Consider the following 57,671-nt stretch of genomic DNA (forward strand, 5'->3'; position numbering starts at 1 on the left):
GTCACCGAGTTGACCCTCGACGAAGCCGGGGAGCGGGCCGCGATCCTCGTCGGCGTCGGACATGACGTGCCGACCGCCGTCGCCTCCGCCAGGCACGCCCGGGAATGCGGCGCCGGGATGGTGATGGTCCATCAGCCCGTCCACCCTTACGTCTCGCAGGCCGGCTGGGTCGACTACCACCGCGCCATCGCCGAGGCCGTGCCCGAGCTGGGCGTCGTCCCGTACGTCCGCAACGCCCAGCTCCCCGGGGCCCGCCTCGCCGAACTCGCCGACGCCTGCCCCAACGTGATCGGCGTCAAGTACGCGGTCCCCGACGCAGCCAAGTTCGCCGCGTTCGCCCGCGACGCCGGTCTCGACCGCTTCGTCTGGGTCGCCGGGCTCGCCGAGCCCTACGCGCCGTCCTACTTCTCGGCCGGCGCCACCGGCTTCACCTCCGGTCTGGTGAACGTCGCCCCGGCCGTCTCACGGAATATGATCGAAGCGCTTCGATCCGGCGACTACCGGGCCGCCATGAAGGTCTGGGAACAGATCCGCCGCTTCGAGGAACTCCGCGCGGCCAACGGCTCCGCGAACAACGTCACCGTCGTCAAGGAGGCCCTCGCCTCCCTCGGCCTCTGCCGCCGCGACGTCCGCCCGCCCAGCAGGCAGCTGCCCGAGGAAGAGCGCGCCGAGGTTGCCGCCATCGCCTCCGGATGGTCCATATGAACGCGCCTCGCAGGCAGCCCGAGGAACTCCGCAGTCACCAGTGGTACGGCACCGAAGGCCTCCGCTCCTTCAGCCATCGCGCGCGCACCCGCCAGCTCGGCTATCTCCCCGAGGAGCACCTCGGCAAGCCGGTCATCGCGATCCTGAACACCTGGTCGGACATCAACCCCTGTCATGTACACCTCCGTGACCGGGCGCAGGCCGTCAAGCGGGGCGTCTGGCAGGCCGGCGGCTTCCCACTGGAGTTCCCGGTCTCCACGCTCTCCGAGACCTTCCAGAAGCCGACCCCCATGTTCTACCGCAACCTCCTCGCCATGGAGACCGAGGAGCTGCTGCGGTCGTACCCGGTCGACGGCGCCGTCCTGATGGGCGGCTGCGACAAGTCCACCCCCGCCCTGCTCATGGGTGCCGCCTCCGTCGACCTGCCGGCCGTCTTCGTCCCCGCAGGACCGATGCTCCCCGGCCACTGGCGCGACGAGGTCCTCGGCTCCGGCACCGACATGTGGAAGTACTGGGACGACAAGCGTGCCGGTCTGATCGGCGACTGCGAGATGGCGGAGCTGGAGAGCGGTCTGGCCCGTTCCCCCGGGCACTGCATGACCATGGGCACGGCCTCCACGCTCACCGCCGCCGCCGAGGCGCTCGGGGTCACGGTCCCGGGCGCGTCCAGCATCCCGGCCGTCGACTCGGGGCACGACCGGATGGCCGCCAGGGCGGGGATGCGGATCGTCGAACTCGTCCACCGGGACCGACGGCTCTCCAGCCTCCTCACCGCCGACGCCTTCGAGGACGCGGTGACGACCGTCCTCGGCCTCGGCGGCTCCACCAACGCCGTCATCCACCTCATCGCCATGGCCGGACGTGCGGGGGTGCGGCTCACCCTGGACGACTTCGACCGCATCGCCCGGACCGTGCCCGTCCTCGCCGACGTCCGGCCCGGCGGTCATAAGTACCTCATGGAGGATTTCCACTTCGCGGGCGGCCTCCCGGGCTTCCTCTCCCGCATCCCCGACCTGCTCCACCTCGACCGGCCGACGGTGTCGTACGACACCTACCGCGAACAGCTCGCCGGCGCCCAGGTGCACAACGACGACGTCATCCGGCCCCGCGGCAACCCCGTGGCCGCCGAGGGCGGAGTCGCCGTACTGCGCGGCAACCTCTGCCCGGACGGCGCCGTCATCAAGCACATCGCCGCCGAACCGCAGCTCCTCAGGCACACCGGGCCCGCCGTCGTCTTCGACGACTACAGGACCATGCAGCGCACCATCAACGACCCCGCCCTCGGCATCACCGCCGACAGCGTGCTCGTGCTGCGCAACGCCGGGCCCAAGGGCGGTCCCGGCATGCCCGAGTACGGCATGCTGCCCATCCCTGACCACCTGCTGAAGCAGGGCGTGCGGGACATGGTGCGGATCTCCGACGCCCGGATGAGCGGCACGAGTTACGGCGCCTGCGTCCTGCACATCGCGCCCGAGTCGTACATCGGTGGGCCGCTCGCCCTCGTCCGCACCGGGGACCCCATCACCCTGGACGTGGCGGCCCGCAGCCTCCGGCTCGACGTGGACGACGAGGAACTGGCGCGGCGCCGGGCCCAGTGGACGCCCCCGCCAGTGCGCCACGGGCGCGGCTACGGCGCGCTCTACGACCAGCAGATCACCCAGGCCGACACCGGCTGCGACTTCGAGTTCCTCGCCCGGCCGGGAGAGGTCCCGGACCCGTACGCGGGCTGACCGCACCACCCGTAACTGCCTACAACTGCCCCGTAAGTTCGTCGAAGCGCTTCAACTGCGTGCATCTAGCAAGCGCTTCCTGCACCCGCTGTAACCAAAGCGAACGGAGAACAGTCATGGCCCAAGCCGCAGCCGTGGCGAAACCGCCCGCGCCACCCCGGCGGCGCCGTGCCTCCGCGACGCCGCGCAGGCTGCCGTATCTGCTGATCGCCCCGGCGGCCCTGCTGATGCTGGGCTTCATCGCCTACCCGGTGCTCAGCGTCTTCTACTACAGCCTGCAGAACTACAACCCGACCAAGCCCTGGCGGAACGGCTTCGCGGGCCTCGGCAACTTCACCCAGGCCTTCGCGCACGACCCGCAGTTCTGGGACACGCTGACCTTCAGCGCCAAGTGGGTCGTGGTGGAAGTCGGGTTGCAGCTGCTGTTCGGCCTGGCGCTGGCGCTGATCGTCAACCAGACGTTCGCCGGGCGGGCATTGGGCCGGGCGCTCGTCTTCTCGCCCTGGGCCGTCTCCGGTGTGCTGACCTCGGCGATCTGGGTGCTGCTCTACAACTCCCAGACAGGCATCACGCGTTATCTCGCCGACGCGGGGATCGGGTCGTACGGCACCAGCTGGCTCTCCGACACCTCGACGGTGTTCCCGGCGGCCGTGGTCGCCGACCTGTGGCGAGGCGTCCCCTTCTTCGCGATCCTCATCCTCGCCGACCTCCAGTCCGTCTCCAAGGACCTGTACGAGGCCGCCGAGGTCGACGGGGCCGGCAGGATCAAGCAGTTCTGGCACATCACGCTGCCGCACCTGAAAGACGCCATCGTCCTTTCCACGCTGCTGCGCGCGGTGTGGGAGTTCAACAACGTCGACCTGCTCTACACCCTCACCGGCGGCGGCCCGGCCGGCGAGACCACCACCCTCCCGCTCTACATCGCCAACACCAGTGTCGACGCCCACAACTTCGGCTACGCCTCAGCGCTGACCACGGTGGCGTTCGTGATCCTGCTCTTCTGCTCGGTGGTCTATCTGCGGCTGAGCAAGTTCGGAGGCGAGGCCAAGTGATCACCGAGATCGCCCCCGAGACCGAACCCGTCGTGTCCGCGCCCGTCCGGCCGGTGAAGAAGCGCCGCGCCTGGGACGAGGCACCCCGCTGGCAGATCTACCTCCCCCTCGGGATCTACCTCCTCTTCACCCTCGTCCCCTTCTACTGGATCCTGCTCTTCGCCGTCCGCCCGGCCGGCTCCACCTCACTGGTCCCCTGGCCGGTCACCTTCGAGCACTTCCAGAAGGTGTGGACCGAGCGCGGTTTCGGCACCTACTTCCTCAACAGCGTCTACGTCGGCGTCGCCACCCTGCTGCTGACCACGGTCGTCGCGCTGGCCGGCGGCTACGCCCTCGCCCGCTTCGACTTCCGGCTCAAGCGCGGCTTCATGCTGGGCCTGCTCTGCTCCCAGTTCGTGCCGGGCGCGCTGCTCCTGGTCCCGCTCTTCCAGATCTTCGCCAAGCTCCAGATGATCAACTCGCTCGGCAGTGTCATCATCGCCGAGACCGTCTTCCAGCTGCCCCTGTCGATGATCCTGATCAGTGGCTTCATCAGGAACGTGCCGTACTCCCTGGAGGAGGCCGCCTGGGTCGACGGCTGCAACCGGCTCACCGCCTTCCGGATCGTCGTCCTCCCGCTGCTGCGGCCCGGGCTGATCGCGGTCGGCTCCTTCGCCTTCGTGCACGCCTGGAACCACTTCCTGTTCGCCCTGATGTTCCTGTCCGACCAGAGCAAGCAGACCATCCCGGTCGGCCTCAACACCCTGATGAGCGCGGACAGCGTCGACCTGGGCGCGCTGGCCGCGGGCGGGATCATCGCCGCCGTACCGGTGGTGATCGTCTTCGCCTTCATCCAGAAGTGGCTGATCACCGGCTTCGGCGCGGGGGCGGTGAAGGGATGAGACACCTCCCGGGCCGACCGGGCCACCCAGGCCGGACGCCTACCCTGCACGCAAAGATCGACAGCGCAGGGAGCATGCCGTGACCTCTTCGACCATCGACATCGTGCTCGCGGGGGCACGCGGCCACGGCCGCTGGCACCTGGAGAACATCCGCCGCCTCCAGGAGAAGGGCGTCGTACGGCTCACCGGCATCTGCGAGCTGACCCCGCTGAGCGCGGACGAGCTGCCCGAGGGCCTCGGCACGCCGGCCCAGTCCACCGACTTCGGCGCCCTGCTCGATGAGACCGGCGCCCGGATCGCCGTGATCTGCACCCCGATCCCCACCCACACCGACCTCGCCCTGGCGGCGGCCGAGCGGGGCGTGCACCTGCTCCTCGAGAAGCCGCCCGCGCCGTCCTACGCCGAGTTCCGGCGGATGGCCGACGGGGTCGCCAAGGCGGACGTGGCCTGCCAGATCGGCTTCCAGTCGCTGGGCTCGCACGCCGTGCCCGCGATCCGCAAGCTGATCGCGGAGGGCGCGATCGGTGAGGTGGTGGGCGTGGGCGGGGCCGGCGCCTGGGCCCGCGCCGAGTCCTACTTCCGGCGGGCGCCCTGGGCCGGCAGGCGGCGGCTGGGCGGCGTGGACGTCGTCGACGGCGTGCTCACCAACCCCCTCGCGCACTCCGTCGCCACCGGCCTCGCCCTGCTCGGCACCCCCCGCGCCGAGGACGTCACCCGCATCGAGACCGAACTGCTGCGCGCCAACGACATCGAGTCCGACGACACCTCCTGCGTCCGCGTCACCACTGCGCGCGGCCCGCTCACCGTCGCTGCCACACTCTGCGCCGAGGAGCCGGGGGACCCGTACGTCCTGGTGCACGGCACCAGCGGCCGGATCACCTTCTGGTACAAGCAGGACCGGGTACTGGTGCAGCGGGGGGGCCACGGCCCGGAGGAGACCGAGTACGACCGTACGGACCTGCTGGAGAACCTCGCCGACCATCTCGCCACCGGCGCCGAGCTGCTGGTCGAGCCGGACTCGACGGGCGCCTTCATGAAGGTCGTTGAAGCGATTCGACTGGCCGACGACCCGGCCGCCCTGCCCGCCGACGCCTGGCGCTTCCTGCCCGAGGAGGACCGCCGGGTCGTCACCGGTATCGACGGACTGGTCGCGGCCTGTGCCGACACCCTCGCCCTCTACTCCGAGCTGTCCGCCCCCTGGGCCCCACCGAAAGAGGTGAGCACATGACGGACACCGTGGTGTTGCAGGTCGCGGGCCGCCCGGTCGCCCGCTACGTCCCCCGGCCCGAACTGCCGGCCCGCCTCTCCCCGCGCCCCTACCTGCACCCCGTCACCACCCTGGCCGGCACCGTGGTCACCGAGCTGACCCCGGCCGACCACATCCACCACCTCGGCGTCGGTGTCGCCGTTCCCGACGTCGAGGGGTGCAACTTCTGGGGTGGGCGGACCTTCGTCCGGGACCAGGGGCCGACCGAGCTGGACAACCACGGCACCCAGCGCCATACGGCCTTCCAGCTGTGCGACCCCGACGGGTTCGTGGAGGAGCTGCGCTGGGTCGCCGCCGGCAGCGAGCTGCTGCGCGAGCGGCGCACGGTCGCCGCCACCGAACTCACCGACACCGCCTGGGCGCTGGACTTCACCTTCTCCCTCACCAACGTCACCGACAGTCCGCTCTCGATCGGCAGCCCCGCCACCAACGGACGCCCCGGCGCGGCCTACGGCGGTTACTTCTGGCGGGCCCGCAAGGAGGCCGCCGCCCCGGACGCCTTCACGGCGGAGGGGGAGGGCGAGCCGGCGGTGCACGGCCGAAGCGCCGACTGGCTGGCGCTGGCCGGCACCAGCTGGACCCTCGTCTTCGCCGGAGCCACCGAGGACACCCGGCGCGACCCCTGGTTCGTGCGCACCGCCGAGTACCCGGGCGTCGGCTCCTCACTGGCCCCCACCGAACGGCTGCCGATCCTGCTCGGCGAGACCGTCGTACGGCGCGTCGTCACCGTCGTCGCCGACGGGCAGCTCGCCCGGGACGAGGCCGCCACCCTGGCCCGCAAGGCGGTGTCCCAATGACCACGTACACCAACCCCGTCCTGGACGCCGACTGGTCCGACCCGGACGTCGTCCGCGTCGGCGACGACTTCTATCTCACCGCCTCCAGCTTCGGCCGCGTTCCCGGACTGCCCCTGCTGCACTCCCGCAACCTGGTCGACCGGACCCTGGTCGGCCACGTCCTCGAACGCCTCGAACCCGAGGAGCGGTTCACCCCCCCACGCCACGACTGCGGGGTCCGGGCACCCTCGTTCACCGCCACGCCCTGGCGCTGGGGCGGCGCCCTGCTCGGCCTCTTCGGTGTGGCACCCGAGGGGCCGGGCCACGCCGGGGCGGCCACCTTCACCCGGTTCCAAATCAGCGCCCGGTAGCCGTACTTCCGCACCACCTCACATCTCCATTGGATCCAGAAGAAGAGAGCCGACCAATGAAGAGAAGCATCCGTGTGCACAGAAGCAGGCGTGCGGCCGTCGCCGTCGCCCTGGGCTCCGTGCTCGCCCTGACCGCCACCGCCTGCGGCGACGACGGCAGCGGCAGTGCGGGGGACAAGGGCAACGAGGGCTCCGGCAAGGGCACGATCACCTTCTGGGACAACAACGGCGGTGTCCGCACCGACATCTGGAAGCAGATCATCGCCGACTTCGAGAAGCAGAACCCCGACATCAAGGTCAAGTACGTCGGGATCCCGGCGGCGAGCGCCCAGTCCAAGTACGACACCGCCATCCAGGGCGGTGGCCTGCCCGACGTGGGCGGTGTCGGCACCGCGATGCTCGCCGAGGTCGCGGTCCAGGGCGCGCTCGAGCCGTTGGACAGCCGGCTCGCCGAGAGCTCGCTGAGCGGCAGGCTCAACCAGAACCTGGTGGACAGCAGCCGGTCGGCGGGCGGCGGCGACAAGCTGTACCAGATCCCGACCTCATCGAACAACGGCACGCTCTGGTACCGGACGGACCTGTTCAAGAAATTGGGTCTGGACGCGCCGACCACCTGGGCGAAGTTCTACGAGGCCGCCGACAAACTCACCGACCGGGCGAAGAACGAGTTCGGGTTCACCATTCGCGGCGGCGAGGGATCCATCGCGCCGGCCCTGGACGCGGCGTACAGCCAGAGCGGGATCACCTCGTTCTGGAACGGCGACAAGACCACCGTCAACGACCCCGGGAACGTGGCCGCGCTGGAGAAGTACGTCGCGCTGTACAAGAAGGACACCCCGTCCGCCGACGTCAACAACGACTTCACCAAGATGGTCGCGCAGTGGGACAGCGGCACGATCGGAATGCTGAGCCACAACCTGGGGTCGTACCAGGATCACCTGAAGGCGTTGGGTGCGGACAAGTTCCGGGGGCTGCCCAATCCCACGCAGGCCGACGGCACCCGGGTGCAGATCTCCAATCCGGTGGACGGGCTGAGTCTGTTCAAACCCAGCAAGAACAAGGCCGCCGCCTGGAAGTTCATCGAATTCGCCCTCTCGCACGAGGAGAACTCCAAGTTCAACGAGTCCGCGGGGCAGATTCCCGCCAACACGGAGGCCGCGCAGGACGCGTGGATCCAGCAGGCCGAGCCGACGAGGCTGGCGGCTCGGGCTCTGAACGGCGAGGACACCAAGATCGTGCAGCTTCCCTACTATCTGCCGGACTGGAACACCATCTCCAAGTCCGACAACGAGCCGAATTTCCAGAAGGTGCTGCTCGGGAAGCTGACGGCGAAGGAGTTCCTGGACACGCTGGCCGATCAGCTCAACAAGGCGCAGGCGGACTGGAAGGCTCATCACTAGGAGCTCGGGTGGTTTCGGCTGTGGGGGGCTGCGGGCCCGTTGTGGCTGGTCGCGCCCCCGCGGCGGTAGCCGCGGATTCAGCACTGCCCCGCGCCCCCAGAAGCAGGAAGGTGAACCGTCTTGTCACTTAGCCGTAGACAGATCACCGCGGCCGGCCTCGCCGCCGTTCCTCTCGTCGGGAGTTCCTCGCAGAGGCGTAGGACTCTCTACATCGCCGGTGATTCCACCGCCGCCCAGAAACACGCCGACGCGGCACCGGAGACCGGGTGGGGGATGGCCTTGCCCTTCTTCCTCCGGAAGGAAATCACCGTCTCCAACCAAGCCGTCAACGGCCGCAGTTCCAAGAGCTTCGTCGACGAAGGGCGGCTCGACGCCATCCTCGACGCCATCCGCCCGCGTGATCTCCTCCTCGTCCAGTTCGCGCACAACGACGAGAAGAGCGACGACCCCACCCGGTACACCGAGCCCTGGACCACCTTCCAGGACTATCTGCGGAGTTACATCGACGGGGCCCGTGCCAAGGGGGCCCGGCCCGTGCTCGCCACGCCCGTGGAGCGGCGGAGGTTCGACGCCGACGGCAACGCCGTGCCGACCCACGGCGACTACCCGGCGGCGATGCGTGCGCTCGCCGCACAGGAGCGTGTCGCGCTGCTCGACATCGAGGCGCTGTCGCTCGCGCTGTGGCAGTCGCTCGGGGTGGAGGCGACCAAGACGTACTTCAACTGGACGGACACCGAGCAGGACAACACGCACTTCAATCCGCCGGGGGCCATCGCCGTGGCCCGGCTCGTGGCGCGGGAGTCGCTGCGCACCCGGGTGCTGGCCCGGCACGACGTCATCCGGCTGCACGAGTCCGTTCCCACCTCCTGGATCACCTGGCCACCCGCATAGCTGAGGAGACCCGCACAGTGCGTACACAGAAATGTCATGGACGTGTCATGGCGGCGGTCGTGGGCTGCACGGCCCTCGTGCTGGCCGTGACCGGGACCGCCCAGGCCGCCCCGCACCGGGCCACGCTCGACCGCCAGGTGCTGGACGCGGACGACGGCTGGGCCGCCGCCACCACCGGGACCACCGGCGGGGCTGCCGCCGACCCCGCGCACGTCTACACCGTCACCACCTGGGACGAGTTCAAGGCCACCCTCGCCGCAGGCGGCAGCGCACCGAAGATCATCAGAGTCAGGGGAACGATCGACGCGGACGGGCCGAGCTGTGACTCGTTCGCCGTGCCCGGCTACGACTTCGACGCGTACCTCGCCAAGTACTCACCCGAGGCCTGGGGGCACGCCACCAGCCTGGACGGCGAACCCGACGACAGCCCGGAGGGGCTGCGCCGCGCCTCCGCCGCCAACCAGGACGCCTACGTCAAGGCGAACATCCCGGCCAACACCACCATCGTCGGCATCGGCAAGGACGCCGGCTTCAAGGGCGCCAGCCTTCAGATCAAGGCTGTCGACAACGTCATCATCCGCAACCTGGGCTTCGAGAGCCCCCTCGACTGCTTCCCGCAGTGGGACCCGACCGACACCGCCGACGGCAACTGGAACTCCGAGTACGACAGCGCGGTGGTCTACGGGTCGACCCATGTGTGGATGGACCACAACACGTTCACCGACGGTGATCACCCGGACAGCACCCTGCCCCACTACTTCGGGCGGATCTACGAGCAGCACGACGGCGAGCTGGACATCGTCAAGGGCGCCGACTACGTCACCGCCTCCTGGAACGTCTTCGAGGACCACGACAAGACGATCCTCATCGGCAACAGCGACAGCGCCTCGACCGCGGCCGTCGACCGGGGGCACCTCAAGGTCACCTTCCACCACAACCTGTTCTCCAACCTGGTGGAGCGCGCGCCGCGGGTCCGGTTCGGTCAGGTCGACTCCTACAACAACCACTTCGTCGCCGAGGACGGCTACGGCTACAGCTACGGCATCGGTCGGGAGTCCCAACTCGTCGCCGAGCACAACGCGTTCACCCTGCCCGACACCGTCAAGGCCGGCTCGGTCCTGAAGAAGTGGAACGAGTCGACGCTCACCGCCGACGACAACTACGTCAACGGTGAGCTGACCGATCTGATCGCCGTCCACAACGCGCAGATCCCGGCCGAGACCCTTCAGGCGGGTTCGACCTGGACCCCGACCCTGCGCACGAGGGTCGACGCGGCGCAGGCCGTGCCACGCATCGTCGACTGCGGGGCCGGGGCCGGCCGACTGCGCTGACCCCGCCGCCTCTTCGGGCCCGGGGCGCCCCACCGCCCCGGTCCTCTCCGTCACCTGAGCCGCACCGCGAAGGAGCATCCGCATGCCCTCGCACCATCCTCGACCTGCCCTGACCAGACGGGGTTTCCTGAGCGCGAGCGCCGGGGCGGGCGCCGCGCTCGGCCTCGCCGCCGTCCCCGCGCGGGCCGCCGCCGGCCGCCGTCCGTTCGGGCGGTACGGGTCGCCCGAGCGCCGCCGCACCCCGCAGACCCTGTACGTCGACCCGTACGGCCGCGGCGACTTCACCACCGTGCAGGCCGCCGTCACCGCGGCCACCGGCAGCGGCTGGACCCTGGTCCTCGCACCGGGCGTCTACCGCGAGACGGTCGCCGTCGACACCACCCGCACGGAGGCCACCTGGATCGGCGCCTCCGAGAACCCGCGTGACGTCGTGATCGTCCACGACAACGCGGCCGGCACCGCCAGGCCCGGCGGCGGCACCTACGGCACCACCGGCTCCGCCACCACCACCGTGCAGGCCGACGGCTTCACCGCCCGTTGGATCACCTTCGCCAACGACTGGCTGCGCGCCGACCACCCGGAGATCTCCGCCACCCAGGCCGTCGCCCTCAAGGTGCAGGGCGATCGCAGCGCCTTCCATCACTGCCGGTTCCTCGGGCACCAGGACACCCTGTACGCCGACACTCAGGCCCTCGGTGTCTTCGCCCGCCAGTACTTCGCCCACTGCTATGCCGAGGGCGATGTCGACTTCGTCTTCGGGCGGGCGACCGCGGTGTACGAGAACTGCCACTTCCGCACCCTGAACCGGACCGACCTGGCGGCCGCCCCGTACGGGTTCGTCTTCGCGCCCTCGACGGCGGCCCTCAACCCGCGCGGCTATCTGGTGACCAGGAGCCGTGTCACCAGCGAAGCCCCGCGTGCCTGCTACAAGCTGGGCCGCCCCTGGGTGCCGAGCTCCGACACCACCGCCCGGCCCTCGCTCGTCGTCCGGGACAGCCGGCTCGGCCCCGGCATCGACGCGGTCGCGCCCTACGCCAACATGTCGGACACCTTCCCCTGGCAGGACCAGCGCTTCGCCGAGTACCGAAACCTCGGTCCCGGCGCCGAGATCACGGTCGCCGCCAACCGGCCCCAACTCACCGAAGAGGAGGCCGAGGCCGCGACCCCGGAGGCCTATCTCGGTGACTGGACCCCGGGGAAGGGGTGCTGACGTGCTGTCCAGGCGTACCCTCCTCGCCGCTGCCGCCACCGTCGGAGCGACCTCGGCTTTCGCCCCGGACCACGACCGGCGTGTCCTGCACGTCCGTCCCGGTGACTCCGTCCAGGCGGCCGTGGACGCGGTGTCCGGGCCGGGCTGGACGATCGTCGTACACCCGGGGACGTACCGCGAGGTCGTCAACGTGCCTGCGGACAAGGTGCGGTTGACCCTGCGGGGCGCGAGTCGTGATCCCCGGGCCGCCGTCATCGTCTTCGACAACGCCAACGGGACACAGAAGCCGGACGGTTCGGGGACCTACGGCACGGCGGGCTCCGCGACCTTCACCTCCGCGGCGGCCGGGCTCGTCGTCCGGGATCTCACCCTCGCCAACGACTGGCTGCGCGCCGACCACCCGGAGATCACCGGGACCCAGGCCGTCGCCGCGTATCTCACCGGGGACCGCACCCACTTCGAGAACGTGCGACTGCTCGCCCACCAGGACACCCTGTTCGCCGACACGGCCGAACTCGGCTCCTTCGACCGGCAGTTCTTCCACCGTTGCCACATCGAGGGTGACGTGGACTTCGTCTTCGGGCGGGCGACCGCGGTGTACGAGAACTGCCACCTCCGCACCCTGCGACGGGATGTGGACTTCACACCCAAGGGCATGGTGTTCGCCCCCTCGACCGCCCGTGCCAACCCGCACGGGTTCCTCGCCGTCCGCTGCCGGTTCTCCTCCGGCGCGGAGGACGGGGCGTACAGGCTGGCGCGGCCCTGGGTGCCGACGTACGAGACCACCGCCTGGCCCTCGCTGGTCGTGCGGGACAGTCTCATCGGCCCCGGGATCGACCCCGTCGCGCCCTACACGAACATGCGGGACGCCTATCCCTGGCAGTCCATGCGGTTCCACGAGTACCGGAACCACGGGCCGGGCGCGGTGATCACCGTCCCCGGGAACCGGCCCCAGCTCAGCGCCGCCGAGGCCGCCTCGCACACCCCCGCGACCTACCTCGGCGACTGGAAACCCGTCCGTCAGCCCTGATCGACGAAAGGACCCGCACGTCATGCGTCGTATCAGCTCCTTCACCGCGCTCGCCGTGACCACGGCATCGCTCGGACTCGCCGTGCTCGCCACCCCGGCACACGCGGCCACCGTCGTGGTCAGCAACTCCACCGACCTGACCAACGCCATCAAGAACGCCACCGCCGGCACGGTCATCCAGGTCCGCGGCGGCACCTACTACCCGACCGCCACCCTCCAGTCCACCGCCAACGGCACCTCGTCGTCGCCGGTCACGCTCACCGCGTACGGCTCGGAGACCGTGAAGATCGACGGGTCCTCGCTGCCCTCCGGCTCCTGGATCTTCAAGCTGACCGCGGACTACTGGAACGTCTCCGGCATCACCTTCCAGAACTCCCCGGACAGCGCGGTCGTCTGCCAGTCCTGCACCGGCACCAACTGGAACAACATCAAGACCATCGACGGTGGCGACTCCGGCTTCACGCTCACCGGCGACGGGACGGTGAACAACACCGTCAAGAACATCGACTCCTACGGCAACTACGACGCCGCCACCCACGGGGAGAACGCCGACGGGATCGCCGTCAAGTTCGGTTCGGGGACCGGGAACCTGATCACGGGGGCGCGGACGTACAACAACTCGGACGACGGGATCGACTTCTGGTCCTTCTCCTCGCCGGTCACCGTCGAGCACACCTGGTCCTTCGGCAACGGATACAACCGCTGGTCCGACTCGGCCTTCGCGGGCGACGGCAACGGCTACAAGCTGGGCGGCGACGGCGAGGTGGTCGCACACGTCGTCAACAACTCGGCCGCCTGGGGCAACGCGGGCAACGGGTTCACCGAGAACTCCAACACCGGCGCGATCGTCATCAACCGCACCACCGCCTACGCCAACGGCAACTGGGGCTACTACTTCGCCACCAGCGCAGCGAGGCTCGGCAAGAACCTCGCGGTCGGCAACGGAAGCGGGCTGGTCAGCAAGGGCTCCGCCGTCGTCTCGGCCGGCAACAACTGGGACAGCGGGATCAGCACCCCCGCCTTCAGGTCGACGGACGCGAGCAGTACGTACAACGCCCGCAGTTCCAGCGGCACGCTGCCCGCGACGACCTTCCTGACGACGGGCAGCACCACCATCGGTGCCACCATGGACTGACCCGGACATCCGGAACCATTCCCTCCAAGGCGCTTGACCCGGTTTTTGCCTGTGGATGAGATATCGATCAGGCAACAGGGCTCGCGCCCACCTGGGTGACGCGCGTAGAACTCCTGTCATGCATAAGTCACTTCGCATCGCGGCGATCACCGCCGCCTGCGCGGTCGCCGCCGGCGCCCTCTACGGCGCCGGCGCCGCCACCGCCGGCCAGTCGACCGCGAACTCCACCCACGAGCCCTACAACATCGGGCTCCTGGTGAAGGACCTCGACACCTACTACGGCACCGCCGCCGACGCGGACGGCGTCTACCAGGCCTCGCCGACCAGCCCGTACGCCAAGGACCTGGCGCGTCTCGACAAGGACGCCGAGCGGTACATCGACCGGGCCGCGCGCAAGGCCCTCCGCAAGGGCGAGAAGCCCGCCGTGGTCTTCGACATCGACGACACGCTGCTGCTCAGCCTCGACTACGAGAAGCGCTACAACTACACGTACAACTCCGCCACCTGGGCGGCCTACGTCAACAAGGCCGACCGCCCGGGCGTCTTCGGCAGCGCCGAGCTGGTCCAGTACGCGGCGCAGAAGGGGGTCGAGGTCTTCTACAACTCCGGTCTCAGCGAGGCGCAGCGCTCCGCCGCTGTCGAGAACCTGAAGAAGATCGGTGCCGACGTCAACCTCGACGCCGGGCACATGTTTCTGAAGGACAAGGCCAACCCGCCGTCGTACCTGAGCGGTTGCGCCACCGCGGGCAGCTGGACCTGCACGACCGTGCAGTACAAGGGCGGCACCCGCAAGCACATCGAGAAGGACCTCGGGTACGACATCATCGCCAACTTCGGCGACCAGTACTCGGACCTGGACGGCGGCCACGCGGACCGCACGTACAAGCTGCCGAACCCGACGTACTTCGTGTCGTAGGCCGTAGTCGGCAGACGCGGCAACCCTTTCCGGCCGCGGTGGCGACTGGGAGACGGAAACGGGCCGGGGCGGCCCCTCCGGCCCGTTTCACTCCCCTCGTCAGCACGTCGTCAGCGACGTCAAGGAAAGGAACGGCCAGTGCGCTTCAGCACCGGACGCCACCGCAGGACGCGTACCCTCTCGATCGCCGTGGCGGTGGCCGTCGCCGCGGGGGCGACAGGCGTCTACCTCGGCCTGTCGAACGGCGGTGCCCAGGCCGCCACCAGCACGGTCACCGTCTCCACCACCGCACAGCTGGAGTCCGCCGTCGCGAACGCCACCGCCGGCACCGTCACCCAGGTCCGCGCGGGCACGTACTACCCGACCGCCACCCTCAAGTCGACGGTCAGCGGCACCAGTTCGAACCGCATCACGCTCAAGGCCCACAGCGGTGAGAAGGTGAAGATCGACGGCTCCAAGCTGCCCGCGGGCTCCTGGCTCACCGGGATCTACGGCAGCTACTGGACCGTCCAGGACCTCACCTTCCAGAACTCCCCGGCCCAGGGCTTCGTCGTCACCTCGTCCACGGGCGGCATCTTCAAGAACCTGGTCACCGCCGACAACGGCGACTCCGGCTTCACCCTGCGCGGCGACGGCACCGTCAACAACCTCGTGCGGAACCTGGACAGCTACGGCAAGTACGACGCGTCCGGGCACGGCCAGAACGCCGACGGGATCGCCATCAAGTTCGGCTCGGGCACGGGCAACAGGGTGACCGGCGCCCGCCTCTACAACAACTCGGACGACGGGCTGGACCTCTGGCAGTTCTCCTCCCCGGTCACCATCGAGCACAGCTGGGCCTTCGGAAACGGCAAGAACCGCTGGAACGACTCCGCCTTCGAGGGCAACGGCAACGGGTTCAAGCTGGGCGGCGGGGGCGTCGCCGTCGCGCACGCCGTCAACGACGACGCGGCATGGGACAACACGCTGAACGGGTTCACCGAGAACTCCAACACCGGGGCGATCGTGCTGAACCGCAACACGGCCTACGCCAACGCCCAGGCCGGGTTCTTCTTCGAGACCGGCAAGGCCCGGCTGGCGCGGAACCTGGCCCTGGGCAACGGGGGCGGGGCGGACAAGCTGGGGTCCCGGGCGGTGTCGGCGGCGAACAGCTGGGACGGCGGGGTGAGTGTGCCGGCATTCAAGTCGACGGATGTGAGTACCGCGTACGGGGCGCGGCCGGCGAGTGGGGCGTTGCCGGCGACGGTGTTTCTGACCACCGGGTCGGCGACGATCGGATCCACCATGGACTGACGGGTGCGTCGCGGGCTGTGCGGCCCGTTGTGGCTGGTCGCGCAGTTCTGCGCGCCCCTTTCGGGGCGCGAAAGTCCCGTCGCCCTCAGGAGTCGCCCTCACCGTTTGCGTGCGTCGCGAAATTCCCCGTCACCGCGTACTGCTTGCCGTCCGCGCCGCCCGTGATCGTGTAGCTGTCGGCCTTGGCGTCGCGGCCGCCGCGTTCGTGGTTGTACTGGCCCGCGAACACCCACTCGCCGACCGCGACCTCGCGGTCCGCCTTGAGCGTCCAGGTGTAGACCAAAAAGCCGTCCTGCTCGGTCACCGTCTGCGTGAAGTCGGTCTCCGGCAGCGACCGCCACGCTCCGGCGGAGGACACCCCGCCGGTCTGGGCCACCTTCAACCGCACGGTGAGCGAGGTCAGTTGCCCGGAGGTCTTCAGGGTGACGTTGGACTGCGCCCAGAAGTCGTTGCTGTGCGGGTCCACCGAGCCGTCCGACCACAGCGGCCCGTCCTGCTCGCCCCCGGCGACCGGAGCGGTCGGGGTGGTGGAGGCCTTCGCGGTCGCGGAGGGCGTCGAACTCGCCTCGGGGGAGGAGGACTTCGGGGGCGCGCTGGGGGAGGGCGGGACCGCCGGGCGGGACGGTGGCCGGGAGGTCGCGTCCGGGGACGCGGAGGGCGTCGGCGACACCGCTACCGTCTTCTCGGTGGGCGGCTCCTTCACGGCCGAGGCGACCGCGTAGCCGCCGATGCCGAGGAGCGCGGCGACCGCCGCCGTGGCGCTGACCACCCGGACCCAGCCGAACACGGGCGGAAGGGTGGCGCGATGGCCGGGACGGCCCTGTGCGGCCATACCCCGCTCGACCCGGGCCAGGATGCGGGCACGGTCGGGTTCGTGCTCCTCGGCCGCCTCGTGCAGCCGGGCGCGCAGCTCGTCGTGCACGTCCTGCTGCCTCATCGGTTCCTTCCTCCGCTCTCACCGGCGCGTGGCGCCATCGCCGCGTGCACCCGCTGCGGAACAGCACCCTGGGAGTCGCCGAGCAGCCTCTGCAGCTCGGCCATGCCCTTCGACGTCTGGCTCTTAACCGTACCCACCGAGATCCCCAGGGCGAGCGCGGTGTCCTTCTCCGACAGGTCGAACGCATGCCGAAGTACCACACATGCCCGTTTGCGGAACGGCAGGCGGCGCAACGCCCCCTGGACGTCGACCACTCCGGCGATGTCCGGGTTCTCGGTCTTCTCCTCGCGGTGCGACCAGAACAGGGCGATACGGCGCCGCTCGCGCACGGCGCTGCGGATGCGGGTACGGGCCAGATTGGCGACGACGCCCCGGGCGTAGGCCACCGGGTGGTCGGCCGCGCGCACCCGGTCCCAGCGGTGCCACAGCGCCAGCAGGGCGTCGGCGGCCAGGTCGTCGGCGGCGTCGGCCTCGCCGGTCAACATATGGGCGAGGCGGGAGAGTTCGGCGTAGTGGCGTTCGAAGAAGGCATGGAACTCCACGGAGGCGGCGTCGTCGACGACTGTGCCCACGGGTGACCTCTTCTGTCAGGGTGTCTGCGTCACGCGCGCGTGTGTGTCATGCGAATGACAGGTGGATCGACATGCGAACGTCCGGAGGAACGTTCCGGCGAGATCCGGAGCGTAGCAGTGATCTTTTTGTGTGCGTCGTACGGGGGTTCGGTGGCGGTCCGGTCGATCGGAGTCCACCAGGACTGAGTCCGTAACACGGAGAAAACCTGAAACCGGTTCAACGCGGGAACAATCCAGCCAGCATCCGCACACGATCGCTCAGGCAACGAGGAGTACGACCATGTCCGAGTCGCAGAAGGTGGACGAGCGGCAGGGCGCCGCGCCACCTGCCCAGAACGCAGTCGACCGGTTCTTCAAGATCTCCGAACGAGGGTCCAGCTTCGGCCGCGAGATACGCGGCGGCTTCGCCACGTTCTTCACCATGGCCTACATCCTTGTCCTGAATCCCATCATCCTCGGCAGCGCAAAGGACAAGTTCGGCCACACCCTCGACACCGGCCAACTGGTCACCGCCACCGCGCTGGTGGCCTGTGTGATGACGGTCATCATGGGCGTCGGCGGCAATCTGCCGCTGGCGATCGCGGCCGGACTCGGCCTCAACGCCGTCGTGGCCTTCCAGTTGGCACCGCTGATGAGCTGGTCCGACGCGATGGGCCTGGTCGTCCTCGAAGGTCTGCTGATCTGTGTGCTGGTGGTGACCGGCCTGCGGGAGGCGATCATGAACGCGATCCCGCAGCCGATGAAACAGGCGATCGGGGTCGGCATCGGTCTGTTCATCGCCTTCATCGGCTTCGTCGACGCCGGGTTCGTCAGCCGGATCCCGGACGCCGCGGACACGACCGTGCCGGTGCAGCTGGGTGCCGTCGGCCGGCTCACCGGCTGGCCCGTACTCGTCTTCTGTCTTGGCGTGCTCCTGACTATCGCGTTGGTCGCGCGCAAGGTGAAGGGCGCGATCCTGATCAGCATCGTCACCATGACCGTCGTGGCGATCGTCATCGACTCGGTCGCCGACATCAAGAGCTGGGGCCTGACCACGCCGAAGGTCCCCGACAAGATCGCCGCCGCCCCCGACTTCGGACTCATCGGTCACTTCAGCCTGTTCGGCGGCTTCGCCAAGGCCGGTGTCCTCACCGCCGTGCTGCTGGTCTTCACGCTGATCCTGTCCGACTTCTTCGACGCCATGGGCACGATCGTGGGCATCAGCGCGGAGGCCGGGCTGCTGGACGAGAAGGGGCAGGTGCCCGGTATCGGGCGGGTGCTGTTCATCGACGGCGCGGCGGCGGTGGCCGGCGGTATGGGTTCGGCCTCCTCCAACACGGCGTACATCGAGTCGGCGGCGGGGGTGGGGGAGGGGGCGCGCACCGGGTTCGCCAACCTGATCACCGGCGGGCTGTTCGGGCTCGCCCTGTTCCTGACGCCACTGCTGACGATCGTGCCGCTGCAGGCGGCGGCGCCCGCGCTGATCGCCGTGGGCTTCCTGATGATGACCCACGTCAAGCACATCGACTGGGACAAGTACGAGATCGCCATCCCGGCGTTCCTGACGATCGCCGCGATGCCGTTCACCTACTCGATCACCGACGGTATCGGGGCGGGGTTCCTGGCGTATGTGGTGATCAAGGCGGTACTGGGGAAGGCGAAGGAGGTCAACTGGCTGCTGTGGGTCGTGTCGGCCTTGTTCCTGGTGTACTTCGCCATCGATCCGGTGGAGCAGGTGCTGGGTGTGAGGTAGGGGGTGGGCGCGGGAGTGCGTTGTCCGCTGCGGTTTCGTCGTGGCTGGCCGCGCCCACGCGGCGGAGCCGCACATTGATACAGCCCCGCGCCCCTCACGGGGCGCTTTACTTCAGCGCCGCTTGCATCATCGCCTTGGCCACCGGCGCCGCCAGGCCGTTGCCGCTGACCTCCGACCTCGCCGCGTCCGACTGTTCGACCAGTACCGCCACCGCGACCTCCTTGCCGGTGCTTACGGACTTGCCGTACGACGTGAACCAGGCGTACGGGGTCTTGGAGTTGTTCTCGCCGTGCTGGGCCGTGCCCGTCTTGCCGCCCACCGTCACGCCGTCGATCTGCGCGTTCGTGCCGGTGCCCTGCTCGACGACCGTCTGCATCGCGGACTGCAGCTGCTCGGCCGTGCCGGAGCTGACGATCCGCTCGGTGCTGGTGTGGTCGTCGTAGTTCTGGAGCACATCGCCACCGCTGTCGGTGATCTGCGAGACCATATGCGGCGAGACCAGCTTGCCGCCGTTGGCTATGGCAGCCGACACCATGGCCATCTGGAGCGGGGTGGCCGTGACGTCGAACTGGCCGATACCGGAGAGGCCGGTCTGCGACTTGTCCATGTCCGACGGATAGACGCTCGCGTAGGCCCGCACCGGGATGTCCTGCTTGGCGTTGTTGAAGCCGAACTTCTCGGCCATCGCCCGGACCTTGTCCTGGCCGAGGTCGACGGCCATCTTGCCGAAGACGTTGTTGCAGGAGTAGCGCAGGGCCGTGCGGATCGAGGCGTTCTCGCAGGGGGCCGTGGTGCTCTCGTTCTTCAGCGGGGTCGTCGTGCCCGGCAGGGTGTACGGGTTCGGGCTGTCGGTCCTGTCGTCGACGTTCGCGTAGAGGCCGTCCTCAAGGGCCGCCGCCGCGACCACCAGCTTGAACGTCGAACCCGGCGGGAGCGGCTGGCGCAGTGCCCGGTTGGTGAGCGGCTTGTCCGCGTCGGCGTTCAGCTTCTCCCACGCCGCACCGGCGGTGTTGGCGTCGGTGAGCGAGGAGGGGTCGTACGACGGGGTGGACACGACCGCGAGGATCTTGCCGGTCTTCGGGTCGATCGCGACCGCCGCGCCCTTCTTGCCGCCGAGCGCCTGGTAACCCGCCTTCTGGACGGCAGGGTCGATCGTCGTGATCACGTTGCCCGGGTCGGCGCGCTGGCCGGTGACCGTGTCCATGACCGTCTTCAGCCGGTTGTCGGTGCCGTTCAGCAGGTCCTGGTAGATGCCCTCCAGCTGGGTCGGGGCATAGCTCTGCGAGGCGTAGCCCGTCACGGCCGCGTACAGCTTGCCGTCCGTGTACGTGCGCTTGTACCTGAGGTCGCTGTTGCTCAGGGTCTGTGCCGAGCCGGTGATCGACTCACCGGCCACGATGATGTTCCCGAGCGGCCGCGAGTACGTCTCGATCGCGTTGCGCCGGTTGTCCGTGTCGTCCGCGAGGGCCTGACCGTCGTAGAACTGCACCCATGTCGCCCTGACCAGCAGAGCGATCACGAGCAGCAGTGCGAAGACGGACGCCCGCCTGATCGTCTTGTTCATCCCGCCCAGACAGACGAGCGAAGGCGGGTCGTCCGTTCCCGTACAGGCGGATTTCTCATCATCCGCTCATGCGGCTCCGGCCCTAGAGCCGTCGCGTCGCCAGCGTCAGGCGGTCCCGGGCGTCGAACAGGGCGTCCTTGATCATCTGCTCGTGGGCGGGGGTGAGGCGGGCCACCGGGACCGAGCAGCTGATCGCGTCGCGGGCCGGGGTGCGGTACGGGATCGCCACACCGAAGCAGCGCAGTCCGAGGGTGTTCTCCTCACGGTCGATCGCGAAGCCCTGCTCACGGATCTGGTGGAGCTCCTCGATGAGCTTCTCGCGATCCGTGAGGGTGTGCTCGGTGAGCGCCGGGAGGGTCTCCGGGAGCAGCTTGCGGACCTGCTCGTCGGTGTGGGTGGCGAGCAGCGCCTTGCCGAGGGAGGTCGAGTGCGCGGGGAGACGGCGGCCGACCCGGGTGAAGGGGCGCAGATAGTGCTGGGACTGGCGGGTGGCCAGGTAGACCACGTTCGTGCCGTCGAGGCGCGCCAGGTGGATGGTCTCCGTGGTGTCGTCGGAGAGCCGGTCGAGGGTGGGACGGGCCGCCGCGACCACCTCGTCGCCGTCGATGTAGGACGTGCCGACCAGCAGGGCCCGTACGCCGATGCCGTACCGGGTGCCGGTCGCGTCCGTCTCCACCCAGCCCAGCTCCACCAGGGTGCGCAGCAGCATGTAGAGGCTGGACTTGGGATACCCGACGGCCTCCTGGACCGCCGCGAGGGAGTGCATACCGGGCCGGCCGGCGAAGTACTCGAGCAACTCCACGGTCCGTACCGCGGACTTGACCTGTGCCCCGCCGCCTGTCTCGACTGCCGACATCGCCCTTGACCCCTTCGTTGGACGAGAAACCGAGGTTATAGTCTCCAACAGCATATTCATCATCAGAGACAGCGTTCAGTATATCGAACATCCCTGGTGAATGACCCGGATACTGCGGCACAACGCACTACATGGAGGGACCCGCGGTGGCAGCAGCACCAGTCTGGAGTGTCGACCCGCGCACCGGGAAGCAGCGTGAACAGGTTGCGGTGGAAGCCACAGCCCAGGAGGTGGACGCCACGGTCACGGCCGCGCACGCCGCGCGTGGCTCCCTCGCCGACCGCACGGTCCGCGCCGCCTTCCTGCGTTCCGCCGCCGCCGGACTCGAGGCGTCCAAGGACCACCTCGTGGAGGCCGCCGACGCCGAGACCGCGCTCGGCCCGGTCCGGCTCACAGGCGAACTCGCCCGTACCGCCTACCAGCTGCGGGCCTTCGCCGACATCGTCGACGAGGGCGCCTTCCTCGACGTCATCATCAACCACCCCGACGCCACCGCCACCCCGCCCATCCCGGACCTGCGCCGCTACAAGGTCCCGCTGGGTGTCGTCGCCGTCTACTCCGCCTCCAACTTCCCCTTCGCCTTCTCGGTCGCCGGCGGCGACACCGCGAGCGCGCTCGCCGCGGGCAACCCGGTCGTCGTCAAGGCCCACCCCGATCACCCGGCGCTGTCGGAGATGGTCGCCGCGGTGCTGCGCCGGGCAGCCGTCGAGCACGGCATCCCCGCCACCGTGGTCGGTCTCGTCCACGGCTTCGAGGCCGGTATCGAGCTGATCAAGCACCCGCTGATCGCCGCGGCCGGCTTCACCGGTTCGGTGCGGGGTGGGCGGGCGTTGTTCGACGCCGCCGCCGCGCGTCCGGTGCCGATCCCGTTCCACGGCGAGCTCGGCTCGCTCAACCCCGTCCTCGTCACGGAGGCCGCGGCCGCCGAGCGCGGCGGGGAGATCGGCACCGGGCTCGCCGGGTCGATGACGATGGGCGTCGGCCAGTTCTGTGTGAAGCCCGGGCTGGTACTGGTGCCGGCCGACGCCGCCGGTGACGGCCTGGTCAAGTCCCTCACGGACGCGGTCAGCGACACCGACGCGGGGGTGCTGCTCGACCACCGGATGCGGGACAACTTCGTCGCCGGGGTCGCCGAGCGCACCGAACTCCCCGACGTGGAGAGCCCGGTGACGCCGGGGGCGGGCGGCGAGCACACCGTCAGTGCCGGGTTCCTCACGGTGCCGGCGAGCCGGCTGGCCGAGGAGGGGGCGTACGACCTGCTCCTCGAGGAGTGCTTCGGGCCGGTGACCGTGGTGGTTCGTTACGCGGACCGGAGTGAGGCCACGGCGGTGCTGTCGCGGCTGCCGGGGAATCTCACGGCGACGGTTCATGTCTCCGCCGAGGAGGCCGCGGGGGAGGGGCTCGGGGCAGAGATCCTCGCGGAGCTCACGCCGCTGGCCGGTCGAGTGCTGGTGAACGGGTGGCCGACGGGAGTCGCCGTGGCGCCGGCCCAGCATCACGGTGGGCCCTACCCGGCCACCACGTCCACGTCCACTTCGGTGGGCGGTACGGCCATTGAGCGGTGGCTGCGGCCGGTGGCCTATCAGGGAGCGCCGGAGGCTTTGCTGCCGAAGGAGTTGCGGGACGACAATCCGCTGGGGCTTCCTCGGCGGTTCAACGGGGTTTTGGAGCGGTAGCGCCGTAGGGGTGCGGGGTGTGCGGGCTGACGGTGCGTTGTGGCTGCTCGCGCAGTTCCCCGCGCCCCTTGCGGGGCGCACTGCGAGACTGTCGCCATGGACTTCGAACTTCCCGAACTGCCCTTTCCCCTCCGTACATATGGGCCCGACGGACACTGGTCGTACGAAGACGGTGTGCTCACCGGGTGGGCCGGGGCCCGGCAGGATCGGTTTGTGTCGCCCACCGGGGAGGCCCTGGATCCCGCCTCGGACGCGCCCCGGCTGCTCGGGGCGCCCGAGGGGGACTTCCAGCTGATCGCCCGGGTCACCGTCGGGTTCGGTGCCGCCTTCGACGCCGGGGTGCTGTACGTCCACGTCGGCGACCGGGCCTGGGCCAAGCTCTGTCTGGAGAACTCCCCGGATGTCCCCACCGTCTGCACGGTGGTCACCCGGGGCCACTCCGACGACGCCAACGCCTTCACGGTGGAGGGGAGTTCGGTCTGGCTGCGGATCAGCCGGACCGGGCGGGCACTCGCCTTCCACGCCTCCCGCGACGGCAAGAAGTGGGTCTTCGTACGGCTTTTCACGCTGGGCGGCGAGAAGGAGACGGAGGCCGCGCTGGTCGGCTTCATGACCCAGTCGCCGATGGGGGAGGGGTGTGTGGTGACGTACGACCACATCGAGTTCAGGCCCGACTGGCCGGCCGACCTCCGCGACGGAAGCTGAGCGGCGAGAGACCGCGGAACCGGTGCGGGCGTGGCCGCGTCCTCCGTTGCATGATCAGTGACCGTCTGAAGGGGCTGCGGGTGATCCGTACGGCGCTGCCCGCCGAGGCCGAGAAGATCGCCGCGCTGCACCACCGGGCCCGGTCGACGTACTACCCGGACGGCCTCCCGGACGACGGCGTCGACTGGACGGCGGCCTGGCGGGGAGTCGTCGAGCGGCCCGACGGGCAGGTGCTGTGCGTGTTGGAAGCGGGCGTGATCACCGCAGTCGCCTCCTTCCGTACGCCGGAGGGCGCGCCTGCGGAAACGGTCAAGCTGTTCCAGTTCCACGTCGATCCCGACCACTGGCGGACCGGGGTCGGCACCGCCCTGCACGCCGCCTGCCTGGAGCAGTGGCGGGCCGACGGCAGGCGGACGGCCGTGCTCGACGTGCACACCGACAACCGGCGGGCCCAGGCCTTCTACGCCCGCCAGGGCTGGGTGCCGGACCCGGAGCACCCGCCCGTCGACGGTGACCACCACCTGTATCTGCGGTACACGGTGGGCGGGGAATGAAGCGGGCTGTTTGAAGGTTCAGACAGTTGAAGGACGTCTGACTACCTGGAGAGCCGAAGACATGCGCGTCGAGATCTGGAGCGACATCGCCTGCCCGTGGTGCTACGTGGGCAAGGCCCGCTTCGAGAAGGCGCTCGCCGCCTTCCCGCACCGCGACGAGGTCGAGGTCGTGCACCGCTCCTTCGAACTGGACCCCGGCCGCGCCAAGGACGACGTCCAGCCGGTGCTCGCCATGCTCAGCAAGAAGTACGGCATGAGCGAGGCGCAGGCCCAGGCCGGCGAGGACAACCTGGGTGCCCAGGCCGCCGCCGAGGGCCTCGACTACCAGACCCGAGGCCGTGACCACGGCAACACGTTCGACATGCACCGGCTGCTGCACCTCGCCAAGGAGCAGGGCAGGCAGGACCAGCTGATCCAGATCCTGTACCGGGCGAACTTCGCCGAGGAGCGGTCCCTGTTCACCGAGGGCGCCGAGCGGCTCGTCGAGCTGGCCGTGGAGGCCGGGCTGGACGAGGCGGCCGTGCGGGAGGTGCTCGCCGACCCGGCCCGCTACGCCGACGAGGTCCGCGCCGACGAGCGCGAGGCCGCCCAGCTCGGTGCGAACGGGGTGCCCTTCTTCGTCCTCGACCGGAAGTACGGGGTCTCCGGCGCCCAGCCCGCCGAGGTGTTCACCCAGGCGCTCAGCCAGGCCTGGGGCGCGCGTTCCCCGCTGAAGCTCATCGACGAGGGTGGCGCCGAGGCCTGCGGACCGGACGGGTGCGCCGTGCCGCAGCACTGAGAAACTCCAGGTCAGGGCGGTCGTATAAGCGGTGCTTAGCGGTTCTGCGTGAAAATCCGCAATGGACGGGGGGTTCCGTGGGCCGCAGAGTGGAGCCATGGAGACCACGGAGACGTTCGAGAGCCTCGTCCGCGCCGAGTTCACCCCGAAGAGCATCTATCTCAACACCGCCAGCAACGGCCTGCTGCCGGCCCGCACCGTCGCCGCCCTGCACGAGGCGGCACTGCTGCGGGCCGAGGGCCAGCCGCTGACCTCGCTGTACGAGGATGTGGAGGCCTGCCGGGCCGGGTTTGCCCGGCTCGCCGGCGTCCCGGCGACCAGGGTCGCGGTGGGCGCCTCGGTCGCCGCGCACACCGGTGTGATCGCCGCCTCGCTGCCCGCCGGCGCCGAAGTCCTCACCGCCGAGGACGACTTCACCTCCGTGCTGAACCCGTTCCACGTCCGCGGCGACCTCAAGATCCGCTCCGTGCCGCTGGAGCGGATCGCCGAGGCCGTCCGACCCGGCACGGCGCTGGTCGCGGTCAGCGCCGCCCAGTCCGCCGACGGGCGTATCGCCGACCTGCCCGCCCTGCGGGAGGCCGCCCGCGAGCACGGGGCCCGTACCTACGTCGACTTCTCCCAGTCCGTCGGCTGGCTCCCGATGGACGCCGGCGGCTACGACTTCACCGCTGCGGTCTCCTTCAAGTGGCTGCTCGGCCCGCACGGCACCGCCTTCCTCGTGGTCCCCGAGGACTTCGGCGGGCTGACCCCCCTGCTCGCGGGCTGGGTCGCGGGCGAGGAGCCGTGGGACAGCTGCTACGGCCCGGTCACCGAACTCGCCCACTCCGCCCGGCGGTTCGACCTCACCCACGCCCTGTTCACCTTCGCGGGCCTGCGCCGCTCGCTCGATCTGATCGAGGAACTGGGCGTCGACGCCGTACACGCCCATGACCTGGCCCTCGCCGACCGGTTCCGGGCCGGACTCGCCGCCCTCGGCCACGCGCCCGTGCCGTCCCCCGGCTCGGCGATCGTCTCGGTGCCCGGACTCGGCGACCGCCAGCCCGGGCTGAGCCGCGCGGGCATCGAGGTCTCCAACCGCGCGGGCAGTCTGCGGGCCGCCTTCCACCTGTACAACACGGCCGCGGATGTGGACCGGCTCCTTGACGCGCTCGGCGGCTGAGCGGACGCCGACACGACCGGGCCGGGACCCCGTCCCACGGGAGGTCCCGGCCCGGCCGGTTCAGCGGGACATCACCGCACGGGCGTGCAGTCCCTGGCCTCGATGCTGCATCCGATTGCCGCTGCCACGTTCAACGGACTGGCGTGAAGTCCCTCGCCCCGATGAACTCCGGCCGGCGTACCGGTGCCGAGAACGGCTCCACCGCCTCGTTCTCCACGCTGTTGAACACGATGAAGACGTTGCTGCGCGGGAACGGCGTGATGTTGTCGCCGGAGCCGTGCATGCAGTTGCAGTCGAACCAGGTCGCCGAACCGGCCCTGCCCGTGAACAACTTGATGCCGTACTCGCCCGCCATCGCGGTCAGCGCCTCGTCCGACGGCGTGCCCGCGTCCTGCATCTGCAGCGACTTCTTGTAGTTGTCCTCGGGCGTGGCCCCGGCGCAGCCCAGGAACGTCCGGTGCGAGCCCGGCATGATCATGAGCCCGCCGTTGGTGTCGTAGTTCTCGGTCAGCGCGATCGAGACCGACACGGTCCGCATGTTCGGCAGCCCGTCCTCGGCGTGCCAGGTCTCGAAGTCCGAGTGCCAGTAGAAGCCACTGGCCCCGAACCCGGGCTTGACGTTGATCCGCGACTGGTGAACGTACACGTCCGAGCCGAGGATCTGCCGGGCCCGGCCGACCACCCGCTGGTCGCGCACCAGGTTCGCGAACACCTCGCTGATCCGGTGCACCTCGAAGACGGACCGTATCTCCTTCGACTTCGGCTCGACGATGGAGCGTTCGTCGGCCCGGATCGCCGGGTCGGCGACCAGCCGCTCCAGTTCCTCCCGGTACACGGCGACCTCGTCGTCCGCGAGGAGGTGCTCGTCGGCGAGGAAGCCGTCCCGCTCGAACGCCTCCAGCTGGTCCGTGGCGATCGGCCCGGCCGCACCGGGTGCCGACCAGACGACCGGGTCCTTGCGGGGGACGGATACCTCGACCGGGCCACGGCTCGGGTACAGGTCGGTGATCGTGGTCATGGGTCAGCCCTCCTCCGTCAGCAGCGGATAGACGCCGTTCTCGTCGTGGTCCTCCCGGCCGGTGACCGGCGGGTTGAACACGCAGAGGCAGCGGAAGTCCTCCTTGACGCGCAGCGTGTGCCGCTCGTGCCCGTCGAGGAGGTACATGGTGCCGGGCGTGATCGTGTACGACGTCCCGGTCTCGTGGTCGGTCAGCTCGGCCTCGCCCTCGACGCAGACGACGGCCTCGATGTGGTTGGCGTACCACATCGACGTCTCCGTACCCGCGTACAGGATCGTCTCGTGTACCGAGAAGCCGACCCGCTCCTTGGCGAGGACGATGCGTTTGCTCTCCCAGGTCCCGGACGCGGCCTTGACATGCCGGTCGGTGCCTTCGATCTCCTTGAACGAACGGACGATCACGGTGGTGTACAGCCTCCTTGCCAGATCCTGGTCAGACGGTTTCCCGGACGGCCCGGGCGAGGATGCTCAGCCCCTCGTCCAGCTCGTCCGGGGTGATGGTCAGGGCGGGCAGCAGTTTGACGACCTCGCTCTCCGGCCCCGACGTCTCGATGAGCAGCCCGAGTTCGAACGCGCGCCTGGCGATACGCCCGGCCCGCGCCTTCTCGTGGAACTCCATGCCCCACACCAGGCCACGTCCCCGGTACTCCCGCACATCGGCGAGGTTCTCCTCGACGATCGCGATGAGCCCCTGCTCGACCTGCTCGCCCTTGGCCCGCGTCTGCTTCTCCATCGCCGGACCGTCGGTCCAGTAGCTCTCCAGGGCGGCGGTCGCGGTGACGAAGGCGGGGTTGTTGCCGCGGAAGGTGCCGTTGTGCTCGCCCGGCTCCCACACGTCCAGCTCGGGCCGGAACAGGCACAGCGACATGGGCAGCCCGTAGCCGCTGATGGACTTCGACACCGTGACGATGTCGGGCGTGATGCCGGACTCCTCGAAGGAGAAGAAGGCGCCGGTCCGCCCGCAGCCCATCTGGATGTCGTCGACGATCAGCAGCATGTCCTGCCGCTCGCACAACTCCTTGAGGGCGCGCAGCCATTCGGGCCGGGCGACGTTGATGCCGCCCTCGCCCTGCACGGTCTCCACGATCACCGCGGCGGGCTTGTTGAGTCCCGACCCCTGGTCCTCGAGCAGCCGCTCGAACCAGAGGAAGTCCGGGACGGTGCCCTCGAAGTAGTTGTCGAAGGGCATCGGCGTCCCGTGCACCAGCGGGATCCCCGCCCCGGCCCGCTTGAACGCGTTGCCGGTGACGGCGAGCGACCCGAGGGACATCCCGTGGAAGGCGTTGGTGAACGACACGATCGCCTCGCGCCCCTTCACCTTCCGCGCCAGCTTCAGCGCGGACTCCACGGCGTTGGTGCCGGTCGGCCCGGGGAACATGACCTTGTACGGCAGGTCGCGCGGCCGCAGCACCAGGTCCTGGAAGGTCTGCAGGAACGACCGCTTGGCGGTGGTCGACATGTCGAGGCCGTGGGTGACCCCGTCACGTTCCAGATAGTCGAGCAACGCCCGTTTCAGCACCGGGTTGTTGTGGCCGTAGTTGAGTGATCCGGCGCCGGCGAAGAAGTCCAGGTACTCGTGGCCGTCCTCGTCGTACATCCGGCTGCCCCGGGCCCGGTCGAACACGGTGGGCCAGGCACGGCAGTAGCTGCGGACCTCGGACTCCAGGGTCTCGAAGACACTCAGGTCGGGCTGGGTGATGGTCACAGGGGGCTCCTCAGTGCGATGTGGGGGTCAAGGGGCCTATGCGGTACAGGACTTCGGGGTCGTGCGGACCGTCGGGGAACTCGCCGGCCTCGAACAGCACCGTGCGCTCGACGGTGGCGCCGTGCCGGGCGGCGTACGAGGTGAAAAGCCGCTCGGAGGCGGTGTTCCCGGGCGTGATGGTGGTCTCGACGGCGGTGAGCGGCCGTTCGGCGGCCAGCCGCGCCGTCAGCCCGTCCAGCAGCTGCGCCGCGACACCGCGCCCGCGCTGCCCGGCGTCCACGGCCACCTGCCAGACGAGCAGCGTGTCCGGCCGGTCCGGCCGGGTGTATCCGGTCACGAATCCGACGGGCTCGCCGTCCGCACCGCGGGCCACCGCCGATGTGCCGGCGAAATCCCGGCACCACAGCAGATAGCTGTACGAGGAGTTCAGATCGAGGCTTCCGGAATCCCTTGCGATACGCCACAGGGCGGCGCCGTCGGTCACCATCGGGCGCTCGACGATCAGGTCTGCTTGTGGGGCAGTCATGCGGATTGAATTTAGCGAGGCAAATGCGAAAATGCACGGCAGGCGCTGTCGCCGACTTGAACTGCCGTTCCTGTATGTCCCGGTATCTACCCCCACAAAGCGGGCAAATAATCCGCACTTGTGGAGTGCGTCACAGGGTTGAAACCTGGATGAAATTCCCCCGGTTTAACTCCGCAAAAAGCGGGCAGAAGACTCGGGTAAGCCATCGATCAAAAGGGAATTCGGAATTGCTTTGAATTCAGGCTCTGGTAACGCTTTCGATACGCCGCCGATGGCGGGGGCGAGTCCCTCGGTGAGGGTGGCACCGACGGCGGCGCCACCCACCCCTTTCCGGCCCCTATCGCCAGACGGACTCCGCCGCCCGCCGGGCCCCCTCCAGGTCCACCGTCCGGCCCCGCTTCGCCAGCCCCGCGCCGAGCGCCGCCAGGCTCGACCGGACCGCGCCCACCGTCGCGTCCACCCCGTAGTGGTTCACCCGGATCATCTCCGCGGCCAGCGCGCCCCCGCCCGCGGCCAGCGGCAGTGTGCCGTCGCCCGCCAGGGCCTCGGCGACCAGCTCCGAGGCCACCACACCCGACGGCACCCGCAGCGTCGTGGCGACCGGTGCCGCGTCCGACTCCTCGTACACGTACGGCTCCAGCCCGCCGCCCAGGGCCACCGCCCCGGCCCGGGCGGCCAGCGCCGCCGTACGGTGACGGCGCATCACCGACTCCAGCCCGTCCGCCTCGATGCGCTCCAGGCACGCTTCAAGTGCCAGCATCTCCAGCTGGGCCGGCGCGTGCAGCAGCGCCTTGCGACCGCCGTCGACCCAGTGCTCCTTCCAGTCCAGCAGCGACAGATACGACCGGCGCGGGGCCCGCGGGTTCGCCGCCATCCGGGCCCACGCCCGCTCGCTCACCGACACCGCCGAGACACCGGCCGGGCCGCCCATCGCCTTCTGCGCGCCGACCACGCACAGGTCGACGCCCCAGGCGTCCGGCAGCACCGGCTCGGCCCCGACCGACGCGACCGCGTCCAGGTAGAAGAGGGCTCCCTGCTCCCGTACCACCGCGCCGATCTCCGCGATCGGGTTGGTGTTGCCGGTCGCCGCCTCCGCGTGCACCAGGGAGACGAAGTCGATCTCCGGATGCTCGGCGAACGCCTCCTGGATCTGCGCGGCCGTCACCGCCGTGTGGAACGGCACCGTGAGGTCGATCACCGTCGCGCCGCAGTCCCGGAGCCAGTTCCCGAAGGTCTGCCCGTACGGGCCGGTGATCACGTTCAGTGCGGTCGTCCCCGGCCCCGCCGTCGCCCTGATCGCGCCCTCCAGCGGCAGCAGCGCCTCGCCCTGCATGATCACGACGTCCTGCCGGGTGTCCAGCAACCGGGCCACGCGGTCCTCGATCGCGGCGAAGTGCGCGGCGCTCAGTGGGGGCAGGTCGAGGAAGGGATGGGTCACGGCGGTGCTCTCTTCGCTCACGGAGGGGCAGATCAGCATGAGCGTAACCGGCACCCCTCCCGCCCCTTGGACCGGCGACTTCTTAGGCCGGACAGCCTCACCGCCATCGGTTTGGTTTGAGATACCCAAACATCTCCTTATAATCGGAACCCGCAATCGGTATCCAAAGCTCCCCCACAGAATCATCGGAGGTCTCGTGACCACGCTCCTCGGGCGCCGCCGGGCTCGCGCCCTGGCCGCTGTCACCGCCGCGGCCGGGCTGGCCCTCGTGGCCGGCTGCACGTCGAGCGGCAACGGCTCCAGCGCCTCCAGAACGGCCGCGGGCGGGGTCGAACTCGTCAAGGCCGGCCAGCTCACCACCTGCACCCACCTCCCGTACCCGCCGTTCCAGTCGGAGGTCGACGGCAAGGTGCAGGGCTTCGACGTCTCGATGATCGACCTCGTCGCCAAGAACCTCGGCGTGAAGCAGCAGATCCTCGACACGCCGTTCGAGAACTTCAAGACCGGCGCCTTCCTCAACTCCGGCGAGTGCGACCTGGCCGCGGCCGGCATGACCATCACCGCCGAGCGCAAGAAGAACGTCGACTTCTCCGACCCGTACTTCGACGCCACCCAGGCCCTCCTGGTCGCCAAGGACAGCGGTATCACCTCGCTCGCCGACGCCAAGGCGAAGAAGGTCAAGCTGGGCACCCAGGCGCAGACCACCGGCGAGGACTACGCGAAGGCGCAGGGCTTCGACCCGGTCTCCTTCGAGTCCTCCGACGCCGTCCTCAACGGACTGCGCGCCGGCCAGGTCAAGGCCGTCGTCATCGACTACCCGGTGGTCCAGGGATGGCTGAAGGACAAGGCCAACGCCGCCGCCTTCCAGGTCGCCGGGCAGATCAACACCGGTGAGCAGTACGGTTTCACGGTCAAGAAGGGCAACACCAAGCTCCTCGCCGCCGTCAACAAGGCGATCGCGGACGCCAAGGCCGACGGCACCTACAAGAAGCTGTACGAGAAGTGGATCGGCCCGTACGACGCGGCCGCCGCGTCTCCCTCGGCCTCATGACCGCCACGGACGCGGCACTCCAGCCCCGCAAGAGGGGCCTGACCCGGCGTCAGAAGCGCCGGCTGTCGCGCGGTGTGCAGTACGTCGTCTTCGTCGCCGCCGTGATCGCCTTCGCGGTCGGCGCCGACTGGGGACGGCTGCAGAACCAGTTCGCCCAGTGGGACATCGCCAAGCAGATGTTCCCCGACGTCATCACGCTGGCGTTGAAGAACACCGTGCTCTACACGGTGTCCGGCTTCGTCGTCGGCCTGGCGCTCGGCATGCTGATCGCGCTGATGCGGCTGTCCTCCGTCGGCCCCTACCGCTGGCTGGCCGGCGTCTACATCGAGATCTTCCGCGGCCTGCCCGCCCTGCTGATCTTCATCTTCATCGGGGTCGCAGTCCCGCTCGCCTTCCCCGGCACGGAGATCATCGGCGGTACCTACGGCAAGGTGGCCCTGGCCCTCGGCCTGGTCGCCGCCGCCTACATGGCCGAGACGATCCGCGCGGGCATCCAGGCGGTCCCCAAGGGCCAGCTGGAGGCGGCCCGTTCGCTGGGCTTCTCCCCGGCCCGCGCGATGGTCTCGATCGTCATCCCGCAGGCGTTCCGCATCATCCTCCCGCCCCTGACCAACGAACTGGTCCTGTTGTTCAAGGACTCCTCCCTGGTCCTGTTCCTCGGCGTCACCCTGGAGGAGCGCGAACTGTCCAAGTACGGCCGTGACCTGGCCAGTACCACCGCCAACTCCACGCCGATCCTCGTCGCCGGCCTGTGCTACCTGCTGGTCACGATCCCGCTCGGCTTCGTGGTGCGCCGTATGGAGGCGAAGGCCCAGGAGGCCGTCAAATGAGCCGACCCGAGATCGAGGTGAAGGAACTGCACAAGTCCTTCGGCGACAACGAGGTGCTGCGCGGCATCGACCTGGAGATCGGCCAGGGCGAGGTCGTGTGCGTCATCGGCCCGTCGGGCTCCGGCAAGTCCACGCTGCTCCGGTGCGTCAACCTCCTTGAAGAACCCACCAAGGGCAAGGTGTTCGTCGGCGGCACGGAGTTGACGGACCCCGACGTCGACATCGACGCCGTACGCCGCCGTATCGGCATGGTCTTCCAGCAGTTCAACCTCTTCCCGCACCTCACGGTGACCGAGAACCTCACGCTGCCGCAGCGCCGGGTCCTGAAGCGGGACAAGGCGACGGCGGCCCGGGCGGCCGCCGAGAACCTCCGGCGCGTCGGCCTCACGGAGAAGGCGAACGCCTACCCCGCCTCCCTCTCCGGCGGCCAGCAGCAGCGCGTGGCGATCGCCCGCTCGCTGTCGATGGGCCCCGAGGTGATGCTCTTCGACGAGCCGACCTCGGCCCTCGACCCGGAGCTGGTCGGGGATGTGCTGGCGGTGATGCGGATGCTGGCACAGGAGGGCATGACGATGATGGTCGTCACCCATGAGATGACCTTCGCGCGGGAGGTCGCCGACCGGGTGGTGTTCATGGACGGCGGAGTCGTGGTCGAGGACGGCACGCCGGACCAGGTCATCGGCAACCCGAGCCATGAGCGGACGCGCCACTTCCTGTCGAGGCTGCTGGATCCGGCGATGGCGGATGTGGAAGAGGACGGTTCTGCGTAGACGCGCCCGCTGAGCAGCGCCCCAAGGGGCGCGGGGCTGTACCGATATGTGGCTCCGCCGCGTGGGCGCGAGCAACCACGAACCACCCGCGCCCGACGAACTATCGTGCGTAGCATGAGCGATCAAGCGGTGCTGCACGTGAAGGGCCGGGTCCTTGCGGGACCCGAGGACGTCCGCGACGAACTGTGGGTGGTGGGTGGCCGTGTCTCCTACGACCGTCCCGCCGGCGCCCGTGACCTCCGGACCGTCGAGGGCTGGGCGCTCCCCGGTCTCGTCGACGCCCACTGCCATGTCGGCCTCGGCCCGCACGGACCCGTCGACGCGGCGACCGCCGAGAAGCAGGCCCTCACCGACCGGGAGGCCGGCACGCTGCTGATCCGGGACGCCGGGTCGCCCTCCGACACCCGCTGGGTCGACGACCGCGAGGACCTCCCGAAGATCATCCGGGCCGGCCGGCACATCGCCCGCACCCGCCGCTACATAAGGAACTTCGCCCACGAGATCGAGCCGGAGGACCTGGTCGCGTATGTCGCCCAGGAGGCCCGGCGCGGCGACGGCTGGGTCAAGCTGGTCGGCGACTGGATCGACCGCGACCTCGGTGACCTGGCCCCCAGCTGGCCGAGGGACGCGGTGGAGGCGGCGATCGCGGAGGCGCACCGGCTCGGCGCCCGGGTAACCGCCCACTGCTTCGCCGAGAACTCGCTCCAGGACCTGGTCGAGGCCGGCATCGACTGCATCGAGCACGCGACGGGCCTGACCGAGGAGCTGATCCCCCTCTTCGCCGCGCGCGGTGTCGCCATCGTCCCGACCCTCGTCAACATCGCCACCTTCCCGCAGCTCGCGGCGGGCGGCGACACCAGGTTCCCGCGCTGGTCGGCCCATATGCGCCGGCTCCACGAACGCCGCTACGACACCGTCCGCGCCGCCTACGACGCCGGCATCCCGGTGTTCGTCGGCACGGACGCCGGCGGCAGCCTCGCCCACGGTCTGGTCGCGGGCGAGGTCGCAGAGCTGGTCACCGCCGGGATCCCGCCCGTCGACGCGCTCGCGGCGACCAGCTGGGCCGCCCGCGCCTGGCTCGGCAGGCCCGGCCTGGAGGAGGGCGCACCGGCGGACCTGGTGGTGTACGAGAGCGACCCGCGCGCGGACGTACGCGTCCTCGCATCCCCCCGGCGAGTGGTGCTGAACGGGCAGGTCGTCGAGTAAAGGAACTCCTGTGCCTGCCGACTCGAATACATGCACGGAAAGTCCACTAATGAGTGAAGTAACGCAGGATTGCTGCCCGTTCACCCACAGTGCGTAATTCTTGGCGGGTCCCGAGCAAGTTTCCTCTGGGGGTCCCACCACCTTGAACAGCGACACATTCCGTATGCCCGCACGCCGTCTCGCGACCGTCGCGACCGCCGCCGTCCTGGTCGCCGGTCCCGCGGCCCTGGCCGGCGCGGGCGCCGCACACGCGACCACCGACCAGGGTCGCGCCGGCGCGGTCGTCCTCCGCACCGGCCTGGACGTATCCCTCCTCAACAAGACCGTGAACGTCCCGCTCGCGGTCTCCCTGAACGAGGTCCGGGCACCGCAGAGCGCCGACCGCACCGCGCTGACCGCCACGCTCGACGGAGTGGACGGCGGCAAGCCGTTCAGCGTCCTGGGCGCGGACGTCGCCTCGGCGAAGGCGACGGTCTCCGACAGCCGGGCCGAGGGCTCGGTCCACCTCGCCCACGCCCGGCTGCACCTGCCGGGCCTGCCTCTGCTGTCCCTCGTCGAACTCGACACCGTCACCTCCAAGGCCACCTGCGAGACCGGCAGGCAGCCGGTGGCCTCCGCGAACGTGCTCGGCGCCGTCACGGTCCTCGGCAAGCGGGTGACGCTGAGCGCGGGCGGCCCCACCGACGTCAAGGTCCCCGGCGTCGGTGAGGTCCGCCTCGACCTGTCCAAGCGCGAGACGACTTCGAGAACGGCGGCGGCCAGCGCCCTCGAACTCAAGGTCTCCGTGAACCCGCTCAAGCTGAACGTGGCCGACGTGGAAGGAACGTTGACCCTGGCGAAGGCGACGTGCGAGACACCACCGGATCCCGCTGATCCCGCTGATCCGGTGGCCGACGTCAAGCCGCAGGGCGCCCCGGCGCACGAGACCAGGCTGGCGGAGACGGGCGGGAGTTCGGTGACGCCGTATGTGGCGGGCGGAGCGCTCGTGCTCGTAGCGGCGGGTGGAGGAGCGGTGGCATTGGCTCGACGCAGGCGCTGACACCCTGCTTTTGAGGGGCGCGGGGCGGTAGTCGATGTGCGGCTACCGCCGCGCGGGCGCGACCAGCCACAGACAACCGGCACCCGACAACGGAGCGCAGTTCCCCCTTCACGCGCGTATCAACGTCAGCGCCCGATCAAGCGCCTGCAAAAACCCGTTCACCGTCACCCGATCCCGCACAGCGACCCGCACCCACTCCTCATCCAGCCCGGGAAACGTGTCCCCCCGCCGCACCGCATACCCCAGCACCCGCAGCTGCCGCCGCACGGCGGCGGCCCCCGCCATTCTCACCAGCACGAACGGCCCCTCCGCAGGCCCCACCACCCGCACCCCCTCCGGCGCGAACTCATCGAGCCCCGCCACCAGATGGGCCCGGTCGGCCGCCCCCCGGTGTGCCGCGTGCGCCGCTTCCGCCAGCGCGCGCGGCGCCACACACGCCTCGGCGGCCACCAGCGCCGGCGACGACACCGGCCACAACGGCTGCGCCCGCGCCAACTCGGCGATGATCTCAGGCGCGGCCAGCACATAGCCGACCCGCAGCCCGGCCAGCCCCCATGTCTTCGTCAGACTGCGCAGCACCACCAGCCCCGGCACATCGGTCCGCCCGGCCAGCGCCTCCCGCTCACCCGGTACCGCGTCCATGAACGCCTCGTCGACCACCAGGGTCCGCCCGGGCCGGGCGAGCCGGGCGATCGCCTCGGCGGGATGCAGCACGGACGTCGGATTCGTCGGGTTCCCGACCAGCACCAGGTCGGCGTCCTCCGGAACGGCCGCCGGATCGAGCCGGAACCCGTCCGACTCCCGCAGCAGCACCCGGCCCACGGTGTGCCCCGCGTCCCGCAGCGCCGCCTCCGGCTCGGTGAACTGCGGATGCACCACCACCGGCCGGCGCACCCTCAGCGCACGCGCCAGCAGCACGAACGCCTCCGCCGCGCCCGCCGTCAGCAGCACCCGCTCCGCAGGCAGCCCGTGCCGCGCGGCGACCGCCGCCCGCGCCGCCCGCCCGTCGGGGTAGGCCGCGAGCCCGCCCAGCGATCCGGCGATCCGCTCCCGCAGCCAGGCCGGGGGAGTGTCGGCCCGCACATTGACCGCGAGGTCGACCAGCGCCGAACCGTGGTCACGGACCTCGGCGTCGCCGTGGTGCCGCAGATCGTGCCGGCCTCCGGAGCCGCCGGAGCCGTCGTCAGTGCGCATGCGCGTGCCCGCCGTGATGGTGGTGGCCGTGGCCGTGGTGGTGACCCTCGTCGTCGGGGTGGAAGTGCGGCTGCTGCGGCAGCCCCACCTTGTCCTCGAAACCGGGCAGCGCGATCCGGTACACACACGAGTCGCAGTTCATCCGCACCTCGTCCGCGGCCGCCTCCCGGTACCGCTCCATCACCAGGTCGAGCAGCTCCGGCGCGGGCCCGATGACATCCGCCGAGCGCACCTCCGCCTCGGGGTGCGCGGCCGCCCAGCCCTCGGTCTGCTGCCGCACCCGCTCCGGCAGGATCCCGGTGAACAGGAAGTACGGGAGTACGACGATCCGGCGCGCCCCCAGTTTCAGACAGCGGTCGAGTCCGCTCGGCACGTCCGGCGCCGCCAGCGACACGAACGCCGTCTCCACACCGGCGTACCCGCGCCCCTCCCACAGCAGCCGCGCCGCCTTGTGCACCTCGGCGTTGGCGTCGGGGTCCGTGGAACCCCGGCCCACCAGCAGCACGGTCACGTCCGCCCGGTCCATCGGGGCGCGCCCCTCGCCGGCACCCAGCGCCTCGTCCAGGCGTCGCTCCAGGACGGCCAGCAACGAGGGGTGCGGGCCCAGCGGACGCCCGTACGTGTACGAGATCCCGGGGTGCCGTTCCTTCTCCCGGGCCAGCGCGGCCGGGATGTCGCCCTTGGCGTGCCCGGCGGAGACCAGCATCAGCGGTACGGCGGCGAAGCGCCGTACTCCCCGTTCCACCAGCTCGGTCACCGCCTCGCCCAGCGGGGGCGGGGACAGTTCGATGAAGCCGCCGGCGACGGGCAGTTCGGGGTGGCGGCGCCCGAGCTCCCGTACGAAGTCACGGAACGCCTCGGCTCCGGCGTCGTCCCGGGTGCCATGGCCGGCGATGAGCAGGGCGGGCGGGGTGGTCACAGGTTCTCCTCGGAAGTGGGGTGGTACAGCAGGGCGTTGAGCGCGGCGGCGGCGACCGCCGAACCGCCCTTCTCGGACACGTTGCTCACGGCGGGCAGCCCGCTCGCGCGCAACGCGGCCTTGGACTCGGCCGCGCCGACGAAACCGACGGGCAGACCGATGACGAGCGCGGGGGACGCGTCCAGCGTCAGCAGCTCCTCCAGGGCGGTCGGCGCACAGCCGATCACCCACAGGGCGCCGGGCCCGACCTCCTCGTACGCGAGCCGGACGGCATGTGCCGAACGGGTCAGTCCAGGGCCGGACCTGCCATCGCGCAGCCGGCACACCGTCTCCCGGCGGGTGATACCGGCGGCGACCATCTCCACGTCCACGACGACCGGCGCCCCGGCGTGCAGCGCGGCATGCGCCCTCACCAGGTCGTCCTCGTCGGTCACGAGGTCGGCCGCGTACTCCAGGTCGGCGGCGGAGTGGATGACCCGCTCCACGACGGCGCGGGTCAGCGGCGGGAAGTGCGAGGTGTCGAGGCGGGCGCGCAGCCGCCGGAAGGACTCCTGCTCGATGGGGTGGACGACCCGGTTCACTCGGCCCCCTCCGGAGCGGTCTCCTGCCAGCGGTAACCGCGCGGGGTGACCATGCGCCCGGCGATGTTCCTGGTCGCCGTGTTGCCCACGGTCACGACGGTCATCATGTCGACCCACGCCGGGTCCAGCGCGCCCAGGGTGGTCACGCGGCTCGACTCGTCGGGGCGTGAGGCGTTGCGTACGACACCGACCGGCGTCGTCGGCTCGCGGTGCTCGCCGAGGATGCCGAGCGCCTTGGGCAGCTGCCAGTCGCGGCCCCGGGAGCGCGGGTTGTAGAAGGTCACCACGATGTCCGCCGCGGCGGCGGCCCGTACCCGGCGCTCGATGACCTCCCACGGGGTGTGCAGGTCGGACAGGCTGATCGAGACATGGTCGTGGCCCAGCGGCGCACCCAGGATCGCCCCGGCGGCGAGGGCCGCGGTGACGCCCGGGACGCCGATCACGTCGATGTCGTCGGAGGCCTCGGCGAGCGCGGGGGAGGCCATGGCGTACACGCCGGCGTCCCCGCTGCCGATCAGTGCGACGGCATGCCCGGCACGTGCCTCGGCGACCGCCGTCCGCGCCCGCTCCTCCTCGGCGCCGAGCCCCGACTCCAGGACGCGGGTGCCGGGCCGCAGCAGGTCGCGGATCTGGTCGACGTACTGGTCGAGCCCGACGAGCACGGAGGCGCGCCGGAGTTCGTCCCTGGCCCGCGGGGTGAGCAGATCACGGGCGCCGGGTCCGAGCCCGACGACCGCGAGCCGCCCGCGCGCGAGCCGCCGTACGACCGCACAGGTCGCCATGGCCGGCTGAGCGCCCGACTTCCGCTTGGGCACGAGGAGGTCGCCCCCGCGCACCAGGGCCGCGGCCTCCGCGACGGACGGGGTGCCGACGGCGGCCAGGGGCGCGTCGGAGGGGTTGGGCACCTCCACGCCGGCCAGCTCCTCGGCGGAGTACGTCACCAGGGGGACCCCGAGCCGTGCGGCCGCCTCGACGATGCCGGGTTCGTCGGCCTTGGCGTCGACGGTGGCGAGTTCGGCGATGCTGCGAGGAGAGAGACCCGCGTCCCGCAGGGCCCCCTCGATCAGGGTGAGCACCTCGTCGACGGAAGCGCTCCTGGAGGCGCCGACGCCCACGACGAGGGACGGCGGGCGCAACAGGACCTCGTGCTCGGCGGGTTCGACCGCGCGGTCGGTCAGCCGGACCGTGTACGCGCCCTCCTCGGCCAGCGGCAGCGGCGGCAGCGGCCACGTCAACTCGGTGCGCAGGGCGACCGGTTCGCCGTCAAGGATCGCCCGCGACACGGTCGCCAACGAGCCCTCGACCGGGAAGCCGAGAGTGTCGAGGCCGGGCAGCCCGACGGAGTCCGTCGCGGTGGTCACCACCGGCTGGGCGGCCAGCACCTCACCCACCTCCCGGGCGAGTTCGTTCGCACCGCCCGCGTGCCCGCCGACCAGGGACACGGCGAACCGCCCGCCCTCGTCGACGCACACCACACCCGGGTCGGTCGTCTTCTCGCCCAGCAGCGGGGCGATCAGCCGTACCACCGCTCCCGTGGCCAGGAAACACACCAGTTGCCCGCACTCCGCGAACGCGGACCGCACGGCGTCCCCGACCGGACCGTCGTACACCCGCGTGCGGTCCGGCCACGCCGCGGCCAGCCGGTCGCGCGCCGCCGCCCCCGCCGCGGTGGCGGAAATGAGGCCGATCACTGAGCAACTCCTTCTTCGAAATAGGGGATTCGGGTCCCCCACAGCAGAAACACGGGGTTGGCCGCCGCCAGCCGGGTCACATCCCCCGGCAGCGGCGCGAGACGCGACGACTGCAGCAGCACCCCCTCGCAGGAGAACCCGGCACCGGTGAGCGCCTCGCGCGCCGCCGGCACCCGGTCCAGGGCGGCCAGCGCGACCACCACCGACCGCCGGGCACGCAGCGCGCAGGCGCCGACGACCGCGGGCAGCTCGCCGCCGCCCCCACCGACGAACACGGCGTCGGGATCGGGGAGCCCGGCCAGGGCGTCCGGCGCCGTACCGTGCACCACCTCCACGTACACGCCGTGCGCCCGCGCGTTGGCGGCGATCCGCTCGACCCCGTCCGCGGCCTTCTCCACGGCGACTACGGCCGCCCCGAGGCGTGCGCACTCCACCGCCACGGACCCGGAGCCCGCGCCGACGTCCCAGACCAGGTCGCCGAGGCGCGGCCCGAGCCGGGCCAGCGCCAGCGCCCGTACCTCGAACTTCGTGATCATCGAGTCACGGTGTGCGAACTCCCCTTCGTCCAGAGCCCATTGGGCAGGCCCGGCAGACACCCCGGCGACGGTACGCACCGCACCGAGCGCCCGTGCCGCGTCCAGACACAGCACCACGCTGACGTCCGCTCCCCAGTCCCGGCCGGCGGCCTCGGCGGGCGTGACCCACTCCACCCGCTCCCGCTCCGGATCACCGAGCGCGCTCGCCACGACGAGCCGCCGGTCCGCCGGCACCGCGGCCCCCAGCTCCGCCGGGCCCGCACCCGGCCCCGTCAGCACCGCCACCTTCGGATGCGCCCGGCACACGTGGACCGCCGTACGCGGCTCCCGCCCGTGCGCGCTCACCACCACCGCGTCGTCCCACGGCAGCCCGACCCGCGCGAACGCGGCGGCGACGGACGACACGCCGGCCCGCACCTCCAGCCGCTCCGGCCCGAACCGTTCGCCCAGCGCCCGGACGATCCCGAAGAACCCGGGGTCCCCGGAGGCCAGCACGACCACGGACCGGTCCTTGCCCGCGTACTCCTCGATGGCGTCGAGCGCGGGCGCCAGCGGCCCGAGGACGATCCGCCCGGCCCCCTCCGGCAGCCGGACCGCGTCCAGGTGCCGCCGCCCGCCGACCACCAGCTCGGCCCCCGCCAGCGACTCCGGCGGCAGGGGCACCCCCGTCCCCGTACCGATGACCGTGATCATGTACTGGCCCCCCGCTCGCGCAGCGCCTTCCGGGCCTCCGGGTCGGCCTTGCGGAAGCCGTGGAAGTGGCCCGGGTGGTAGAGGTGCGAGCGGGTGCCGTGGGCGTCCAGGGCGGGGCCGACCAGGAAGAGGGTGTGCTTCCAGAGCTTGTGCTCCTTGACCGTCTCCTCCAGCGTCTCGATCGTGCACCGCACGATCAGCTCCTCCGGCCAGGTCGCCTGATAGGCGACGACGACCGGAGTGGACGTCGGATAGCCGCCCTCCAGCAACTCCCGCACCAGCTGCCCGCTGCGCGCGGCGGAGAGGAAGATCGCCATGGTGGTGCCGTGCCGGGCGAACTCCCGGACCTCCTCGCCCGGCGGCATCGGCGTCTTGCCGCCGCCGAGCCGGGTGAGGACGACGGACTGCGCGACCTCGGGAATGGTCAGCTCGCGCTGGGCGAGCGCCGCGACGGCCGAGAAGGAGGACACACCCGGCACGATCTCGACCTCGACGCCGATCCCGGCACACCGGTCGACCTGCTCCTGCGTACCGCCCCACAGGGCCGGATCGCCGGAGTGGATCCGGGCGACCCGCAGCCCTTCGGCCCGCGCCCGCTCGTACACGGCGACGACGTCCTCGAGGGACATCGTGGCCGAGTCGAGGATCTCCGCGTCCTCGCGCGCGTGCTGAAGGACCTCCGCCTGGACCAGGCTCGCGGCCCAGATCACCACATCGGCCTCGGCGATCGCGCGCGCGGCCCGGAACGTCAGCAGATCGGCGGCGCCGGGGCCGGCACCGACGAAGGTCACCTTGCCGGTGGGGGCGGCGCCGAGGGCAGTGGCTGCGACAGCGGCAGAGGCAGCGGCATCGGCCATGGAAAATCGGTCCTCTCTGGACAAACGGTGTTACCGGTGTTGCTGAATGTGCGCTGGGGCCGGTCGATCGGATAGCAAGGGCACATGGCGGTCTTCGTCGCGCTCGGCGCGTTCCTGATGACGCTGGCCGGCGGCTGGACGGCACAGCGCGTGACCGACCGTCGCCATCTGGTCCTGGGCCTGGCCGGCGGCCTGATGCTCGGGGTGGTCGGCCTCGACCTGCTGCCGGAGGCGCTGCACGCGGCCGGCCGGGAGATCTTCGGCGTACCGGCCGCCCTGCTGCTCTTCGTGACCGGCTTCCTGCTGGCCCATCTGGTGGAACGCACGCTGGCCCTCCGCCAGGCGGCGCACGGCGGCGCCGAGCACGGTCACCGGGCGCCCGAGGTGGGCCTGACGGCGGCCGGCGCGATGGTCGGGCACAGCGCGATGGACGGCGTGGCGATTGGCGCGGCCTTCCAGGTGGGCGGCGGCATGGGCGCGGCGGTGGCGCTGGCCGTGATCGCGCACGACTTCGCGGACGGCTTCAACACGTTCACCATCACGAGTCTCTACGGCAACGCGCGCCGCCGGGCCGTGGGGATGCTGGTCGCCGACGCCTGCGCACCCGTCCTCGGCGCCCTGTCCACCGTCTTCTTCACCCTTCCGGAGACCGTGCTCGGCGGCTATCTCGGCCTCTTCGGCGGTGTCCTGCTCTACCTGGCCGCCGCCGAGATCCTCCCCGAGGCCCACCACGAACACCCGGCCCGCTCCACCCTGCTGTGCACGGTCGCCGGCGCTGCCTTCATCTGGCTGGTGGTGGGCATCTCGGGTTGACGCGCTCACAGCTTCCCGCCTCTGCCACCGTCCCGGCGCGGGGGCGCGATGAGCGTGGAGAGGTACGGCAGCGGGGAGCCGTCGAGTTCGGCGGCGGGCCGGATGGACTCCTCGTCCAGCCCGAGCGCCGACCCCCACACGGCGTCCTCGATCCGCCCGGTCTCCCGCAGCGCCTCCGCGACGGCGCCGGCCTGCCGCCCGAACTTGTACGCCACGACCGTCCCCGGCCCGCTCAGCGCGTCCTTCAGCACCTCGGCACCCGCCGTCACCGGCACCAGCGTCAGCGGCTCGGTCCCCTCGGTGAGCACGGCCCCGGAGCGGGCGGCGAGGTCCTGCATGGCGGTGATACCGGGCACGGTCTCCACGACCACGTCCGGCACCAGCCCGGCGATGGTCTGCGCGAGATAGGTGAACGTCGAATAGACGTTGGGATCCCCGATGGTGGCAAAGGCGACCACCCCACGCCCACGCAGCAACTCGGCGACCTCGGCGCCCGCCGCGTCCCAGGCGGCCTCCCGCCGCCCCCGGTCGCTGCGCTCGTTGAGCGCGAACACGACGCGTACGACCCTCTCCGCGCCGACGTAGTGCAGCACGGTCGCCTCCGCACGCCCCCGCTCCCCGCTGTCCATCACCGGTACGACGACGACATCGGCCGCGCGCAGAGCGTTGACCCCCTTGACGGTCACCAGCTCGGGGTCACCGGGACCCACCCCGACTCCGATCAACCTGCTGCTCATGACGTCCGGCACCTCTCCACGAAACTTCGGGCCACACCGGGCTCGGACGCCCAGTGCGTGTGCAGATAACTCGCGTGCACATCCTGCTGTACAAAACCCTCGACCCGCGGCCGAGGAGTACGCACACCCCACGCGGGCGCCGCACCGGCCCCCGGCTCGACCGTGGTCCGGTGAAACTCATGCCCCCGCATCCGCGTCCCGGCGGCGGCCAGCACACTGTCGCTCACGGCGACGGCGTCCCGGTAGCCGAGAGTCAGCCGCTCGGTCATCCGCGCACGGACATCCAGCACGCCACACATCGCCAGCCCGTCCAGCTCCTGACACAGATACAGCAGCCCGGCACACTCGGCGGCGACGGGAGCACGGCTCTCCGCGAGGGCGGCGACGGCCTTCCGCAGAGGCTCGTTGGCGGACAGCTCGGCGGCGTAGACCTCGGGGAACCCGCCGCCGATGACCAACCCACGTGTTCCGTCGGGCAGTTGTTCGTCCCGCAGGGGGTCGAAGGGCACGACTTCGGCCCCGGCCGCAACGAGCAGCTCGGTGTGCTCGGCGTAGGAGAAGGTGAAGGCGGGCCCGGAGGCGATCGCAACGACAGGCCTGCCACTCAGCCTGTCCGGCGTCTGAGGACGAGGCCCTTCGGGCCGAAGCGGGGACCTGGGGGCGGCAGCCCCCGAAACGGGGGTCGAAGGGGCGCCAGCCCCTGGGGATGGGACGGGTAGAGGCGGCGGGGGCGACGAAACCAAAACCTCACCCGGATCCCAGGCCGCACACGACAACGCTCCCGCACCCCGCGCCAGCCCCAGCAACCCCTCCAGATCACACCCTCGCTCCACCTGCGCCGCCATCGCGGCAACCGCGTCCACCGCCTCGCCCCGCCGCTCGGCGACCGGCACCAACCCCAGATGCCGAGACGGCGTATCCACCTGAGCCACCCGCCGCAGCACCCCGAACACCGGCACCCCGGAAGACTCCAGCGCCTCCCGCAGCAACTCCTCGTGCCGGTCCGACGCCACCTTGTTCAGGATCACGCCCCCGACCCGCACCTCCGGATCCCAGGACGCGAACCCGTGCACCAGCGCCGCCACCGACCGCGACTGCGACGACGCGTCCACGACCAGCACCACCGGCGCCCGCAGCAGCTTCGCGACATGAGCGGTGGACGCCAGTTCCCCCTCCCCGGCGGCCCCGTCGTACAGCCCCATCACACCCTCGACCACGGCGATGTCGCATCCCCGCGCACCGTGCGCGAACAGCGGTCCGATCAGCTCCGGCCCGCACAGATACGCGTCGAGGTTCCGCCCCACCCGCCCGGTCGCGAGCGCGTGGTACCCGGGGTCGATGTAGTCCGGCCCGACCTTGTGCGGGGACACGGCGAGCCCCCGCGCGGCGAACGCGGCCATCAACCCCGTCGCAACGGTGGTCTTGCCGCTGCCGGAGGAGGGCGCGGCGATGACCAGCCGTGGGACGGAAACGGAACTCACCACGACATCACCACTCGATGCCCCTCTGCCCCTTCTGTCCCACGTCCATCGGATGCTTGATCTTGGACATGTCGGTGACCAGGTCGGCGAAGTCCACCAGCTTCTCGGGCGCGTTCCGCCCGGTGATCACGACATGCTGGTTCCCGGACCGGTTCCGCAGCACCTCGACGACCTCGTCCGTGTCCACCCACCCCCAGTGCAGGGGGTAGGCGAACTCGTCAAGCACGTACAGCTGGTACGTCTCGGCCGCCAGGTCCCGCTTGACCTGCTCCCAGCCCTCCCGGGCCTTCTCCTCGTTGCTGAAGTTGTCACCCTGGAGGTCCCGCTGCACCCAGGACCAGCCTTCGCCCATCTTGTGCCAGGCGACGGTCCCGCCCTCCCCGGAGTCCCCGAGGACGCGCAGTGCCCGCTCCTCGCCTACCTTCCACTTCGCCGACTTGACGAACTGGAACACCCCGATGGGCCACCCCTGGTTCCAGGCCCGCAGTGCGAGCCCGAACGCGGCGGTGGACTTGCCCTTGCCGACGCCCGTATGCACGACGACCAGCGGCCGGTTCCTTCGCTGACGAGTCGTCAGCCCGTCGTCCGGCACGACACTCGGCTGTCCCTGCGGCATTACGCGGCCCTCCTCTGCACGTCCTTCACCAGTCCGGCGATCGAGTCCGCCCGCAACTCGTCGAGCGTCACCGCCGTACCGCCCAGCTCACCGGCGAGCTGCCCGGCGAGCCCCAGCCGTACCGGCCCCGACTCGCAGTCCACGACCACGGAGGCGACCCCGTCGGCCGCGAACAGCCGGGCCGCCCGCCCGGCGAGCGCGACCGGCTCCGGTCCGCCCGTGGCCCGCCCGTCCGTCACCACGACCACCAGCGCCCGCCGCGCCGGATCCCGCAACCGCTCCACCCGCAGCACGTCATGCGCCTTGAGCAGCCCGGCGGCGAGGGGCGTACGCCCCCCGGTCGGCAGCGACTCAAGGCGGGCCGCCGCCGCGTCCACGGAGGAGGTCGGCGGCAGCGCCACATCGGCCGCCGCCCCCCGGAACGTCACCAGACCCACCTTGTCCCGCCGCTGATACGCGTCGAGCAGCAGCGACAGCACGGCCCCCTTCACGGCGCCCATCCGCTGCCGGGCCGCCATCGACCCGGACGCGTCGACCAGGAACAGTACGAGGTTCCCCTCACGCCCCTCCCGGGTCGCCTGCCGCAGATCGTCCCGCCGGACCACAAGGCCCGGCCCGGACCGCCCGCGCGCCCGCTGATGCGGGGCGGCCGCCTGCACGGTCGCCGCCAGGTGCAGCTTGGTCAGGGCACCCCGGGGCCGCCGCGCACCCGTCGTACGCCCGTGCTCGGTCCGCGCCCGGGACCGCCGGCCGGCGGCGCCCGCACCGATCCCCGGCACGGTCAGCACCTTGGTGCGGAAGGGCTCGGCGGCCCGCGTCGGCGCCTGCTCGCCCGAGCCGCCGCCGGAGGCCTGCGGCTCGCCGTCCTCCCCGGCCTCGGGCTGCGCACCCGTGTCGCCGCCCTGCGGGGCACCGTCGTCGGGCGCGGGCTGTCCGCCGCCCCCGCCGGGACCGTCCGGATCGGGATCGTCGTCCTCGGACTCCCCGGAGAACTCCTCCAGCGTCTGGTCCAGCCTGTCCTCGTCGAGCCCCGGCGCGTCAAAGGGGTTACGGCGCCGGCGGTGCGGCAGCGCGAGCAGCGCGGCCTGCCGGACGTCCTCCGCAAGTACGTCGGTCCGCCCGGCCCACGCCGCCAGCGCGGTCGCCGTCCGCGCCATCACGATGTCGGCGCGCATGCCGTCGACCTCGAAGGCCGCACAGGTCGCCGCGATCTGCCGCAGCGCCCCGTCGCCCAGCCGCACCGACGGCAGCAACGCCCGTGCCGCCACGATCCGTTGCCGTACGGCGGCCTCCTCGTCGGCCCAACGCGCCGCGAAACCCGCCGGATCGTCGTCATAGGCGAGCCGCCGCCGTACCACCTCCACCCGCTGGTCGGGCTCGCGTGAGGCGGCCACCTCCACCGTCAGACCGAACCGGTCCAGCAGCTGCGGCCGCAGCTCGCCCTCTTCGGGGTTCATGGTGCCGACGAGCAGGAACTTCGCCGCGTGCCGTACGGAGACACCCTCGCGCTCCACGTACGAGGCGCCCATCGCGGCCGCATCCAGCAGCAGGTCGACCAGGTGGTCGTGGAGGAGGTTGACCTCGTCGACGTAGAGGATGCCCCGGTGGGCGTCTGCCAGCAGGCCCGGCTCGAAGGCCTTCACGCCCTCCGCCAGGGCCCGTTCTATGTCGAGGGCGCCGACCAGCCGGTCCTCGGAGGCGCCGACCGGCAGTTCGACCATGCGCGCCGGACGGGACTCGAACGCGCCCGGCTCGTGCGGCCCGTCCGGGCAGGCCGGGTCCGGTGCGGCCGGGTCGCAGGAGAAGCGGCAGCCGGCGACGACGTCCACGGCCGGCAGCAGCACCGACAGGGCCCGCACGGCGGTGCTCTTCGCGGTGCCCTTCTCGCCGCGCACCAGTACTCCGCCGACCGCCGGTGACACGGCGTTCAGCAGCAGCGCCAGCCGCAGGTCGTCCTGACCCACGACGGCCGTAAAGGGGAAGGGGGTGGTCACTGGTCGCCCTCCAAGTCGCCTTCGAGCTCCAAGTAGGTGGCGCGCAGCCGCTCCAGGGTGTCCGCGTCCGGCTCGGCCCACAGGCCCCGGTCGGCGGCCTCCATGAGCCGTTCGGTGATGCCGCGCAGCGCCCACGGGTTGGACTTCTTCATGAAGTCCCTGTTCTCCGCGTCGAAGACGTACTCCGCGCTGAGTTTCTCGTACATCCAGTCGTCCACGACCCCGGCCGTGGCGTCGTACCCGAAGAGGTAGTCGACGGTCGCCGCCATCTCGAAGGCGCCCTTGTAGCCGTGCCGGCGCATGGCCGCCATCCAGCGCGGGTTGACCACCCGGGCCCGGAAGACCCGGTGGGTCTCCTCACCCAGGGTGCGGGTCCTCACCTGGTCGGGCGTGGCCGAATCACCCACGTACGCCTCGGGGTTGGCGCCGGTCAGATGGCGCACCATCGCGACCATGCCGCCGTGGTACTGGAAGTAGTCGTCGGCGTCGACGAGGTCGTGCTCGCGGGTGTCCACGTTCTTCGCGGCGACGGCGATCCGCTTGAACGCGGTCTCCATGTCCCCGCGCGCCGCCCGCCCGTCGAGCCCCCGCCCGTAGGCGTAACCGCCCCAGACGGCGTACACCTCGGCGAGATCCGCGTCCGAGCGCCAGTTGCGGGCGTCGATCAGCGGCAGCAGCCCGGCGCCGTACGCCCCCGGCTTGGAGCCGAAGATACGGGCGGTGGCGCGCCGCCGGTCGCCGTGCTCGGCGGTGTCCTCGTCGGCGTGGGCGCGCACGTAGTTGCGGTCGGCGGGTTCGGCCAGCTCGGCGACCTTGCGCACGGCGTCGTCGATCAGCCCGACCACGTGCGGGAACGCGTCCCGGAAGAAGCCGGAGATACGGACCGTGACATCGATGCGGGGCCGGCCCAGTTCGTCCAGGGGGACCACCTCGAAGCCGGTCACCCGCCGCGACGCCTCGTCCCAGACCGGACGGCAGCCCAGCAGCGCCAGGATCTCGGCGATGTCGTCGCCCTGGGTGCGCATGGCGGAGGTGCCCCACACCGTCAGCCCGACGGACTTCGGGTACTCGCCGGTGTCCTGGAGGTACCGCTGCACCAGCGAGTCGGCGAGGGACTGGCCGACCTCCCAACTCAGCCGGGAGGGAATGGCCTTGGGGTCGACCGAGTAGAAGTTGCGGCCGGTGGGGAGCACGTTGACCAGCCCGCGCGTGGGCGAACCGGAGGGACCGGCGGGGACGTAACCGCCGTCAAGTGCCTTGAGGATGTGGCCGATCTCGTCCGTGGTGCGTGCCAGCCGGGGCACGACCTCGGCGCAGGCGAACTCCAGCACCGCGACGGCTTCCGGGAGTTCGGTGCCGAGCACCTCCCGTACCAGCGCCCGGCTCTCGGCGACGGCCCAGCCCCGCTGCTCCATGCCCTCCGCGACCCGGCGGCACAGCTGCTCCAGCAGGTCGATCGCGTCGGCTGCCGTACGCGAGGGACCCTCCACGAGATCCGTCAGCTCCACCGGCACCTTCACCGGCGCGCCGGGCTCGGCCAGCAACTCCTTCTCGCTGAGCCCGAAATGGGCCGCGAAGGATGCCCTGAGTCCCGGCAGCGCGTTGGCCTGCCCGCCCCACACCTGCGAGGCCCGCAGCACGGCCAGCACCAGGTTCACCCGCGCCTCGCCGACCGGCCCGCCGCCGAGGATGTGCAGGCCGTCGCGGATCTGCACGTCCTTGATCTCGCACAGATAGCCGTCGATGTGCATGACGAACTCGTCGAAGTCGGCGTCGTCCGGCTGGTCGTCCACATGCAGGTCGTGATGCAGCTCGGCCGCATTGACCAGCGTCCAGATCTGCGCCCGCACGGCCGGCGCCTTCGCCGGGTCCAGGTCGGAGACCAGCGCGTACTCGTCGAGCAGCTGCTCCAGCTTGGCCAGGTCGCCGTAGGTGTCGGCCCGGGCCATCGGCGGAACCAGATGGTCGACGACGGTGGCGTGCCCGCGCCGCTTGGCCTGGGTGCCCTCGCCGGGGTCGTTGACGATGAACGGGTAGATCAGGGGCAGCTCCCCGAGGACCGCGTCCGGCGCACAGCCGGCGCTCAGCCCGAGCCCCTTGCCGGGCAGCCACTCCATCGTGCCGTGCTTGCCCATGTGCACGATCGCGTCCGCGCCGAAGCTGTTTTCCAGCCACCGATAGGCGGCCATGTAGTGGTGCGACGGCGGCATGTCCGGGTCGTGGTAGATCGCGATCGGGTTCTCGCCGAAGCCGCGTGGCGGCTGGATCATCACGACGACGTTCCCGAACCGGAGGGAGGCGAGGACGATGTCCTCCCCGTCGACGTAGAGGGAGCCCGGCGGCTCGCCCCACGCCTCCGTCATCGCGTCCCGCAGCTCCGGGTCGAGCTTCTCGAACCACGCCCGGTAGTCCGCGAGCGGCACCCGCGCGGGCGCGGCGGCCAGCTGCTCCTCGGTCAGCCACTCCACGTCGTGCCCGCCGGCCGCGATCAGGCGATGGATCAACTCGTCACCGTCGGCCGGGTATTCGGTCACGCCGTAGCCGGCCGCCTTGAGGGCGTCAAGGACCCGCACCGCCGACGCGGGGGTGTCCAGACCGACCGCGTTGCCGACCCGCGAGTGCTTGGTCGGATACGCGGTGAAGACCAGCGCGACGCGCTTCTGAGCGTTCGGCTTGTGCTTCAACCGCGCGTGCCGTACGGCGATCCCGGCGACGCGCCCGGCCCGCTCGGGATCGGCGACGTACACCGGGACATCGTCCGGGCCCTGCTCCTTGAAGGAGAACGGCACGGTGACCAGACGGCCGTCGAACTCCGGGATGGCGACCTGCATCGCCGCGTCCATGGGGGAGAGGGCGGCGTCGGACTCGGCCCAGGCCTGCCGGGAGGAGGTCAGGCAGAGGCCTTGCAGTACCGGGACGTTCAGATCGGCGAGCGCCCCGACGTCCCAGGCCTCCTCGTCACCGCCGGCCGAGGCCTGCGAGGCGTGGGTGCCGCCGGCGGCCAGCACGGTGGCGACCAGCGCGTCGGCCCCGGCCAGGATCTCGTACAGCCCGGCGTCCGCCCCGCGCAGCGAACCGCAGTACACCGGAAGGGCGTTGGCGCCACGCGCCTCGATCGCGTCGCACAGGGTGTCCACGAAGGCGGTGTTGCCGCTCAGTTCGTGGGCCCGGTAGAAGAGCACCCCGACCGTGGGGCGGCCTTCCCGGATCTCGTACGAGCCGTGCACCCCGAACTCGGGCATCTTCTGCGGCTCGGCGAACCCCTCGCCGGTCAGCAGCACGGTGTCCGACAGGAACCGGGACAGCTCCAGCAGGTTCGCGGGTCCGCCCTCGACGAGATAGCGCAGCGCCTCCGCGACCACGCCCGCCGGTACCGACGACTCGGCCATCAACTCGGCGTCCGGCACTGCCTCGCCGCCAAGAAGCACGGTCGGCACACCGGACGCCCGAAGCACGGCGAGCCCGTCCTCCCAGGCCCGTTTGCCGCCCAGCAACCGTACGACGGCGATGTCCGCGCCCTCGATCAGCGCGGGCAGCTCCTCCGCGACGTCGACGCGCGTCGGATTGCCGATCCGGTAGTCCGCACCGGCAGCGGCCCGGGCCGCCAGCAGATCGGTGTCGGCGGTCGACAACAACAACACAGTGCTCATGCGGGCGCTCCCGGTGGGATGAAGGGCAGTCCTTGCGGCGCGCCCGACTCGATGAGCCGCCAGAGCGCGTCGGTGTCCGCGTGCTGTTCGATCAGGTCGCCGAGCCGGTCGAGCTGCTCCTCACGCAGCGCGGCGAACGAGGTGTCGGGGGCCGGCACGAACCGGCGGCCCGCGGCGGCCGCCACCTCGCGCAGAAAGGCCCGGCGGAAACCGTCCGACTCCAGGGAGCCGTGCCAGTGGGTGCCCCAGGTCTGCCCGACCCGGCAGCCGTCCAAGAAGGGCTCGCCTCCGGTCACCTCGGCGACCCCGTGATGGATCTCGTACCCCTCGACCCGCTCGCCGAGGGCCTCCCCGACGGGCCGGGTGAGGGTCTTCTCCCGGGCGAACCGCACCCGTACGGGCAGTACCCCGAGGCCGGCCACCTGCCCGCGCCGGCTCTCGACGTCGTCCTCGATGTGCTCCCCGAGGACCTGGAAGCCACCGCAGATGCCGAGCACGGGTCGCTGCTCGGCGGCCCTGCGCCGCAGCGCGTCCGCGAGCCCCCGCTCCCGCAGCCACTCCAGGGCCCGGACCGTCCCCCGGGTCCCCGGGACCACGACGAGATCGGCGTCGGCGAGTTCCTCGGGCCGGTCCACGAACCGCACCACGACACCCGGTTCCGCGGCCAGCGCGTCCACGTCCGTGAAGTTGGACATCAGGGGGATCGCGCAGACGGCGACCCGCAGCACGTCCGCGCCGACGGGCGGGGCGACGTTCGACTCGCGGACGGTGCCGCGCAGCGAGACGCGGAGCCCGTCCTCCTCGTCGATCCCGAGGCCGTGCCGGAACGGCAGGACGCCGTACGTCCGCCGCCCGGTGAGCCCGTGGAGCATGTCGAGGCCGGGCTCCAGCAGGGAGACATCCCCCCGGAACTTGTTGACGAGGAACCCGGCGACGAGGTCCTGGTCCTCCGGCGACAGCAGGGCGACGGTACCGAAGAAGGAGGCGAAGACGCCCCCGCGGTCGATGTCGCCGACGACGAGCACAGGGATCCGCGCGTTGCGCGCGATCCCCATGTTCACGATGTCGGTCCGGCGCAGGTTGATCTCCGCCGGACTGCCCGCCCCCTCACAGATCACCGCGTCATACGTGCCCCGCAACTCGGCGAGACAGTCGAGCACGGTCCCGAGCAGCTTCTGCTGCCGCCCGCCGTGGTATCCGCGGGCACTCAGCTCACCGACCGGCTTCCCGAGCAGCACGACCTGACTGCTCTGCTCGCCGCCAGGCTTGAGCAGCACGGGGTTCATCAGCGCGGTCGGCTCGACCCGGCAGGCCTGCGCCTGCATGGCCTGCGCCCGCCCGATCTCGGCGCCCTCACGTGTGACGAAGGAGTTGAGGGACATGTTCTGCGCCTTGAAGGGCGCGACCTCGACGCCCTGCCGCGCCAGCCACCGGCAGATACCGGCGGTGACGACACTCTTGCCGGCATCGGAGGTGGTACCGGCTACGAGGAGACCTCCGCCGTTCATGACGTCCTTCCCGAAAGCGACGCCAGCAGCAGGGAACCGGCCGCGCCGGCCCCCAACGCCAGCCATCCGACCCGCCGTGACAACCGCACGGCCCGGCCGATGTCGCGGACCTCCACGGCACGCCCCTTTTCGTTCAGCACGGGCCGATGCTCGATCCGCCCGCCGTACGACAGCGTCCCGCCGAGCCGTACCCCCAGCGCCCCCGCGAACGACGCTTCCACCGGCCCGGCGTTGGGGCTCGGGTGCTTCGCCGCATCGGCCCGCCAGGCCCGTACGGCCCCCCGGCTGTCACCTCCGGCGACGGCGGCCAGTACGGCGGTGAGCCGTGCCCCCGGCCACCCAGCCACGTCGTCCAGCCGCGCCGAAGCCCACCCGTAGCGCCGGTAACGGGCCGACTTGTGGCCCACCATGGCGTCCAGGGTGTTGACGGCCCGGAACCCGAGCAGCCCCGGCACCCCGCCCACGGCGCCCCACACCAGCGCACCCACGACCGCGTCGCTCGTGTTCTCGGCGACGGACTCCACGACCGCCCGGGCGATCCCGTCGGCGTCCAGGGACTGCGGATCCCGCCCGCACAGATGCGGCAGCCGGGCGCGCGCCGCCTCCACATCGCCCGCCTCCAGGGCGCGCCCGATGGCGCCGGCCTCGCGGGCGAGTGAAGTGCCCCCGACGACGGCCCAGGTGGCGGTCGCGGTGAGCGCGACGGAAGCGGCGGTGGAAGGTCGTACGAGCCGCTGGGCGATGGCGCCCAGGGTCACGGCGCCGCCGGCGCACACCGCGGTGTGCAGCGCGCCCCACCCCCGGTGATCCCGCCACAGCAGCCGTTCCACGGTCCCGGCCGTCCGCCCGAACGCGGCGACCGGATGCCCCCGGCGCGGATCGCCGAGCACCAGATCACCGAGAAGGCCGACGGCGGCGCCGTACGCGAAGACGCGACCGGCACCCATCGGCTCAGCCGGCCGAAGAGTCGGGGACGGATCGGGTACTCAACCTCGGTCGGCAGCCGCGCATGGCGATAGGTCCTCACTCAGGGTGTCCACGCCCTGGTTCGACGAGACCGGCGGTGAGAGTTCCTGGCTCCCGGGGACTGCTACCCCGGTGACAGTGGCGGGACCGCGCCGGATTCACACCGGCTTCCTCTCTTGCCGCCGTACTTGGCTCCGGAAGTCCACCACGCTCCCGGAAGAGCCGTCAACTTGCCGTTGACCTGCGAGGGGACTGTGTGGGAAGGCCCACACCAGTGGTCCAGCGGGACCCGTGGGGCATGCCGAAGGCTCCTCCCGAGCGAATTCGGGGAGGAGCCTTTGCCGGCCTCGCGTTCAGGCTTCGGCCGCGGTCAGGCCTTGGCCACGATCAGATGGATGCCGTACGCCACGACGGCCGCGCAGGCCGCGAAGCACAGGTAGGCGGTGGTCACTGCCAGGGCCGCCGAGTTGCCCTGGGCCGTGGCGCGTTCGCGGGCGGAGAGGCCCTTGATGCCGAGGGTGAAGAGGGCCACCATGCCCACGGTGACCACGAGGCTGACGCCGAAGACGGAGCCGATGGCTGCCCAGTCGATGTTCATGTCGGTTCTTCCTCGGGGTCAGACGGTCGCGGCCGGGTCGGCGGCGGCGGCCGGGGCGGGGGACGGGATCGTGGCGGTGAGGTCGTCGGTCACCGTGCCCGCGGGCGGCGGGGTCACGGCGGCGATCGCGGTGGTCACCACGCCGGCCGGCTCGGCGCCGTCGGTGTCGTTGACGTTGGCGCTGTCCACCACCCCACGGCGGGAGAGCTTCCAGATCGCGGCGCTGGAGGCGACGAGGAAGACGGCGACGACCGCCGTGCCCCAGTCGCCGAGGTCCGTCACGGACTCGGCGAGCGCGCCGACGACCGCGGCCGCGGGGAGGGTGAGCACCCAGGCGACGACCATGCGGGTCGCGGTGGACCAGCGGACCGTGCCGCCCTTGCGGCCGAGGCCCGCGCCCATCACGGAACCGGAGACGACGTGCGTGGTGGAGAGGGAGAAGCCGAGGTGGGAGGAGGCCAGGATGGCGGTGGCCGCGCTGGTCTGGGCGGCGAAGCCCTGCTGCGGCTGGAGGTCGGTCAGGCCCTTGCCCATGGTGCGGATGATCCGCCAGCCGCCGATGTAGGTGCCGAGCGCGATGGCCAGGCCCGCGGAGAGGATGACCCAGGTGGGAGGGTTCGAGCCGGGCGCGACGGCACCGCCCGCGACCAGCGCGAGGGTGATGATGCCCATCGTCTTCTGCGCGTCGTTGGTGCCGTGCGCGAGTGAGACCAGGCCGGCGGAGGCGATCTGGCCGGCGCGGTAGCCCTTGCGGGTGGCCTCGTCCTCGGCGTTCCGGGAGAGCCTGTAGGAGAGGCGGGTGGAGAGCATCGCCGCGATGCCCGCGACCACGGGGGCGGCGATCGCCGGGAGCAGGACCTTGGTGACCAGGACGTCGCCGTGGACCGCGCCGAAACCGGCGGAGGCGACGGTGGCGCCGATCAGGCCGCCCATCAGGGCGTGCGAGGAACTGGAGGGCAGGCCCACCAGCCAGGTCACCAGGTTCCAGAGGATCGCGCCGACGAGGGCGGCGAAGATGACCTCGGGGCGGATGCCGTTCTCGTCGACCAGGCCCTTGGAGATCGTGTTGGCGACCTCCACGGAGAGGAAGGCGCCCACCAGGTTGAGCGCGGCGGACATGGTCACCGCGATCTTGGGCTTGAGCGCGCCGGTCGAGATGGTCGTGGCCATCGCGTTGGCGGTGTCGTGGAAACCGTTCGTGAAATCAAACGCGAGTGCGGTCACCACCACAATCGCGAGGATCAGCGAGAAGTTTTCCATTTACCCAGGCAATCTTCAGAGGTCGTCGGCCGTTGGACCGTAGGCAACCTGAATGAACGGAAGATGAACTGGGGTGGTCTCCGTGATGTCTGAGATCGACTTCGGGGTATCCGTGCGCGGGAGTGGGCGAAGCCGCCGTCCCGTTTCCGGTCAGGCGGCCCGGTCGTCCCTTGGCCAGGAGCCCTTGGCGAACGCCTTCAGCCGGCTCGCCGACCCGTTGAAGAGATTCTGGTCACCCGGCAGACTGCCGCTGTTGTCGTACTGCCAGAAGGTCCAGTGCGACCATCCCGCCGGCAGTGCTCCCGCGTCCGCCGAGCCGTGGCGGGCGATCCACAGGGCGTGGTCCGCGGCGAAGGCGCTGCTGCCGCCCGTGCAGAGGTCCCACCAGTGGGGGGTCGTGTAGATCACCGGCCGTTGACCGGTCTCCCGCTCCAGCTCGTCACTGAAGGACTTGATCCACTTCACCATCTTGGAGTGGCTCAGCCCGTAGCACCTGTGCTTCTCGTCGTACGGGTTGTACTCGACGTCGAGCGCGGGCGGCAGCGTCCAGCCGTCCGCGGTCCAGGCGCCGCCGTGGCTCACGAAGTACGCGGCCTGCCGGTCGCCCGACGACTTGTCCGGCAGAGCGAAGTGGTACGCGCCCCTCGACTGGTCGAGCGCCAAGGCGAATGGCGCGAGGTTCGTCTACATCAAAGCGACCGAGTCCACCACCTCGTATTCTCGGCGATCTTCGGCCAAGCCTTGAAATGGGACTGTTCGCGGTGGTTTGCGCTCTACTGGATTCGGGACGTCCGGCCTAAAGTGCCCTGCCGTACAAGCCGGTTGGGGCGCTGCCTGACAGGATCGGGCCATGGCTGAGCAACGGCGGGACGAGCGTGACGGACGGGGTGGGCGCGGCGGCGCACAGGGTGTGTCGGAGCCGCGACGGCGGGATGCACGCGCGGAGGAGGCGAGCGCCTGGCGGGAACTCGTCGCCACGGCCCGCCGCACCGTGACCGACGGACTGGTCGTCGGCACCTCCGGCAACGTCTCGGTCCGCGTCGGCGACACCGTCCTGGTCACACCGTCGGGCGTGCCGTACGACCGGCTCACCCCCGACGACGTGACGGGCGTCGACCTCGCCGGCCGCCAGGTCCTCGGCGCCCTGGTCCCAACCAGCGAACTGCCGATGCATCTCGCGATCTACCGCAGCACGGACGCGGGCGCTGTCGTGCACACCCACGCCGTGCACGCGACGGCCGTCTCGACACTCGTCCCCGAGCTTCCGGCGATCCACTACATGACCGCCGCGCTCGGTGGCGCCGTCCGGGTTGCCCCGTATGCGACATACGGCACCGAGGAGTTGGCCGAGAACATGCTCCGCGCCTTGACGGACCGCTCCGGCTGCCTCCTCCAGAACCACGGCACGATCACCTACGGCACCACCCTGACCCAGGCCTACGACCGCACGGCCCAGCTGGAGTGGATGTGCCA

51 protein-coding genes, 2 pseudogenes and 1 riboswitch (2 of these 54 cut by a window edge) are annotated in these 57,671 nt (G+C 70.8%); of the genes and pseudogenes, 28 read left to right on the forward strand and 25 right to left on the reverse strand.

Translation table 11 applies throughout. The features are described from left to right. From ACZ7OO_RS28080 to ACZ7OO_RS28150, 15 genes and pseudogenes are all read left to right on the forward strand, one after another. Positions 1-705: the 3' portion of a dihydrodipicolinate synthase family protein gene (locus ACZ7OO_RS28080; protein ID WP_471508838.1), read on the forward strand. Its footprint begins 207 nt before the window's first position; the window shows 705 of its 912 coding nt (coding positions 208-912); its start codon lies off the left edge, out of view; the stop codon is at positions 703-705. Further along, positions 702-2,435 (forward strand): L-arabinonate dehydratase, encoded by a 1,734-nt coding sequence (araD, locus tag ACZ7OO_RS28085; RefSeq protein ID WP_471508840.1) that lies wholly within the window; start codon positions 702-704, stop codon positions 2,433-2,435. Before ACZ7OO_RS28080 ends, araD begins: the two co-directional genes overlap by 4 nt. Before the next feature lie 116 nt (positions 2,436-2,551). Then, a complete protein-coding gene (locus tag ACZ7OO_RS28090; protein WP_471508842.1) occupies positions 2,552-3,487 on the forward strand; it encodes a carbohydrate ABC transporter permease in 936 nt (311 codons plus the stop codon). After that, the gene (locus ACZ7OO_RS28095; RefSeq protein WP_471508844.1) at positions 3,484-4,368 is read left to right on the forward strand and encodes a carbohydrate ABC transporter permease; all 885 of its coding nucleotides are present in this window, start codon (positions 3,484-3,486) and stop codon (positions 4,366-4,368) included. Before ACZ7OO_RS28090 ends, ACZ7OO_RS28095 begins: the two co-directional genes overlap by 4 nt. Before the next feature lie 79 nt (positions 4,369-4,447). Continuing rightward, positions 4,448-5,596: a Gfo/Idh/MocA family protein gene (locus ACZ7OO_RS28100; protein ID WP_471508846.1), complete on the forward strand. Its 1,149-nt coding sequence runs from the start codon at positions 4,448-4,450 to the stop codon at positions 5,594-5,596. Further along, on the forward strand, positions 5,593-6,432 hold the full coding sequence (locus ACZ7OO_RS28105; RefSeq protein ID WP_471508848.1) for a DUF6807 domain-containing protein: 840 nt from the start codon (positions 5,593-5,595) through the stop codon (positions 6,430-6,432). Before ACZ7OO_RS28100 ends, ACZ7OO_RS28105 begins: the two co-directional genes overlap by 4 nt. Next, positions 6,429-6,734, forward strand: a pseudogene (locus tag ACZ7OO_RS28110) (family 43 glycosylhydrolase); the annotation flags it as partial. The gene ACZ7OO_RS28105 and the pseudogene ACZ7OO_RS28110, both read left to right, overlap by 4 nt. A 104-nt stretch (positions 6,735-6,838) precedes the next feature. Further along, positions 6,839-8,182: an ABC transporter substrate-binding protein gene (locus ACZ7OO_RS28115; RefSeq protein ID WP_471508850.1), complete on the forward strand. Its 1,344-nt coding sequence runs from the start codon at positions 6,839-6,841 to the stop codon at positions 8,180-8,182. 120 nt (positions 8,183-8,302) lie between these two features. Beyond that, positions 8,303-9,073 carry a rhamnogalacturonan acetylesterase gene (locus tag ACZ7OO_RS28120; RefSeq protein WP_471508851.1) on the forward strand — a complete coding sequence of 257 codons (771 nt, stop codon included), beginning with the start codon at positions 8,303-8,305 and terminating at the stop codon, positions 9,071-9,073. A gap of 17 nt (positions 9,074-9,090) precedes the next feature. After that, complete coding sequence (locus ACZ7OO_RS28125) at positions 9,091-10,404, forward strand: pectate lyase family protein (RefSeq protein ID WP_471508853.1); 1,314 nt, start codon at positions 9,091-9,093, stop codon at positions 10,402-10,404. Positions 10,405-10,486: 82 nt separating this feature from the next. Next, a complete protein-coding gene (locus ACZ7OO_RS28130) occupies positions 10,487-11,614 on the forward strand; it encodes a pectinesterase family protein (RefSeq protein WP_471508855.1) in 1,128 nt (375 codons plus the stop codon). Positions 11,615-11,618: 4 nt separating this feature from the next. Further along, complete coding sequence (locus ACZ7OO_RS28135) at positions 11,619-12,644, forward strand: pectinesterase family protein (RefSeq protein ID WP_471509046.1); 1,026 nt, start codon at positions 11,619-11,621, stop codon at positions 12,642-12,644. Between the two features lie 22 nt (positions 12,645-12,666). After that, positions 12,667-13,779: a right-handed parallel beta-helix repeat-containing protein gene (locus ACZ7OO_RS28140; protein WP_471508857.1), complete on the forward strand. Its 1,113-nt coding sequence runs from the start codon at positions 12,667-12,669 to the stop codon at positions 13,777-13,779. A 118-nt stretch (positions 13,780-13,897) separates the two neighbouring features. Beyond that, a complete protein-coding gene (locus tag ACZ7OO_RS28145; RefSeq protein ID WP_471508859.1) occupies positions 13,898-14,695 on the forward strand; it encodes an HAD family acid phosphatase in 798 nt (265 codons plus the stop codon). 138 nt (positions 14,696-14,833) lie between these two features. Further along, entirely contained in the window at positions 14,834-15,988 is a 1,155-nt protein-coding gene (locus ACZ7OO_RS28150; protein ID WP_471508861.1) for a right-handed parallel beta-helix repeat-containing protein, read from the forward strand. Between the two features lie 85 nt (positions 15,989-16,073). Here ACZ7OO_RS28150 and ACZ7OO_RS28155 read toward each other — a convergent pair whose 3' ends face one another. Then, positions 16,074-16,925 carry a hypothetical protein gene (locus ACZ7OO_RS28155; RefSeq protein ID WP_471508863.1) on the reverse strand — a complete coding sequence of 284 codons (852 nt, stop codon included), beginning with the start codon at positions 16,923-16,925 and terminating at the stop codon, positions 16,074-16,076. After that, positions 16,922-17,497, reverse strand: a complete 576-nt coding sequence (locus ACZ7OO_RS28160; protein WP_471508865.1) for a SigE family RNA polymerase sigma factor — start codon at positions 17,495-17,497, stop codon at positions 16,922-16,924. The genes ACZ7OO_RS28155 and ACZ7OO_RS28160 overlap by 4 nt, the downstream gene beginning before the upstream one ends. Positions 17,498-17,777: 280 nt before the next feature. On the opposite strand from ACZ7OO_RS28160, the gene ACZ7OO_RS28165 reads away from it, so the two are divergent. After that, entirely contained in the window at positions 17,778-19,229 is a 1,452-nt protein-coding gene (locus ACZ7OO_RS28165) for an NCS2 family permease (protein ID WP_471508867.1), read from the forward strand. 106 nt (positions 19,230-19,335) lie between these two features. On the opposite strand, the gene ACZ7OO_RS28170 is transcribed toward ACZ7OO_RS28165, so the two are convergent. Continuing rightward, positions 19,336-20,793 (reverse strand): peptidoglycan D,D-transpeptidase FtsI family protein, encoded by a 1,458-nt coding sequence (locus ACZ7OO_RS28170; RefSeq protein WP_471508869.1) that lies wholly within the window; start codon positions 20,791-20,793, stop codon positions 19,336-19,338. 82 nt (positions 20,794-20,875) lie between these two features. Then, the gene (locus ACZ7OO_RS28175) at positions 20,876-21,649 is read right to left on the reverse strand and encodes an IclR family transcriptional regulator (RefSeq protein ID WP_352223965.1); all 774 of its coding nucleotides are present in this window, start codon (positions 21,647-21,649) and stop codon (positions 20,876-20,878) included. A gap of 146 nt (positions 21,650-21,795) precedes the next feature. On the opposite strand from ACZ7OO_RS28175, the gene ACZ7OO_RS28180 reads away from it, so the two are divergent. From ACZ7OO_RS28180 to ACZ7OO_RS28200, 5 genes are all read left to right on the forward strand, one after another. Beyond that, the gene (locus ACZ7OO_RS28180; RefSeq protein WP_471508871.1) at positions 21,796-23,325 is read left to right on the forward strand and encodes an aldehyde dehydrogenase (NADP(+)); all 1,530 of its coding nucleotides are present in this window, start codon (positions 21,796-21,798) and stop codon (positions 23,323-23,325) included. A gap of 96 nt (positions 23,326-23,421) precedes the next feature. Then, positions 23,422-24,030 carry a DUF1349 domain-containing protein gene (locus ACZ7OO_RS28185; protein WP_471508873.1) on the forward strand — a complete coding sequence of 203 codons (609 nt, stop codon included), beginning with the start codon at positions 23,422-23,424 and terminating at the stop codon, positions 24,028-24,030. A 50-nt stretch (positions 24,031-24,080) separates the two neighbouring features. After that, a complete protein-coding gene (locus tag ACZ7OO_RS28190; protein ID WP_471508875.1) occupies positions 24,081-24,584 on the forward strand; it encodes a GNAT family N-acetyltransferase in 504 nt (167 codons plus the stop codon). A 61-nt stretch (positions 24,585-24,645) separates the two neighbouring features. Further along, positions 24,646-25,362 (forward strand): DsbA family oxidoreductase, encoded by a 717-nt coding sequence (locus tag ACZ7OO_RS28195; RefSeq protein ID WP_471508877.1) that lies wholly within the window; start codon positions 24,646-24,648, stop codon positions 25,360-25,362. A 97-nt stretch (positions 25,363-25,459) separates the two neighbouring features. Continuing rightward, positions 25,460-26,521 (forward strand): aminotransferase class V-fold PLP-dependent enzyme, encoded by a 1,062-nt coding sequence (locus ACZ7OO_RS28200; RefSeq protein WP_471508879.1) that lies wholly within the window; start codon positions 25,460-25,462, stop codon positions 26,519-26,521. A 130-nt stretch (positions 26,522-26,651) separates the two neighbouring features. Here ACZ7OO_RS28200 and thpD read toward each other — a convergent pair whose 3' ends face one another. The 5 genes from thpD to ACZ7OO_RS28225 all read right to left on the reverse strand — a co-directional run bounded on the left by thpD (position 26,652) and on the right by ACZ7OO_RS28225 (position 31,208). Next, positions 26,652-27,539, reverse strand: coding sequence for an ectoine hydroxylase (gene thpD, locus ACZ7OO_RS28205; protein WP_471508881.1), 888 nt, complete (start codon positions 27,537-27,539; stop codon positions 26,652-26,654). Positions 27,540-27,542: 3 nt separating this feature from the next. Next, the gene (locus tag ACZ7OO_RS28210; RefSeq protein ID WP_352223975.1) at positions 27,543-27,941 is read right to left on the reverse strand and encodes an ectoine synthase; all 399 of its coding nucleotides are present in this window, start codon (positions 27,939-27,941) and stop codon (positions 27,543-27,545) included. Positions 27,942-27,972: 31 nt separating this feature from the next. Beyond that, positions 27,973-29,244 (reverse strand): diaminobutyrate--2-oxoglutarate transaminase, encoded by a 1,272-nt coding sequence (gene ectB, locus ACZ7OO_RS28215; protein WP_471508883.1) that lies wholly within the window; start codon positions 29,242-29,244, stop codon positions 27,973-27,975. 10 nt (positions 29,245-29,254) lie between these two features. Beyond that, positions 29,255-29,770 carry a diaminobutyrate acetyltransferase gene (gene ectA / locus ACZ7OO_RS28220; protein WP_471508885.1) on the reverse strand — a complete coding sequence of 172 codons (516 nt, stop codon included), beginning with the start codon at positions 29,768-29,770 and terminating at the stop codon, positions 29,255-29,257. 337 nt (positions 29,771-30,107) lie between these two features. Further along, positions 30,108-31,208 (reverse strand): pyridoxal-phosphate-dependent aminotransferase family protein, encoded by a 1,101-nt coding sequence (locus ACZ7OO_RS28225; RefSeq protein ID WP_471509047.1) that lies wholly within the window; start codon positions 31,206-31,208, stop codon positions 30,108-30,110. Positions 31,209-31,404: 196 nt separating this feature from the next. On the opposite strand from ACZ7OO_RS28225, the gene ACZ7OO_RS28230 reads away from it, so the two are divergent. The 5 genes from ACZ7OO_RS28230 (at position 31,405) to ACZ7OO_RS28250 (ending at position 36,104) form a co-directional block, all read left to right on the forward strand. Next, positions 31,405-32,259 carry an ABC transporter substrate-binding protein gene (locus ACZ7OO_RS28230; protein WP_471508887.1) on the forward strand — a complete coding sequence of 285 codons (855 nt, stop codon included), beginning with the start codon at positions 31,405-31,407 and terminating at the stop codon, positions 32,257-32,259. Beyond that, a complete protein-coding gene (locus ACZ7OO_RS28235; RefSeq protein ID WP_471508889.1) occupies positions 32,256-33,089 on the forward strand; it encodes an amino acid ABC transporter permease in 834 nt (277 codons plus the stop codon). The genes ACZ7OO_RS28230 and ACZ7OO_RS28235 overlap by 4 nt, the downstream gene beginning before the upstream one ends. Next, complete coding sequence (locus tag ACZ7OO_RS28240; RefSeq protein WP_471508891.1) at positions 33,086-33,859, forward strand: amino acid ABC transporter ATP-binding protein; 774 nt, start codon at positions 33,086-33,088, stop codon at positions 33,857-33,859. Before ACZ7OO_RS28235 ends, ACZ7OO_RS28240 begins: the two co-directional genes overlap by 4 nt. A gap of 114 nt (positions 33,860-33,973) precedes the next feature. Further along, the gene (locus ACZ7OO_RS28245; RefSeq protein WP_471508893.1) at positions 33,974-35,065 is read left to right on the forward strand and encodes an amidohydrolase family protein; all 1,092 of its coding nucleotides are present in this window, start codon (positions 33,974-33,976) and stop codon (positions 35,063-35,065) included. Between the two features lie 142 nt (positions 35,066-35,207). Beyond that, positions 35,208-36,104: an SCO1860 family LAETG-anchored protein gene (locus tag ACZ7OO_RS28250; RefSeq protein WP_471508895.1), complete on the forward strand. Its 897-nt coding sequence runs from the start codon at positions 35,208-35,210 to the stop codon at positions 36,102-36,104. 108 nt (positions 36,105-36,212) lie between these two features. On the opposite strand, the gene cobC is transcribed toward ACZ7OO_RS28250, so the two are convergent. Genes cobC through cobM form a run of 6 tightly spaced genes read right to left on the reverse strand, consistent with a single transcriptional unit; the run spans position 36,213 to position 42,575 of the window. Continuing rightward, a complete protein-coding gene (cobC, locus tag ACZ7OO_RS28255) occupies positions 36,213-37,298 on the reverse strand; it encodes an Rv2231c family pyridoxal phosphate-dependent protein CobC (RefSeq protein WP_471508897.1) in 1,086 nt (361 codons plus the stop codon). Further along, entirely contained in the window at positions 37,288-38,217 is a 930-nt protein-coding gene (locus ACZ7OO_RS28260) for a sirohydrochlorin chelatase (RefSeq protein ID WP_471508899.1), read from the reverse strand. Before ACZ7OO_RS28260 ends, cobC begins: the two co-directional genes overlap by 11 nt. After that, positions 38,214-38,798, reverse strand: a complete 585-nt coding sequence (locus tag ACZ7OO_RS28265; RefSeq protein ID WP_471508901.1) for a precorrin-8X methylmutase — start codon at positions 38,796-38,798, stop codon at positions 38,214-38,216. The genes ACZ7OO_RS28260 and ACZ7OO_RS28265 overlap by 4 nt, the downstream gene beginning before the upstream one ends. Then, entirely contained in the window at positions 38,795-40,489 is a 1,695-nt protein-coding gene (gene cobJ / locus ACZ7OO_RS28270; protein WP_471508903.1) for a precorrin-3B C(17)-methyltransferase, read from the reverse strand. The genes ACZ7OO_RS28265 and cobJ overlap by 4 nt, the downstream gene beginning before the upstream one ends. Beyond that, positions 40,486-41,718 carry a precorrin-6y C5,15-methyltransferase (decarboxylating) subunit CbiE gene (gene cbiE, locus ACZ7OO_RS28275; protein ID WP_471508905.1) on the reverse strand — a complete coding sequence of 411 codons (1,233 nt, stop codon included), beginning with the start codon at positions 41,716-41,718 and terminating at the stop codon, positions 40,486-40,488. The genes cobJ and cbiE overlap by 4 nt, the downstream gene beginning before the upstream one ends. Then, a complete protein-coding gene (cobM, locus tag ACZ7OO_RS28280; protein ID WP_471508907.1) occupies positions 41,715-42,575 on the reverse strand; it encodes a precorrin-4 C(11)-methyltransferase in 861 nt (286 codons plus the stop codon). The genes cbiE and cobM overlap by 4 nt, the downstream gene beginning before the upstream one ends. An 84-nt stretch (positions 42,576-42,659) precedes the next feature. On the opposite strand from cobM, the gene ACZ7OO_RS28285 reads away from it, so the two are divergent. After that, positions 42,660-43,388: a ZIP family metal transporter gene (locus tag ACZ7OO_RS28285; protein WP_471508909.1), complete on the forward strand. Its 729-nt coding sequence runs from the start codon at positions 42,660-42,662 to the stop codon at positions 43,386-43,388. 5 nt (positions 43,389-43,393) lie between these two features. Here ACZ7OO_RS28285 and cobI read toward each other — a convergent pair whose 3' ends face one another. The 10 genes and pseudogenes from cobI to ACZ7OO_RS28335 all read right to left on the reverse strand — a co-directional run. Beyond that, positions 43,394-44,125, reverse strand: a complete 732-nt coding sequence (gene cobI, locus ACZ7OO_RS28290; protein WP_471508911.1) for a precorrin-2 C(20)-methyltransferase — start codon at positions 44,123-44,125, stop codon at positions 43,394-43,396. Further along, positions 44,122-45,609 (reverse strand): cobyrinate a,c-diamide synthase, encoded by a 1,488-nt coding sequence (locus tag ACZ7OO_RS28295; RefSeq protein ID WP_471508913.1) that lies wholly within the window; start codon positions 45,607-45,609, stop codon positions 44,122-44,124. The genes cobI and ACZ7OO_RS28295 overlap by 4 nt, the downstream gene beginning before the upstream one ends. Before the next feature lie 4 nt (positions 45,610-45,613). Continuing rightward, positions 45,614-46,222, reverse strand: a complete 609-nt coding sequence (gene cobO, locus ACZ7OO_RS28300; RefSeq protein ID WP_471508915.1) for a cob(I)yrinic acid a,c-diamide adenosyltransferase — start codon at positions 46,220-46,222, stop codon at positions 45,614-45,616. Beyond that, positions 46,222-48,216: a putative cobaltochelatase gene (locus ACZ7OO_RS28305; protein WP_471508917.1), complete on the reverse strand. Its 1,995-nt coding sequence runs from the start codon at positions 48,214-48,216 to the stop codon at positions 46,222-46,224. Before ACZ7OO_RS28305 ends, cobO begins: the two co-directional genes overlap by 1 nt. Next, positions 48,213-51,866 (reverse strand): cobaltochelatase subunit CobN, encoded by a 3,654-nt coding sequence (cobN, locus tag ACZ7OO_RS28310; RefSeq protein WP_471508918.1) that lies wholly within the window; start codon positions 51,864-51,866, stop codon positions 48,213-48,215. The genes ACZ7OO_RS28305 and cobN overlap by 4 nt, the downstream gene beginning before the upstream one ends. Continuing rightward, a complete protein-coding gene (locus tag ACZ7OO_RS28315) occupies positions 51,863-53,374 on the reverse strand; it encodes a cobyric acid synthase (RefSeq protein ID WP_471508920.1) in 1,512 nt (503 codons plus the stop codon). The genes cobN and ACZ7OO_RS28315 overlap by 4 nt, the downstream gene beginning before the upstream one ends. Beyond that, a complete protein-coding gene (locus tag ACZ7OO_RS28320; protein ID WP_471508922.1) occupies positions 53,371-54,321 on the reverse strand; it encodes a cobalamin biosynthesis protein in 951 nt (316 codons plus the stop codon). Before ACZ7OO_RS28320 ends, ACZ7OO_RS28315 begins: the two co-directional genes overlap by 4 nt. A gap of 98 nt (positions 54,322-54,419) precedes the next feature. Beyond that, positions 54,420-54,562, reverse strand: a riboswitch (cobalamin riboswitch). A 148-nt stretch (positions 54,563-54,710) separates the two neighbouring features. Next, positions 54,711-54,938, reverse strand: a complete 228-nt coding sequence (locus tag ACZ7OO_RS28325) for a hypothetical protein (protein WP_352224000.1) — start codon at positions 54,936-54,938, stop codon at positions 54,711-54,713. Positions 54,939-54,956: 18 nt separating this feature from the next. Further along, positions 54,957-56,198, reverse strand: coding sequence for an inorganic phosphate transporter (locus ACZ7OO_RS28330; RefSeq protein ID WP_471508925.1), 1,242 nt, complete (start codon positions 56,196-56,198; stop codon positions 54,957-54,959). Between the two features lie 150 nt (positions 56,199-56,348). Continuing rightward, a pseudogene (locus ACZ7OO_RS28335) lies at positions 56,349-56,843 on the reverse strand (GH25 family lysozyme); the annotation flags it as partial. Between the two features lie 205 nt (positions 56,844-57,048). On the opposite strand from ACZ7OO_RS28335, the gene ACZ7OO_RS28340 reads away from it, so the two are divergent. After that, positions 57,049-57,671, forward strand: partial view of a class II aldolase/adducin family protein gene (locus ACZ7OO_RS28340; RefSeq protein ID WP_471508927.1) — the 5' portion only. It continues 112 nt past the right edge of the window; the window shows 623 of its 735 coding nt (coding positions 1-623); its start codon is at positions 57,049-57,051; the stop codon falls past the right edge of the window.

Source organism: Streptomyces sp. NPDC111744, assembly GCF_055634995.1.

Bases quoted from the DNA above. Each gene is read 5' to 3' on its own strand.
- araD (WP_471508840.1), top strand. From the start codon at position 702: ATGAACGCGCCTCGCAGGCAGCCCGAGGAACTCCGCAGTCACCAGTGG.
- ACZ7OO_RS28090 (WP_471508842.1), top strand. From the start codon at position 2,552: ATGGCCCAAGCCGCAGCCGTGGCGAAACCGCCCGCGCCACCCCGGCGG.
- ACZ7OO_RS28105 (WP_471508848.1), top strand. From the start codon at position 5,593: ATGACGGACACCGTGGTGTTGCAGGTCGCGGGCCGCCCGGTCGCCCGC.
- ACZ7OO_RS28115 (WP_471508850.1), top strand. From the start codon at position 6,839: ATGAAGAGAAGCATCCGTGTGCACAGAAGCAGGCGTGCGGCCGTCGCC.
- ACZ7OO_RS28130 (WP_471508855.1), top strand. From the start codon at position 10,487: ATGCCCTCGCACCATCCTCGACCTGCCCTGACCAGACGGGGTTTCCTG.
- ACZ7OO_RS28140 (WP_471508857.1), top strand. From the start codon at position 12,667: ATGCGTCGTATCAGCTCCTTCACCGCGCTCGCCGTGACCACGGCATCG.
- ACZ7OO_RS28145 (WP_471508859.1), top strand. From the start codon at position 13,898: ATGCATAAGTCACTTCGCATCGCGGCGATCACCGCCGCCTGCGCGGTC.
- ACZ7OO_RS28155 (WP_471508863.1), bottom strand. From the start codon at position 16,925: ATGAGGCAGCAGGACGTGCACGACGAGCTGCGCGCCCGGCTGCACGAG.
- ACZ7OO_RS28165 (WP_471508867.1), top strand. From the start codon at position 17,778: ATGTCCGAGTCGCAGAAGGTGGACGAGCGGCAGGGCGCCGCGCCACCT.
- ACZ7OO_RS28170 (WP_471508869.1), bottom strand. From the start codon at position 20,793: ATGAACAAGACGATCAGGCGGGCGTCCGTCTTCGCACTGCTGCTCGTG.
- ACZ7OO_RS28175 (WP_352223965.1), bottom strand. From the start codon at position 21,649: ATGTCGGCAGTCGAGACAGGCGGCGGGGCACAGGTCAAGTCCGCGGTA.
- ACZ7OO_RS28185 (WP_471508873.1), top strand. From the start codon at position 23,422: ATGGACTTCGAACTTCCCGAACTGCCCTTTCCCCTCCGTACATATGGG.
- ACZ7OO_RS28190 (WP_471508875.1), top strand. From the start codon at position 24,081: ATGATCAGTGACCGTCTGAAGGGGCTGCGGGTGATCCGTACGGCGCTG.
- ACZ7OO_RS28195 (WP_471508877.1), top strand. From the start codon at position 24,646: ATGCGCGTCGAGATCTGGAGCGACATCGCCTGCCCGTGGTGCTACGTG.
- ACZ7OO_RS28200 (WP_471508879.1), top strand. From the start codon at position 25,460: ATGGAGACCACGGAGACGTTCGAGAGCCTCGTCCGCGCCGAGTTCACC.
- thpD (WP_471508881.1), bottom strand. From the start codon at position 27,539: ATGACCACGATCACCGACCTGTACCCGAGCCGTGGCCCGGTCGAGGTA.
- ectA (WP_471508885.1), bottom strand. From the start codon at position 29,770: ATGACTGCCCCACAAGCAGACCTGATCGTCGAGCGCCCGATGGTGACC.
- ACZ7OO_RS28235 (WP_471508889.1), top strand. From the start codon at position 32,256: ATGACCGCCACGGACGCGGCACTCCAGCCCCGCAAGAGGGGCCTGACC.
- ACZ7OO_RS28240 (WP_471508891.1), top strand. From the start codon at position 33,086: ATGAGCCGACCCGAGATCGAGGTGAAGGAACTGCACAAGTCCTTCGGC.
- ACZ7OO_RS28245 (WP_471508893.1), top strand. From the start codon at position 33,974: ATGAGCGATCAAGCGGTGCTGCACGTGAAGGGCCGGGTCCTTGCGGGA.
- cobC (WP_471508897.1), bottom strand. From the start codon at position 37,298: ATGCGCACTGACGACGGCTCCGGCGGCTCCGGAGGCCGGCACGATCTG.
- cbiE (WP_471508905.1), bottom strand. From the start codon at position 41,718: ATGATCACGGTCATCGGTACGGGGACGGGGGTGCCCCTGCCGCCGGAG.
- cobM (WP_471508907.1), bottom strand. From the start codon at position 42,575: ATGGCCGATGCCGCTGCCTCTGCCGCTGTCGCAGCCACTGCCCTCGGC.
- ACZ7OO_RS28285 (WP_471508909.1), top strand. From the start codon at position 42,660: ATGGCGGTCTTCGTCGCGCTCGGCGCGTTCCTGATGACGCTGGCCGGC.
- cobI (WP_471508911.1), bottom strand. From the start codon at position 44,125: ATGAGCAGCAGGTTGATCGGAGTCGGGGTGGGTCCCGGTGACCCCGAG.
- cobO (WP_471508915.1), bottom strand. From the start codon at position 46,222: ATGCCGCAGGGACAGCCGAGTGTCGTGCCGGACGACGGGCTGACGACT.
- cobN (WP_471508918.1), bottom strand. From the start codon at position 51,866: ATGAGCACTGTGTTGTTGTTGTCGACCGCCGACACCGATCTGCTGGCG.
- ACZ7OO_RS28315 (WP_471508920.1), bottom strand. From the start codon at position 53,374: ATGAACGGCGGAGGTCTCCTCGTAGCCGGTACCACCTCCGATGCCGGC.
- ACZ7OO_RS28320 (WP_471508922.1), bottom strand. From the start codon at position 54,321: ATGGGTGCCGGTCGCGTCTTCGCGTACGGCGCCGCCGTCGGCCTTCTC.
- ACZ7OO_RS28325 (WP_352224000.1), bottom strand. From the start codon at position 54,938: ATGAACATCGACTGGGCAGCCATCGGCTCCGTCTTCGGCGTCAGCCTC.
- ACZ7OO_RS28330 (WP_471508925.1), bottom strand. From the start codon at position 56,198: ATGGAAAACTTCTCGCTGATCCTCGCGATTGTGGTGGTGACCGCACTC.